Raw genomic sequence first — 57671 nt, forward strand, 5'->3', positions numbered from 1 at the left:
ATCGCTCAAGTATTTCATTACTAATATTGGCCGTAAACATATGAAAACACCTCGTCCTCTACTGGTCTTTTAATTTCCAGTATTGACAGGTCTTTTAATTGTTAACGGCGAGGAAGCCTTTATTCCAGTGGGAAGTAAATTATACGAGATCAAGGGGATAGATCCCATTGAAGCCATTGCGGTTGAATTAGACGGGGAATACAAAAAAGCATCTAAATAAATCAAAGCAAAAGTAGATTGCTATTTTAAACATTCCTGTAAGGCCTAAACATGCTGGAAGAAATGGAAGTTCCCAAATCGGCTGCGATTAAAAAAGTATTGGACTATTACAGCATTTGCAAGTCAGAAGCCATCGCTTTTGGCGACGGCGGAAATGACATCGACATGCTGGAGCATGTAGGACTCGGAATATCGATGGGGAATGGTGAGGAAAGGCTAAAGCAAAAAGCGGACTTCGTCACCAAAAAGGCAAGCGAAGGCGGTTTTTTTTACGCGTTAAAACAATTTGGCATAATTTAATAATAGGTAATTATTCCCTTTTGGTTGAAGAAGATTTTCGGTATTCTAATAGAAAACTTTCAAAGGGGAAGATGAGATTCGACGTGGAAGAATCCAATCGACCCAGGTTCATTTTCATCCGACGCAGGACCGGGAGCAGCGCTTTCACATGCCGGCAACAGATGCAGCTCCTCCCATCCAAACGATCCACTTTAGCATGGGCAAGCAGAAGCTATTTGTAGGGAAGCTGACGGGCGACGCTGCTTCTATCGTTCAGCGCATGGCCTTCTCCAATGCGATGGAAGATTTGACGCAGAAGGAGTGGGCTTTCGCAAAGGCCGCGTAGCCCAGAACGAGATTGAGACATTGGCTGAGTCTTATGAGCTATTAATCGATGCCACCGGAAAATCTGGCCCGCTATTCCCGTTCCCAGTTGAAGACGAGCTCACGCCATTCCATACTCCGCAGCGTAAATGCATCGTAGGATATTTCACGGGGTAGCCCCGGTTGAGCCCAAGGGGATTTCGATTACGGTGTATTAATGGAAGTCTAATATACGGGATTCCATTCGGTTAGAACAGAGTGCAAATGAAAATGAATGTAAAATTGCATCAGCTATGAAAGAAAACCCTTTCTGGAGGATCAAAATGAACAATAATGTATGGTCAGGCAGCAAAATTAGATTGCGTGCCATTGTCCCTGGCGATTGGGAAAGGTTCCATCATAATGATTACGACTCTGAATGTGCTAGAGCATGCGATGTGATCCATTTTCCAAGATCGGGAGAAGGGACAAAAGCTTGGGCAGAACATCAGGCATCCAAGGCGCCGGAAGGTGATAACGTCATGCTTGCCATTGAAACGCTGGATGGTGTGCTCGTTGGCAGCATAAGCACGCATAGCTGTGATCCGCGGCACTGAACGTTTAAGTATGGCGCAGCTATTTTTAGAGAGCATTGGCGTAAAGGCTACGCTTCAGAAGCAATCATGATATTGCTGCGGTATTACTTTGAGGAATTGCGTTATCAGAAGGTTAATGCACATATTTATGCTTTTAACGAGGGTTCGATCGCACTTCATAAGCATCTCGGTTTTCGTGAGGAAGGAAAGCTTAGGAATATGATTTTTACGAACGGACAACATTTCGATGAATATATTTTTGGTTTAACGAGTAATGAATATGGGGAGCTGAAGGGTTGAATCTGAACGCTTATGCACAATCTGGGATTATAGTTGCGTTGCTGCTAGGTGTCGGATGGCTATTTATCGCCCAAAGGAAAAAGTCTGGCAAGAATCAAAGCATGAGCCACACCTTGCGATGGACCGGAATTGGACTTATGGCCATGGCGATTCTTCTCATCGTTGTCGGAGTACTGCAGTACTTTGATGGGGCATCGCATAGTCGTGGGCACTAGTCAGGTTTGAAAATGAGACTGAGAAGGGAGGAGTAGTATGGGCAGGAGCATAAAAATCACTTTTTTACTCATGAGTATTATCATTTGTGGGGCTTTGATTCATGAGCATCCATTATTTCAATAAATACCGTATGTATGATAAGGCTGAGCATCGTGCTTATACTTCGGCAATTAATAGTGTTGCACACAATGGCATTGCAATGCCGCTGCTTGAGACATCAAAAGCGTTAGAGCTAATCGATCAAAACTCCTCAGATATGCAAAATGGGATTGAAACTTGGCTGCTAGAGGCAGCCTCCGACCTCAGCGTTGCTCAAAAATCCGCAGAGATCGCCTCGCTTCACTTAGGTATATCAAATAACAAAAAAAGCGAATTTCACACAGAGTTTTTTGGTGCGTAAAAAATGTCGATACTCGACATCATACTAACCGAGAATGATGTTGAGCAATGGAAGCAGGCTAGCTTGGAATTGCATGAAATGATGCAAATCCTTAATGACGGTGTTGATCATGATATCTTGCTAGAGGGCGATTACGCCGAGGTTGAGCAGCATTGGCATCAGTTAATCAGCCAGATGCATCAAAAATTCCCCGACACATGATTATTGGAATCCTATTACTCTCTTTTGACTTTATGAGGGTTAATATATATCTAAAAAGCAGCCGCACAAAGCTGGTTAACCCTGCTCAACTAACAGAACATCTTGAAGATATGTGCGATTAAGAGGACTTTTTTTAAATATACTAACTTGGAGAATAGGGTGATTTTATGCAAAGCTGTCATTGCTTCAAAATAATAATGACAGCTTGGCTCGCAGCGTAAGTTTGACTTTGCTACTGGGCTCGTCCTTCTCTCAGCATAGCTGTTGTTTTGTCTATACGTCGTTGCCGCGTTTCGGCAGTCTTGGCATCCTCGATTGCGAGCACTAAGCGCCGCTTGTTGCTGTAGGACAAGCCGTCGAAAAATTGCTTTGCTTCTGCTTCATTTTCAAGTGCATTTAGAAAGTCCGCCGGTACAACAACCTCACGAGTCTCGGTATCCAACTCAATATCAACTTCCACTTCATCTCCTGCCTCAACGCCGGCACCCTTGCGTATCTCCGCACTGACGGGGATCATGAAATGTCCGCCCATCGATGCCACAGTACTTCTGTAGGTAAAATCATTGATCGTAATTTTGACAGCCGGCTTCTTGCTCGTCCCGAGAGCTGCGACGATTTCTTCTGGAACCCGAATACCTGTTGCTGTCTTGCCGCTTAGCAGAACAATGGTTTGAAATTTCATGAAATAACACTCCTCTTTCATATGTTCAGTCAACCAGATATTTAATATGGATACTTAACTAAGGTAGTTCAGTTTGCTCATCAGTTCAAGCCTCTTTTGCAGAAACCAGAATCCTACATTGAGTTGTTGGTACCATAACGTTTATAATATAACGAGAATATTCCAAAAGAAAAGGTGTCATTCATGAGCATATTAAATGTAGAACGACTAAGTCACGGCTTTGGAGATCGCGCGATCTTCACTGACGTATCCTTCCGCCTGCTTAAGGGCGAGCACATCGGACTGATCGGCGCGAACGGCGAGGGCAAGTCCACTTTCATGAACATCATTACAGGCAAGCTTCAGCCGGATGACGGCAAGGTGGAGTGGTCCAAGCGGATGCGCGTTGGCTATCTTGACCAGCATGCGGTGCTGAGCAAAGGGTCCACGATCCGCGACGTGCTGAAAGGTGCGTTTCAGTATCTGTTCGATATGGAACAGGAAATGAACGACAAGTATGGCATTATGGGCGATGTCACGCCGGAGGAGCTTGAACAGCTGCTTGAGGATGTCGGAACGATACAGGATACGCTGACAAATCAAGATTTTTACTTGATCGACGCGAAGATCGAAGAGACAGCCCGCGGTCTCGGGCTTACCGATATTGGATTGGACAAGGATGTTAACGATCTGAGCGGCGGACAGCGGACGAAGGTGCTGCTGGCAAAGCTTTTGCTAGAAAAGCCGGACATTTTGCTCCTGGATGAGCCTACGAACTATTTGGATGAGCAGCATATCGAATGGTTGAAGCGTTACCTGCAGGAGTATGAGAATGCCTTCATTCTCATTTCACATGACATTCCGTTCCTTAACAGCGTCATTAACCTGATTTATCATATGGAAAATCAAGAGCTTAACCGTTATGTTGGCGATTATGAATATTTCCAGCAGGTTCACGAGATGAAGAAGCAGCAGCTCGAATCTGCTTTTAAGCGCCAACAGCAGGAAATTGCTGACCTTAAAGATTTCGTAGCCCGGAACAAAGCGAGCGTAGCGACGAGAAATATGGCGATGTCAAGGCAGAAGAAGCTCGACAAAATGGATGTCATCGAGATTGCGAAGGAAAAGCCGAAGCCGCAATTTAACTTCAAGGATGGAAGAACCTCCGGCAAGCTCATTTTCGAAACAAAGGAGCTTGTAATCGGCTATGACAGCCCGCTATCGAGGCCGCTCGACCTCCGTATGGAGCGCGGGCAGAAGATTGCGCTTGTCGGCGCGAACGGAATTGGGAAAACGACGCTGCTGCGCAGCATTTTAGGCGAGATTCAGGCGTTATCCGGCTCGGTTCAACGCGGAGAGCACCAACAGGTCGGCTATTTCCAACAGGAAATAAAGGATGCCAATTACAATACTTGCATCGAGGAAGTATGGAAGGAGTTCCCTTCCTTATCGCAGTTTGAAGTGCGTGCGGCACTAGCGAAGTGCGGACTCACGACCAAGCATATCGAGAGCAAAATCGCTGTCCTAAGCGGTGGCGAGAAGGCTAAGGTGCGCCTCTGCAAACTGATCAACAGCGAGACGAATCTGCTAGTGCTCGATGAGCCGACCAACCACTTGGACGTGGATGCGAAGGACGAGCTGAAGCGCGCCCTTAAGGCGTACAAAGGCAGCATTCTGCTCATTTCCCATGAACCGGAATTTTATCGCGATGTCGTTACAGATACTTGGAACTGTGAGTCATGGACGACAAAAGTATTTTAATTCGTCCTGCAATGTCAAAAAAGCCTATCTAACCGTTAGGGTCAGATAGGCTTTTTTTGGTTTGTGCGTCACGCTTGCTGCTCGGGGTCTTTCTTTGTGGAGCGCGTCATTTGAATGATTTTTTCCAATCCCTCAATATATTGCTGGAACATGTCTAGCCCAAGCTGGGTGGGGGAGCAGATCGTCTTGGGCCGCCTGCCGGCGAACGTCTTTTCCACCTGAATATAGGCGGCCTCCTCCAGCACGCGGATATGATTGCCCAGATTTCCTTCGGTCAGGCTCAGTTCACCGCGCAGGAAGCTGAAGTCGCATTCGCCATGTACCATAAGCAGACTCATAATGCCGAGGCGAGCTTTGGCATGTATGGTGTCATCGATGGCATCCAGCAGATTGTCACTCATGACGACCTCTCCGGCGCTGAAGCAATACCCCTGCTAAGACAAGACTCCCGCCGCCCAGCAGTCCTAGAACGATAAACTGATAGTCGAGAAAAAGGAGCCTTGTCGCAGCGGCTAGCACAATAAACCAAATGCCGATCATCACGGGTCCTTTTCCCAAGAGCGCCCCCATGGACACATAGAGAATCCCTACGAGCATGAACCAGAATAGAGGGATATATTCGGCCTTCACCATTCCCGTTGCCATCATAAAGAAGCCGGCGACCATCATTACAAGGAAAGGCAGCCCAAACATCCATCCGTTCGTGCCGCCACCTGCCTTTTTAGGCAAATGACGAGATTGCCGAATGCCGGTAACGGCGGAAAGAACGCTGCCGAGGACCGAGCCAATCGGCCAATACCACATCGGCCATGTTGCGCTGTCGAAATGCATGCCAATCATCCCGACCATCAGAAACGTACCCCAAATGAACAAGTAGGGCGGGGAATAATCCATTTTCTTCTCATTTCGTGTAATGATTTGCTTAATGAAATCAATGTCGCGCAAAGCCTGCAGAGACTCTGTGGCTTGCGCCAAGTCTTGTTCCTTATTCAACCCAACCACTCCTTAACCTAAAACCATTTTATCCTTATTTCTCCCATCTGAAAAGGAAGAACGCCAGCACCCAGCAAACAACGGCGAATCCAGCCATGATCGTAGTGGCAAGTCCAAACGAAGCAATTGACTCTCCCAGCCACAACCCGCGGGCAAGCTCAACGAAATAGGACATGGGCAGCCACTCGCTTACTCTCTGCATGAACGTTGGCAAAATATCGACTGGCATTGCAATTCCGGATAGAAAGAGGGAAGGGAAGAATACGGCCATTGCCAAACCGCTGGCAGCTCCAGGCGTATTGGTAAGTCCCGACAAGGCAAACCCAAGTGGAAAGAAGCTGAGACAACCAAACAACAGGCAAGCAAAGAGCATGAGCAGCGATGATACAGAGAACTGAATATCCCAAACTAAACTGGCAATGACGATAATTTCGACTGCGCCTGCAAGTACAAGAATGATGCCCTGAATGGAATGGGACAGCAGGACCGCTCCTGAGCGGATAGGGCTAACCCGGTATCTTCGCAAAATACCGCTCTCTCGTTGTGTAATCATATTAATATTTAACGTGAATACGGATACAGAGATAACATTCGTCGCGCATAAAGCGGGAATATAGGAATCAATGAAAGTAGCGCTTTCCAGTGCACCCGGCTGGTTGCCGAATACGGAACCAAAAATAAGCAGCATGAGAATCGGATATACGAGCATCCAAAATATCGTCAGCCAATCGCGCAGATACAAGCGGAAATCAAAAGCAATAAGCCGTATTAGAGCATTCATCGCGCAGCCTCCTTCTTGCCCTGCAGGGTCATTTCGGTAAAGACATCGTTCATTGATGCATCCTCGAGCCGGAGCCCGCTAACCATCCAATCTTCCTGTGCAGCCAAGTGGAAAAGCTGCTTTAGCGTTTCATCGATATGGCTCGAATGCAGCTTGATCATATCGGGCCCGAATTCGACGTCGGCGACATTTGCGAGCTGGGCGAACCGCTTCTTGTCTGTCTTGCCGAGGTTCTTGAAGCTGATGCGCTTCGTGCCGCCCAGCATGGAGATTAGCTTCTGAGGCGTATCGAGAGCGACGAGCCGTCCACGGCTGATTACCGCGATCCGGTCGCACAAATATTCAGCTTCCTCCATGTAGTGGGTCGTGACGACAATCGTTCGTCCTTGCTTCTTCAGCCGATGAATCATTTCCCACATTTCGCTGCGGGCGTTCGGGTCCAAGCCCATGCTGGGCTCGTCGAGAAAAATAATTTCCGGATCATTGATTAACGCGAGCGCCAGCGACACGCGCTGCTTCCACCCGCCGGACAGCGATTTGATGTAGGCGTTCTGCTTATCCTCAAGACCGAGAAAGGCTGCAATCTCACTAGGATCGGCGGTTTTCTTGTATAGCGACCCGAACATGTGCAGTACTTCTTTGACCTTCGCCTTTTCCGGAATAGCGGTGGATTGCAGCAGCACGCCAATTCGCTGCTTGATCTCCTGGGCATGCTTGCGGATGTCCTTGCCTAATACCGTTGCAACGCCGCTGTCTGCATTTCGCAAGCCTTCGAGAATTTCGATTAATGTTGTTTTTCCAGCACCATTGGGACCTACGATGCCAAAGATTTCTCCCTTATTCACTTGCATCGTTATATGATCGACAGCAACTGTAGTTCCATATTGCTTGCATACTTGATCAAGCTGAATTACGGCTTGCATGGCTTCATTCCTCTCAAAAACATATTCATTCAGATAACTCTGTGATCCAGAGTAATCTGAATTGAAATGGTTGTCAATAACTGTATTTGAAATTGGGCGATGACAAATCGGATAAGCTAGCCAATAAATGATGTGTATAGACAACGCTGCTTTCAGATGCTAGGTTTAAATCTGGTGGATTAGACCTAGCATACTTGATAGGGCATCGATTAAATCCTTTTATTACATAGAGCAAAGTAGGTTTATAAGAATGAATAATAGCGATCAACCGATTTACCGTTTTAGTGAAGCGCCTATTTGGGAGCTGCAGCGTGCTTATTTCGAAGAACAGGGCATCGAGGCATGGCAGAACGAGGAAGTGCCGCAATACATTACAAATAACCCAGTCATTGCAACGGCGTACGCGGAAATGATATTTGGATTTCTTCAGGATAGAGCAAGGCTGGGCAGCGAAGCGGAGCCGGTTACGATCCTTGAGCTTGGAGCGGGCTCGGGCCGCTTAGCCTTTCAAGTGCTGAAGGAGTTGGGTGAGCTGATCGATTATGCAGCCATTGCGCTTCCGCCATACCGGTATGTCATGAGTGATTTGCCAGTCAAAAATGTAGCCTATTGGCAGCAGCATCCAAGCCTGCAGCCCTTCGCTTTGCAAGGGGTACTGGATTTCGCTAAGTTTGATGCGGTGCATGATGCGGAGCTGCATTTGACGCAATCAGGCGACACCATAAGGCAAGCTGGCTTGAAGCAGCCATTGCTGATTATCGCCAATTACTTTTTTGACAGCATCCCGCAGGAATTGCTTTATGTGGATGAAGGCAACATTTTTGAATGCAGAGTTTCCTTGTCGTTGCCAGATGAGGCGGAAGCGACTGCTGTTGCGAATATGCTGGAAAAAATGGTGCCCGAATATCATTACCGCAGAGCCGCTGAATATGAGCAGAATTCGTATCCTTACCTGGATGTGATCGAGCTGTATAAGCAAAAGCTTGAGGATTCGCACATTCTATTCCCGGAGATTGGGCTGGACTGTCTGGAGCGGCTTGGCCAGTTATCGCAGGAGGGCTTTGTGCTGCTTACCGCTGACAAAGGAGACCATCGCTTGGACAATTGGGCGTTTGCCGAGCCGCCTAAGCTGATTCATCATGGAAGCTTCTCATTGACGGCTAATTATCATGCGATCCAGCATGCTTTTCAGCAAAAGGGAGCTTGGTCCCATTTTACCGAGCATCATTATAAAAACTTGAATGTGGGCTGCATTCTCATGCTTCAAAGTCCGGCGAACTATGCGAATACGCGCTTAGCCTATCGCCGATTTGTCGATCGGTTTGGGCCGGATGATTTCTTTAGCATGAAGCTGTGGTTCGATGAGCATTTGGACCAAATGGGGCTGTCTCAAATTATTGCTTTTTGGCGATTAGGCCGTTACGATGTGCAGTTGTTTCTGCAAAGCACGAAGCGCTTGCTGCTGCTTCTTCCCGAGATCGGTGAGGAGGAAATGGAGGATCTTCGCCACGGCATACACCTTATGTGGGCGGGCTATTACCCGATGAATGAGAAGCATGACCTTGCATTGGACTGCGCCGTTTTGCTTTATCAGCTGGGATTGTACGAGGATGCGCGGGTCTTTTTTGAGCGGTCGCTAAGCGGAAATGAAGGTACAGCCGAGACGCTGTACGGCATGGCGATTTGCTGCTATGAGCTGGAGAGGGAAGAAGAAGCAGTACATTATGCGCAGCGTGCTTTAGCGCTTGATCCGCAGCATGAGGGAGCTAGTGCGCTTCTACGCATTTAGGATGAATGGTTAGTAATAAGGAAAACTGATATGAACGCATGTTTGCAATGGCGATGTTAAATTTAAAGAACTTGTAATTCAATACGGGCATCCAAAGGATGGTAGATAACGATGAAGACCTTACAAGAGCTTCTCAAACATGCAGACCGCAGCGTAAAAAGCTTTCTTGAAACGGTGGATGCAACGACAGGTGAACGCAAGGTGCTGGCCGAGTTCGATTATTTGATCGAGGCTCCGAACTGGACAAAAGACGGCAAGCGTCTCATCTATAACAGCGGAGGCTTGCTTTGCTCATTTGATCTCGCTTCAAGAGAGAGCACGGTGATCCATTCGGGCTTCGCTAACCGCTGCAACAATGACCATGTGCTGTCTCCGGACGATACTCAAATCGCTGTCAGCCATCATTCAGAGGAGGACGGTCAGTCACGCATCTATATTCTCCCGCTTGCAGGCGGTGATCAGCCCACTCTCATTACGGAGCTCGCGCCAAGCTATCTTCACGGCTGGTCGCCGGATGGCAGCACCTTGTCCTATTGCGCTGAACGGAACGGACAGTACGATATTTATACCATTCCAGCCGCTGGCGGAGTGGAGACGCAGCTGACTGATACACCTGGGCTAGATGACGGGCCGGAATATTCGCCTGATAACCGACATATTTGGTTCAATTCGGTGAGATCAGGCTTGATGCAGGTATGGCGGATGAACGCGGACGGAAGCGAGCAGACTCAAATGACTTATGACGAGAGCAACAGCTGGTTCCCGCATGTATCCCCAAATGGCGAATCCGTCGCTTATATTACTTATCGCAAGGGGGATGTTGCCCCAAGCGACCATCCTGCTAACAAGAACGTTGAAATTCGTCTAATGGCAAGCAGCGGAGGGGAGTTCCGTACTTTGGCCGAGCTGTTCGGGGGCCAGGGCACCATTAACGTGAATTCATGGTCGCCGGATAGCAAGCAGTTGGCTTTTGTCAGCTATCAGTTGAAAGATTAAAAGAAGAGTTTCGGCAGCTAAACGGTATTTCATATAACGCTGGTGCGTAACGAAAAGTAGTTTGTTGAGAATGCTCAGCAGACTATTTTTTATTTTGCTTACAGCTTAGCGTGTTTAAAGATTAGTAGAAATAATTGATCATATGGCATTATTTGTAATAGAATAGACATGCCGTTACCATGAGATGAGGTGTGCGATATGCTGGATCAAGTTTTGCTCGTTGTCATCTTTACTTTTATTATTCATCTCTCGGAGACGCTCACGTATGCGCTTCGTTCAGCAGGCGTTCGTTTAGGGAAGCTGGCGGTTGCCTTATCCTTATCCGGCATTATCCTCCTTATTTCCAGAACAGCCAATATGGTTCAAGCCCCGCTTACCGGAAAATTGATAGATTTTGCCAAAGAAAACAGTGATTTTAACATAGTCGACCAGATGCGGATTATTATCGGCGCTTCTAGTGCAGGAACTTTTATCGCTTTATTGCTTTTTCCGTCCGCAGTAATCATTTCCAAGAGAGTCATATCCCATTTCGAAGTGGCGGGCTCCATCCCTCAAATGGTCCGCACCTCGGTTTCCATTCAAAAGCTGCATAATGTGCGCTATCATTTACGTATTCCCAAATTATCGATGCTGTCCCGATTGCGGATCGGAGGCATTCCCAAAAGGCTGGTCATTCTGAACAGCTTAGTGACCGCTATTTATACGATTGGCGTCCTATCCGCTCTGCTGGCATCGACACTCACAACTGCAAACTCATTCGCCGCCTCGCAGGCATCAGGACTTATTAACGGAGTGGCGACTATATTGCTGACTATACTTATCGACCCGCAAATAGGATTAATTACCGACAAAGTGCTTCGGGGAGAAAAAGACATCACGGCGCTTAATAAAATTTTTGGATTATTAATGGTGTCGCGGTTACTCGGAACGCTGCTTGCTCAGGTGCTGCTAGTGCCGGCTGCTTACTGGATCAAATGGTTGGTATCCGTCATTTAGATCGGAGCAGGCGTGAGCGAAGAGGCGGATAAGGAGAGTATTTCTGTGCTAAAAATAGCAACCGAGCATTTTAAACCACTTAATGATTATGTGTTTAGCACTCAAGTAGAGATTGGTGCCACAGCAGCAGCCGCTTACATCATTAAACATAATGCTGTCGTCAATGAGTGGTATTCAGGAACACATGATTGCTCCCAGCAGTCGCGAGCTGTGGATGAGCATACCCAGTTTAATGTCGCTTCTATCCGTAAAACTTATCTTGCGCTAGCCATAAGCCTGCTAATAGAGAGAGGCTTGATTGCTAGTATCGATGATGAAATCGGAGCTTACTTGCATGAATATAAAGAAACGGCAAAAGGGGTTACACTAAGACATCTGCTCACGCATACGCACGGTTTAAAGGAGGAAGACGGCGGGCTCGGCAGAGGCGATGTGGGGCTATATTCATCTCACCAAGGGCTATCTAAGCGGAGAGCAATTGCTGCCTCAGCCTGTTTTTGAACGTGTAACGACACTTCAAACGCCAAGCAGCTTGCCAACTCATCTGCCTCGCAACGGTTTTATATGGTGGTTGCAAAGCGACACGCTGCTCAATCAGATAGGGGAGAGACTGCCAAACGGCTCTTATCAAATATTAGGCATTACGGGCTGTGCGTGCCTTGTTGTGCCGAAGTATGATGCTGTCGTCGTCAGAATGTATAACCAGTTAAGCAATTTTAACGGATACGATTATTTAAAAGATATCAGGCAGTTCGGAAATTTAGCTAACGATCTTCTGTTGAGCTATTCCTAGTTCGCATTTGAACATGTGAAAAATATTGCCAATATGCAATTTGGTGAGGTGGGATCAGCTTTGCTGTGGCGGGTTCCTCTAATGGAAAAAGCATGCTTTAGTTGCTGCCGATCTGTGCGCGGCATATCTACCTTGAGTGTGCAATGTGGATATTTAATTGCCGCATACGAAATGAGATAGAACAAACCATTAACAAACCCAAGCCAATAGCCAACCTTCGCCATCACGCCCACTCCGAAACAGCACAATAAGCACCTATGTGTGCTTACAGAGGACAAACATGGGTAAGTTTAAGGCTGTAAGAACATATGCGTTCTTACAGCCGCCTTTCGCCGTCTTGCCTACGTCGAATTAGCTCAATAAGCACCTATGTGTGCTTAAAGGCGACAAACACGGGTTAGTTTAAGGCTGTAAGGGCTGATCTAAGCGCAAATAACCTCGTTAACGTTCATTAGACGTGATTTGCAAGGGTTTTTCTTGTTTTTACTCCCTATTGCGGTTTTTGAACAAATGGTAAAGGAGGCGTATAGTGGGTATTAGTGTAAATGCATCGGACAAAAACGAACTAGGCACTGGGGGTTACCAAGCATGGAATCATGGAAGCGTACAATGTGGATCTTATGGTTCGGCGTATTGTTTTGCAGCTCAAGCTATACGATGTCGGTTCCCTTCCTTCCGTTGTTCCTCTTCGATTTGGGAGTGTCGGAAAGCTCTGTGAATCTATGGGCGGGAATCGTACATTCCTCGGCGTTTCTCGTTGGGGCGGTAATGGCTCCCTTATGGGGCTTGCTTGCAGACAAATATGGGAAGCGAAAAATGGTCATCCGAGCAGGGCTCAGTTTAGCCATTATCTATGCTTTAATTGCTTTCGTACAGACACCGTTGCAGCTTGTGGGAGTACGAATGCTGCACGGCTTTGTTGGCGGATTTGTCCCGGCATCCATGTCGATCGTTGCGTCGGTCGCGCCTAAGGAGAAGCTGGGCTGGAGCCTAGGAGTGATGCAGGCGGGGACGATGACGGGTGGTATTCTCGGCCCGCTGTTCGGGGGACTGCTGGCAGAGGCATTTGGCCTTCGCAGGTCTTTCGTTGCATCAGCTATCATCATACTGGCCGCGACAGTTGCGGTAATTTTGTGGGTGAGAGAAGGAAAAGCGGAAGAGCCAATAGCAGCTTCAGAGAAAAAGCAGGCGAAGCCGGTCACTTACCGCATGGCGTTTCGCAACCGCGGGCTAATGAGCATGCTGCTTTTGCTTGTACTCTTCCAGCTTTCGGTCAATATGATTCAGCCGCTGCTCACGCTGCATATTGCTAAATTGCAAGGCGGGCTGCAAGGAGCTGTGCTGTCAGCTGGCTTCGTTCTCTCGCTCATTGGAATCGCAGGCATTCTCGCATCTCCGGTCTGGGGGAGGCTCGGCGAAAGGAAAGGGTATTACCGGATTCTGGTCATTTGCTTGATTACAGCCGGAATGGTTATTAGCATGCAGTACTTCGTTCAAGATTTATGGCTGTTCGCCGTCGTACAATTTATTTTCGGCTTGTTCATGGCAGGTATAGGCCCGATTGTGAATACGCTAGTTGTCCAAAGCACGGATGAGCAGTTTAGAGGCAGGTCCTTTGGGCTTACGACGAGCGCGAATCAGTTTGGCTCCATGCTAGGGCCGCTCATCGGCGGCTTGCTCGGACTAGCTGTCGGCATCCATTGGATTTTTGTCGCTACGGGCATGATGATGGCTGCCGCTGGGGTGAGCGTATGGATAAAGCGGAGGAGCGAGCTGGGGCAAGCGCGTATTCCATTAAGCCGTTAAAGCAAGCAAACAGCATCATTAAAGCACAAAATAAGGCTGATCTCACCCGCAAGGGCAAGATCAGCCTTTTGTGCGCTTGGCAGCGCAATCAACTAAGGAGTGAAAGTCTCCAGTACACCGCGAGGTGGCGGAAGTACATAGCTGACACGTGGTGCGTAGTCCGTGAGGATAGGTGCGGAGGATGTGAACGCAAATCCCGGAACAGGCGGCATAACCAAGATGGCTGACGGAGCCGGATAACCCTGCAAGAGAGGGGGAAGTCCAATACCACCACGGGTTCCGGAAGTTAAGAGGACTGGGTTCAAGAAGATAAGAAAGCTCCATGAGGATGGGACAACAAAATCAATTAATCCAAAATTACCAGTAGTGACACCGCCTGTCGTTAAGCCAAGCCTTGAAGCTGAACGGGATAAACTTGTACAAACTGCGTTATCTTTGAAGGGTAACGTTAATTACGTACATTGGAAGCACCGTCAAGAAGACCATGCGTCATATAGTACGGATTGTTCGGGCTTTACGTTCCTATCGTATCGCTTGGCGAATATCGGCGTGGGTCTAGTAAACAGGGAGGATAACGATCAAGCGAAAGTTGGTAAATCAATTCATCAAGGCGATTCTAAAAATATCCTATTATGGAAAGGGATGAACTGTAATTGAAAAGAAAATTGAAATCAGCAATTGTTGCAACTGTCATTGGTTCCACCTTCTTAATGTCGTCACAATCGTTTGCAGCAGAAGTAATGTTCACTAATCCAACAAACACAAATAGTTCGTTTTACCGCGCTGGGGCTGCGGACTATGCAGAAATATGGGCTACGACAGCGAACTCTGATTTCGCCAATTACGGAGTTATCAGCGATGGGGGAGACTGCACCAATTTTGTTTCTCAAGCACTTCATGAAGGCGGTTCGCTGGCATTTAATAGCATAAGTGGATATAATAGAAATACCATGGATTGGTACTACTATGGACCGCATGTCCCTCCAGCGACAAACCCAAGAACTTCGTCTTGGACGGGAGCGCATCAATTTCGAGAGCATTTCGCGGTAGTAAATAGCACAGATTCTGCCGGACACACAACCCACTCGCAAATAGTCAATGGCTACGGCCCTGGGAACGATCTTAAAGTGGCGCAACATTCGGTAACAAATGGTACATGGGATAAAGATATTTCGTTGAAGTCGTATATAGCGTATGGATCGTGGATGGTAACAATAAAAATCAAAGCTTAAAGGAGTGGGAAAATGATGAAAAAGAAAACATGGATTGTACTAACTGTAAGTTGTTCTTTGTTGGTCGGCGGTCTGGCGTTGGCTAATATCAATACTACCCAAGTTGACGCAAATAGTCCAAGTTTGATAGAGAAACTTTCATATGCAACTTCAAGCTATGAAGTAGGAAAAAAAATTGCTGACGCACCCGGCGCAACTACTGAGGATGAGCAGAGGTTGAAGGAGTTGGCAACTAATGTTGCCGACTTAGAAGCAGAATTAAATCCAAAAAGTGATCTGGAAGAATTTGATGAAGTTTTCGCTGGTTACAAAGACATGTTCGCCATCGAAAGTGCATATTACGCAGACCAAAAAGATTCAAAAGACCCTGCGGTTCAGAGAGTATTATATGAGTTGGAACAAAAGGGTAAGTTGATTTCTCAATTCGAAAATACTAAATTGAGTATATCGGTAAATGGTGAACCGCTGCTTGAAAAGTTTTATGAAGAAACCACTAAATTGAATCAAGAGCTTTACCCGGAACAATTCAAATAATCATTAAAATCCATAAATAAGTATAAGAAGCCCTTTCCTGTTTAGGAAGGACTTTTTTATTTTGTATGTCACAATTGGATTTTTCTTAGCGACATAAGGCGTATCAAACATAAGGGGTTGACCGCATTTACGCATAAAGAAAACTTCAAATCGGTGCTTGAACAAGAAACGTTCGACTTCGGACGGGATACGATTCTTTTCACACATAACGACCTTGACGGGATAGGCTGCGCGGTACTGTATAAGGCTAAATTCGGATTCCACGAAGAAACCTATTCTTGCAATTATAACGACGTGAACGAGAAGGTCAACCGCGTCTTGAATAACATTGACGCCCGTTGGGACGATTGCGACCTTCCGACGATATCATTACCGACATAAGCGTTGACGATCGCACGGCGGAACGTCTGGAAATGTACACGATGAAAGGTGGTATCGTCCTATTACTTGACCATCACAAGACCGCCGAAGCGCGTAACCGCTACGATTTGGCGTTTGTGGACGTTGAAGCTTCGGGAACGCTGCTGACGTCATTCTACGTTTCTATCATGACCCAAAAGTTGAATTTAACGCTGCCGAGCGTTTGCTTCTGGAACTGGACGACGAAAGCAAAGATCGTTATATCAAGCACGTCGAAAAGGGAATTACCGTGTATAGCGGAAGTAACAACGAACGTATCGGAATCGGATTCGCTGACTGCTACACGTCCGAAGCCGCACATGAGATAATGAACCGTATGAACCTTCGGGCGATCGCTTTGATCGACGCAAATACCGGAAAGGTTTCGATGCGAAGCCGGGGGTAGCCGGGGGGATTACGACGTTGCGGAATTGGCGAAGATCCATCAAGGCGGCGGTCACAAGAACGCGGCGGGCGTTGAATATCCGAATAAGGTCGCTAGTCACCCATTGGCGAAGCTGACGCGCACGTTCGAGTATTTGAAGCGTCAAACATTCTTCAATCTGTTCGCCGGGGAATCACACATATGAACGATGCAATCGAATTAATCGACGCGCTGATTGAAACGTTAGAAGCCGAAAAGACGAAAGCCTTCCGAGATCATAACTCTATGAACCGGGGCGTGAAAATAGAAGAAGAAATTTGGCAACTAATAACTATTAGGCAACGTTATATTACCGAATGGACAAAACTATTATTTCCGATCGCCAGTTTGACGCTTGGGCGTATGAATTGGTCGAGCTGCAACGTGAACACCCGGAAGTAAGCGAAGCTGTACCGTTCCTGTTGAAAGCCTTCCGATCGTTCGACGCGACGACGGGTTTCGACCTACCGATTGAAGACCCGAACGAGTTACAAAAAGCGATCTTTCTTCACAAGATATTTGAGAATAAGAAAGAATGATGATGTAGAATGTCGAATTATGAAAATAAATATATCATTTTCGATAATAGCATAATTCTTCTAATATGGTATTATTAGGAATATATATGTTGTCCTTGTTTTTTCGAGGTATTATGGACAAAATCGACAAATATCTTATCGACAAAATTTTAGGAGGAACTATTTTGAAGAAAAAGTTTTTGGTAACTTGCTTGTCTACTGCAATGGCGCTTTCTTTGGCAGCGTTACCTCTAGTTAATGCTAGTGATTTTTCCATTCCGGCTCCTGTCGTTTCCGTGCAGCCAACTGACGGAACGGTAGCTGTTATTAATGCACCCGCGCCGGGTGACATAGTTCCATTTTCTACGTATCTTCCAATTGATAATGAAGGATTAACGGCATCGAATGGTTCACAAGCTGTGGATTATAAAACAACTTCCACTTTTGGTTGGTATCGAATTTATATTAAAAATAACAACAACGTGAAGTATAATATTCTCATTAAAGATACGGCAGGCACTATTCATGGTGAATTTGAAGTGGCAGCCAACTCAAGTGTTACAATTAAGAATTATAACAAGGCATCTGGAACGAGAAAAGTTAGTGTAACAACAGGTGACGGGCAGAAGTTAAACGGGACGATTAGCGTTCGGTTGGCCGAAGCACAATCTGAACTGGACTAATATAAGGTAATAGAACCGTCTCCGGTATCGAAACAGATACCGGAGGCGGTTTTTTGTGCGCTTGGCAGCGCAATCAACTAAGGAGTGAAAGTCTCCAGTACACCGCGAGATGGCGGAAGACATAGCTGACACGTAGTGCGTAGTCCGTGAGGATAGGTGCGGAGCTCTCATCGTTTCCGCTAAAAGCGGTAACTGAACCCGAGATCGTGAGGATCAAGGCGAGGCTATGAATGGTGAGAAGTCAGACGTAGGGATAGTAGTGAGTAAGTCTGCCAGAAAGGCCGCAAAGACAGATGAATCGGCATGAGGTTGCCGATGCGAGTCCATCGAGAAATGCGGAGAAGAGGATGGGACAACAAGGAAATGCCGGGGCTACGCATGACAGCGTGGAGAAGTTCGCATTCTACCTATGCCCAATATGCAATTCCAAATAAGTGGTTTGGAGAAATCGGTCTATGTAGTCTTCTTGCGATTTACAAAGAACTTCATCCCCAGAGGGGATAATCACTGGAGGAGCCGGATGCGATGACCCGCACGTCCGGATCTGAGAGGGGCCTATGCGCATGCGCATAGGCCTACTCGATTTTAGAGGAACAATAATATTAAAGGATGTCAGGGCCAATAACTTCTACACAGAAATGGATCTCGGTGATCAACGGGTTATTAAAATTAGTAATGAGGTTAGGCTCGCCATCCAGAATAACACTAAAGCCTGAGGCAGTACTGCTGCTCCCGTCAGAAAATAATTCGTATTAAGGCTGGGTGCACCCGTATCGGTGATTTCAAAGGTTGTCGTAAATGTTCCGTTAATCAGCATAGTACTGCCGACCTTGGAAGGATAACCTTACCGCTGCAAATAAACAATTTGGTCAATTATAATCAATTCGCGGCCCATGGTTCGTTAACCTCAGTAAAGTAGCGCTTTCATATAAGGTGCTACAATTAAGCTGAGTCATTAGTTAACCAATCACATTATGATAAGAAGGCGGCGAATATATGAATTTTTCTACAATTGCAGCTCAGCTTTATACGCTGCGTGACTACTGCAAGACGGAAGCCGATTTGGAGCAGACGCTGCGCAAGGTGAAGGAAATAGGCTATGAAGCGGTTCAGGTATCCGGCATTGGCCCGATTGCCCCGGTGAAGGTAAAGGAACTGGCAGATGCTGCGGGGCTGCGGATTTGCGCTACGCATGTCAGCTTTGATTCCTTAGTGGACGACTTTGACAATACGGTTCAAAAGCATAAGCTGTGGAATTGCACCTATGTTGGATTAGGCTCGATCCCGGAAGAATACCGCACTAGCGCGGAAGGTTATGCTGTCTTTGCCCAGAAAGCCTCTGATATCGGGAAAAAGCTGAAGGAGCATGACCTGCAATTTATTTATCACAATCATCAGTTTGAATATCAAAAGTTTGACGGCAGAACGGGAATGGATATATTGCGGGAAGAGAGTGATCCGTCTGCATTTGGCTTCGAGCTGGATACCTATTGGGTGCACGTAGGCGGCGTGAATCCGGTTGAGGCGATTCATCAGGTGAAGGGCCGAATGGGAGTCGTTCATCTGAAGGATTTGGAAATTATCGACCGTCAGCAGGTGTTTGCGGAAATCGGACAGGGCAACTTGAATTTCAAAGCGATAATTGAAGCATGCCGAGAAACGGGTGTGGAATGGTTCGTGGTCGAGCAGGACGTATGCAGACGTGATCCGTTTGAGAGCTTGGCGATCAGCCTTCAGTATTTAAAGCAATTGATTTAACTGGAATGGAAGCGCAGTTCTTGCTTTCGAGAAAATCAGATGCAGTCATGCATCTGATTTTCTTTGAAAAATACATTGACAATAACAATGAAAAAATATATCTTTAAATTAAGATAATTAAATTTGAGATATATTTGGGAAGGAGCCTTTATACCGATGCATGAAAAAAAGGTCACATGGCTGGAGCTGTTTTATGATTTATTGTTTGTAGCGGCAATTTCTAAAGCTACCCATGTTTTATTGCATGTCGAGCACGGGATGATATCGCTCGAGCATCTCTCTAAATTCGTTCTTATCTTTGTTCCGATCTGGTGGGCTTGGGTCGGGCAAACGGTATTCAACAATCGGTTTGGCCGCGACATTACAACGCATCGGATTTTTATGATCCTTCAATTGTTTTTTGTTTTAATTATGACGGCTAGTCTAAACGTGGATTTTGACGCTTATTATGTGCCTTTTTTTGTGGGGTATATCGGCTCAAGAATATTGACTGCCATTCAATATGCAATTACGCAAAGGACCGAGGCTGCCGATAAGCAGGAAACGGCTCGTTTCTTTGGAACCTATTTCTGGCTCGGCATTGCGGTATCTTGCTTTTCTGTCTTCTTTGACTCATGGATTCGGTATGCCATCCTATATGCAGGCATTGCTGTTGATATTCTCGTTCCGTTAATTGGCCGTAAACAATTAGTCAAAACACCTATACATACCGCACATCTGTTGGAACGATTTGCTCTTTTCACATTGATTTTGCTCGGAGAATCCGTCGTAAGCATGCTTTCTGTGCTGCAAGCAGATGAATTAACGGGCTCTTCTATCCTTTTTGCCGCATTAGCTTTTGTATTAGTTATAGGCATATGGTGGCAGTACTTTGAGAATGTGGAGAAGAGAGTCGATAAAACGAAGCGGACAGCGGGGCAGACCATTATTTACGGACATTTGTTCATCTATTTTTCGCTAAGCATGATTGCAGCCTCGATCCAGCTCTTATTCCTTGACCAATTAAACTACTTATTTATGTTAAGTTTTACTTTTGGCTCAGTACTGCTATATTTCTGGTCAGTTATGTTTGTCCTGTACCGTTATCGTTTCAAGCATCTTAAACCAACCTTTAAAGCTATGCTGCTGTTAACGGTTTTGCTTGGCGCGATGTTCACCTTGAATTTATTTATGACAGCGTCCCCCCATATGATTTTGGGTGAAATCATGCTCTTCTTTATCATATTCGCCAGAACAACCGCTTAAGTTTGCAGCGTCAACTAATATCATGGTTTCTTTCCAATATTTGATAGGCTATACGCTGCTCAAACGTTTATAATTCTAGTAAGGCACTTAATAGAGACAAAGGAGTTGTGAAGATGAAGGTTGGCGTCATTTGCGATGACTGTTGGCATCCAGGGAAAACGATAGCGGCAGGCTTGGAGCCGCTAAGCAAGCAAGGCATCGAGTTTGAATATATCCAGCATGCATCAGAGTGGTCTTCTACGTGGATGGAGCAGCAGGATGTTATTATTCTGGCAAAAGCCAATCATACCTCGGCGTCCGATAAGACGCCATGGCTGACGGAGGACATCCAGCAGCAGTTCCAGAGCTATGTCGAGCATGGAAAAGGTCTTCTTGTTCTTCATGCAGGCACAGTAGGATACCGTAACGAGCCTGTCTTCTTCGAGCTTGTAGGCGGAGTGTTCCAGCATCATCCGCAAGCGGGTTCAGTCACTATGGCCTATACGAGCAGCACGCTTTGGGGCAGCGCGGATACGGATGTTTTCGCAGTACACGATGAGCATTATCATATGGAAGTCATAGAGGAGCGCATTCAAATCATTATGACTTCAAAGTCGGAGCATAGCGTGCAGCCTGCTGGCTGGCTAAGAGAGCAGGGGGCAGGACGCGTGTGCGTCCTTACGCCGGGACATTTTCTGCAGGTGTTCCAGCAGCCTGAATATCAGACGATGATCGAGCAAGCGCTGCAATGGTGTGCCGGAGGCAAGCAGTAAGAACAGATGCTATCATTTTAAATTAGAGGAGTGAATGAATACATGTCAATTCAACCGATTAAATGGGGGATTTTTGGTCCTGGATGGATTTCTTCTAAGTTTGTCAAGGACTTGGCTTATGCTGAGGGCGCAGAGCTGGTCGCGGTAGGAGGAAGAAATCTAGAGAAGGCTGAGAACTTCGCGAAGGAATATAACATTCCTCGGGCGTATGGCAGCGTAGAAGAGCTAGCTCAAGATGCTGAGGTTGATATCGTTTATGTAGGCACTTTGCATCCGGTACATAAGGAGAATGTGCTTGCTCTGCTGCACGGGGGAAAAGCGGTCATTTGCGAGAAGCCCTTCACGATGAATGCGGCGGAAGCGAAGGAAATGATCGAGCTAGCGAGGGAAAAACGGGTGTTTCTCATGGAAGCGATGTGGACGCGGTTCTTGCCGCCTATTCTTAAAGTTATGGAGTGGATAGCTGACGATAAAATTGGCGAGGTGCGTCTCTTGAAAGCGGACTTTGGCTTTGATATCGGCTGGGCGCCGCAGAGCCGCCTGCTTGATCCTGCGCAAGGAGGTGGAGCTCTTCTGGACGCTGGTATTTATCCGATTTCCTTTGCCTCATTAATATACGGCTCAGAACCGACAAAAGTGATGAGCAGCGCCCGAATTGGAGAGACCGGCGTAGATGAGCAGTTCTCGTTATTGTTTGAATATGAGGGTGGAAGCACCGCTGCGCTAAACGGAGCGGTTCAGCTTGGCATGGTTAATGATGCCTATATTTATGGCACAAAAGGCTACATTCACGTGCCAAACTTCTTATTTGGCAAATCGGCCACTCTTCATGCGAAGGGTGCAGAGCCTGAGTCGTTCATCGATGACCGCCTTGCCGAGGGCTACAAATTCGAAGCGGAGGAAGCGATGAATGCACTGCGCGAAGGAAGACTGGAGAGCGCTGTCATTCCATTGGATGAGACGCTGGCCATTATGACGACCTTGGATACGATTAGGAAGCAGTGGGGACTGCGTTATCCGGCTGACGAATAGAAAGCAGAACCTAAGAAGAGGAGCAGGATGCCATGGCGTCCTGCTCCTCATTCCATTTACGCTTTAACAGCTTGCAGCCATGCGTTTGCGATAAGGGCAGCGCCGGCAGGCGATGGGTGAACGCCATCTGGAGCCCAATAGGCAGCGCCAGTCTGTGCAGCAGCTTGGGCAAATAAGCCATCAAGCGGAACGTACAGCGTTTTGAATTCTCCTGCCAGCTCGCGAACGACTTGAATTTTCGGATCAAGATCCTCGCGCCACTGCTTCTGGCTCTCATTCACCGGCAGCACAAAGGGCTCTACTAGAATAAGGCCTGCGTTAAGCTGCTCCTTTGCTCTACTTAGCAATCTCCGATAAGTCGCATAATATTCCTCTGTGCTTAGCGGAGTATCGCGGTCATAACGGCGCCATGTATCATTAATGCCTACATAGATGGACAGCCAAGTCGGCTTCAAATTGAGGCAATCCTCTTCCCATCTCCGCTCCAGGTCGACGACACGGTCGCCGGAAATGCCTCTGTTCAGAAACGCAGCTTGCTTCTCAGGATACTTGTTCGTAAACAAAGACGTTACGAGATTGGCATACCCGGAACCGAGATTAGCCCCGTCAGTCCGCTCACGGCCCGCATCGGTAATGCTGTCCCCTTGAAATAAAACAACTGCGTTTTGTTCGATTAATGTCATCTTTAAACCTCCAATAATATCAACTTAAGATAAGCTTTCATACCTATTCTGAAGGGGGATGTCTGCGAGAGTCATCACTTCGTCAGCATCATAATACATAGGAAATAACTGTCTGGTCAATATGAAAGAATGGGAGTTTATTGATATGAAGCTTAATTCGGTCATTTTAGTAGTAAAAATGGTGCAGTTGATTTAAAATAGGAAATAATCATGAGTGAAATTTCTATTTTATTTTTCTTCTTTTTCCTATTTAATAGAAGATAGAGGAATGTTCGGAAGAAGGGGCGCAAATCCATTGTTAATTATTTGTTAATCATAGTAGGAATATTCTGAAAATTTAAATAATAGACTATAATAGAAAACAAGGAATCAACTAGAATGACTAGCTTCATTTTATTCTCATTAAAGCTTAATGTTCTGGATCAATAATCGAAATAAGGGAGTGATAGATATGACCTCTTCTTACTTCAATGAATGGCTGGATGAATATAATGACTATATGAGACTACACATGCTTTTTGGCGATGAGCAATTTCGGGTGCAGGCTGATGAAGCGCTAAACGCTTTGAAGGACATCGTCATGAGAGCTGAGCGTCATAAAAGCATCGTTTGGAAAGTTATGAGTGAAACGATGCATGCGTATTGAGAGGCGAGCCGTGTTGTGTAATGTTCACATCGGATTCTAAATGTCATTAAAACTAATGATCGTTTAGTTTTAATGATTTAGAGTCCTTTTTGTTGCTTCTTGCTTCTCGCATTGAAATTTTTTATATGGATATAGAATAGTATGATTATCGGAATAGTTTGAAAAGTGTTGTCGGGCGGATTCGCGCTATGCTACTATAGCTTCATTAAAAGTTGAACACGCAGCCGATTATTTCGTTTTTGGCTGCTGAAGCGATCGAAGGAGGAGGCGCCCGGATGAAGTTCGCTTTGTTCAGTCTGGTGATGAATATACCGAATGCAGTGACTGGGGAAGCGTTAACGCCTCAGCAAAAGTTTCAAAATATATTAAAACAGGCGATATTGGCGGAAGAGCTCGGCTTTGATGCTTATGGAATAGGAGAGAGGCATGGCGCTCCGTTTCTTTCTTCCTCGCCGCCGGTGCTTTTGACAGCCATTGCTGCCAGAACAACGCGGATTCGACTGCTGACTACCGTAACCGTTCTGAGCGTGCTTGATCCCGTCCGCGTGGCCGAAGATTATGCGACGCTGGACCATTTGTCCGAAGGGCGGCTCGATCTTATTATCGGCAAAGGAAATGACCCGCGCCATTATCCGCTGTTTGGCATAACGGAGGAAGAGCAATGGGAGTCGCTGGCGGAGCGGTACGGACTCCTTAAGCGGCTGTGGAGCGAGGAGGATGTAACGTGGGAAGGCCGTTATCGTCCGGCGCTGGATAAGGTAACGACGCAGCCCAGACCGTTTCAGCCATCGATTCCAATATGGCATGGAAGCGCATCGAGCACATTTTCGACAGAGCTGGCAGCGAGGTACGGCGAACCGATCTTCTCCTCCAACTCCTTTCATCCACAGGCTAAGTACAAGGAGCTTATCGATCACTACCGTGAGCGTCTTGCCTATTATGGACATGATCCGAAGCAAGCGATTGTTGGCTCGGGGGCAGGCAGCTTGTATTTAGCGAATACGACGGAGGAGGCTATTAAGCGTTACCGCCCTTATTATGACGCGTTCCAAGCGACGAGCGCAGCACAGCATAACCAATCGCCGTTTAAAAATCTCGAGGATACGGTAAAAAATGGCCCTTCGCTCGTTGGCAGCGTGGATCAGGTCATTGAGAAAATATTGAACTACCATCAGGCGTTCGGTAATCAAGTGCTGAGCATCAGTGTCGACGGCTTAACCGAGGCGGAGCAGCGCGAGCAAGTCGAGCGGTTTGCCACGGAGGTAGCCCCGGTGCTGCGAAGAGAAATTCCGAGCACCGTGTGGGATCGCGGCACGGTAACGGTGTAAGTGATAATCCGATGCTTTATTAACGAAATATGAGTTTAAACCGAAAGAGCGGGGAGGCAGCAGCCTGAGCGCTTTCGGTTTTTTTTTGTTATGCCGTGCGTTATAATGCCCATATGATCATAACTATATTTGCAAATATAGCAAAAAGAGTCCATTCCTCTTAAACCGCAGCGGCATAGAATATAGAACTAGAAACGACTGACTATTAAAAAGGAAAGTAAAGGTAAAGGAGCATTTAAATGGAGGGAAATGCAAAAAACATAAGCTTCCACCCGTTTGAAATTACGAGGCATGATCGATTTCAAATGAATAAGCATCGAAGCTTTGTGTTATGGATTACAGGCTTATCCGCTTCTGGAAAGTCTTCTATCGCCAATGAAGTGGAAAAGCAGCTGTATGCCCGCAATATCCGCACGATTATTTTGGACGGGGACAATTTGCGCTGCGGTTTAAATAACGACCTGGGCTTCAGCATGGAGGACAGAAGCGAGAACGTCAGGCGTACCTCCGAAGCCGCGAAGCTTCTTGTTGATGCAGGAATGGTTGCGATTGTAACGTTAGTTTCTCCATTAAGGATCGACCGAGAGAAGGCAAGAGCCATATTTGAACAGGGAGAGTTTGTTGAGGTGTTCATCAGCTGCCCGCTCGATATATGCGAGGAAAGAGATCCAAAAGGTTTATATAAAAAAGCAAGAGAAGGGAGAATCGCCGAATTTACGGGCATTACGGCTCCGTATGAGCCGCCGCAAAATCCTGAGCTGCTCGTTTCCTCTGACAGACAATCTATCATTGAATCTGCAAAGCAGATTATTGCCTATTTGGATGACCATCATCATTTTTCAATTGAGCCGTAACGATTCCAGCAAGCTCTGCACGGCATCTCCCCGGCGTTCCCACGTGTGCTCAAGCGCGTATTTCGTTCTGGCGGCAGCATCGCCGGGGTGCCTAAGACGAAGTTTAACCATTTCTATAAATGCATCGCGAATCGCGAGAGGCTGCGACATTGCTAATTACGTGGACCCGGCTGAATTTTCTCCAAGCAAGGATATTGCAAAGCAAGAGGAGCGCCTTGTCATATTATACCCTCGCAGGCTTTACCATTTGAGAGGTCTGCATCTCGTCTTGCAAGTCATTGACGAAATTCTTATCAAATACCCGCATGTGGACTTTCATTTTGTCGGTCAGGGCGACCTCGAAGATATTCGTATGGTTATGATGAAAATAAACCGATGGCCTGGAAGGATCAAATATTATTCACTCCCATTCGATGAAATGCCAAAGGCCTACAAGCAAGCGGATATTTCTTTAATTCCGACGCTGTACAGCGAAGGAACAAGCCTTTCATGTCTGGAGGCTATGTCATGCGGAAATGCTGTTATTGCTGCTAGAGTCGGCGGATTGTCGGATCTCGTCATTCACGAATATAACGGCTTGATCATCGATCCCCAAGCTTATGCACTAAAAGAAGCCATTACCGATTTAATCGAGAGTCCCCGCAAACTGGCCTTATTTAAACAAAGAGCGGAAGCTGTATCGCAAAGCTTTTCCAAACAAAGCTGGTCGCAGCAGTGGTCGAGATTAATCGATTCGATGCTGAAAGACAAACAAAACCTTCCTATTGCAAGCGAAAAGAGTCTGTTGGTTGTCATTTATTTATCAACGTATCCGCAAGGCGAAGGCGTAGGAAAAACGATCACTCGACTTTTAAAACAAGGGAATCTTATTTATATTAAGCTGAAAAACGTTTCAAAAGATCAACTGTCCAGCTTTGGTCGCTTGCAGTGGATGAACTGGAATGAAGCGACTCACTCCGATCCTGATTATATTATAGCTGACTTGGCTGCTAAAGCGGAATTGGGGCTGCCTGCACATGCGCTTTTTAATGAAGAGGGGGAGCTGGATTGGATGTCATCATATCCGCTCTGACGCAGCGGACGGGATCAACGCTGGTGCAGCGAATGTTCAACAGCCGTAAAAACACGTTGATATGGGGAGAGAATGGGGGGATTGTATCTGAGTTTATTCGGATTCAGGATCTCGCCTCCCACTTCTCTATGCACAGCGAGGACGAGAAGCTTGCCTTCTTTCAAAATGGCAGCGATCCTAACCAATGGACAGCCAATATGACGCCTGATGTACCCTATATTGAGGATGCCGTTCGGCAGGCTGTTATAGCGCTGTTTAATCAAATGTATATCCAATACCGGGATACGCATGACCGAATCGGTTTTAAGGAAGTTCGATACGAGAGGCGCGAGCTTTTGCTGCTGCAGAAATGTTATCCGTATGCCGTCATTATTTTGCTTGTACGCAATCCGATTGATATATGGAGAAGCGAGACCGCTTATTGGGAAGGCGACGTTGAACAATTTGGACGGATCTGGAACGAGCGTGCCAAACAATATCGGGAGCTTGAGGATGAGCTGCCGAATGCTCACTTGATTCGTTTCGAGGACATAGTCGGCCGCAAAGAATCGACGCTTCAATTATTATCGAAGCTTGCCCTAGTTTCCTTAGACAAGATACAGCAGGTATTGTCCATCCAGCTTAACAGTACACGAAGCCCCCGCCCGCAGGCGGAAATCGATCAAATCAACCATTTATGCAAGGAGGGAATGGATCTCTTTCAATACGAGCAGCAATGGGACAAAAGCGATAAGATTTTATAAGCGGAATTAATGGTATAATGATTAGGAGCGATAACGAGGATCAAGGTTCGGATAGATGCTTTGGCTGCATTTTATGAAATTTAACTCGGCATAGAAGATATAATGGAGTGATGTTATGAGCAGCGCAAAGGGCAAGGGCGGAACCGGCAGAGGCACGGACAAGAAGGGCTGGAATCGCTGGCAAGCAGGGGAAAAGAAGAAGTTAGCCAAAAAGGTGTTCGGCAGAAACCAAGGCGCTAAAGGTGCCGAGGGCGAAAAAGGCGCGGCAGGTGCAGGCAGCACAGCTAATGCGAAAAGCGCTAATATGCCTAAGGGCAGCACTGCTTTTAAAGGCGGCAGCGTGGTTAAAGGAAAAAAATAGCTTTGCAAAAAAAGGCAGTGCAGCTCGCAAATAGAGCCGCACTGCCTTTTTTTAATGGCAAATTCAATTGTGATCGAGCTTACTTTCGTTCTTTTTTATTAATCATGATGCTGGAAGGATGCCAATTGATAATGCGCACCAATTGATCCTGCATGTAGGCCGGTGAATATTTTAAGCCGCCTTCAATCCAATGGAATACGAGGCCGAGTACGGCATGGATCGAATAAATGACATGAAACTCGCGGTTCAGGCTGCTGTCGGAGGCGGAGTCGTCCAGATCCTCCAGTAGAATCTGTTTTAAGGCAAGGAACATCTTCTCTCTAATATCCGATAATACTTCTGAGCTCATTAGCACAGTATATATAGTAGCATTTTGATAAATATGGTCAAATATCATGACGGCGTTAGCCGGCAGCTCATCAATACGGAATAATTCCGAGGTTTCGTAAGGTGCGCGAAAAGATTTTACCAGCTCCGAAATCAGCTCATTTAATATATCGTCGAGCAGCCCTTCCTTATTTTCGTAATGGGAATAAAAAGTACCGCGATTATAATCGGCAAGCTCCACGATTTCGGTAATGGATATCGACGAGAAGGATTTTTGGGACATAAGCGTCAGCAAAGCCTGCTTTAATGCTGCCTTGCTTCGTATAATACGCCGATCTGATTTGATATTGTCTTCTGGCATTGTAATCATCCCTTATTAAATAATCGACAAATTGCTTGCGTCTGTACGTTACTGCACAAACGGAGCGTTATTAGATGATTAGAAGCCGCAGATCTGCGGCTTCTTTTTTTGTTTGGTTTAAACTATGGAGATCATCGGAATATGGATTGTCCTGCCGAGCGTAAAGTTTTATAATAGGGTTACAGGCTTGGATAAATATGTGAAAATATGATTATATATTCGAAACTGCCAAAGCGCAGTAGGCAAAGTAGAGACTTGATGAAGCATCGCATATCCCATTCTATCCATACTTAGCGAGGAGGCATCAAGCTGTGAGTGAGTACCAATCCGTCCTGCTTCTGTTTTTATTCATGCTGCCTGTCATCTTCATGGTCGATACTTCCTTGGTTATTATAAGACGTGCCCCCCTCCATATTGAGAACCGTCTTGCTGCCATCACGACAAGCCTGCTCGCACTCATGATATTTTTTCATTATGTTCAACAGCTTCTGCCTGCTGACCAGACGCTGACCATAGCGGTATATTTGGTCTACCCGGTCGGCATCGCTTCATCGAGCATGAGTGTTTTGCTGCATATTACAGCGACGACCAAATATCTTCGATTTTCCCGCCTAAGCGGCATTGGCGCCGCTTTTGCTCCGCTAATTCTTTACTGCCTGCTGCTATTTATCAATGGGAAGTCCTTTTTATTTACCGGTGTTAGAACGGAGGCGTTCTGGAAGCAGGCTCTCTTTGCACCGGCCATGCATATCATATTGGGAATTATTTTTTTACTCTCCATATTTAATTTGATAGTCAGCTTTATAGCGAGAGCTAAAGCGATAACTATCGTTGAGCGCAAACGCTACAAGGTACTTTTTAAGGCGAATCTGTTTTACCAGCTGGCATCCATTCTGGCGATCATGCTCTTTTTTGGCTTTTCTCCTTACATCTACATTCCGGATACGATCATTTTTTTGGCGATGATTATTTGGAGCATATCGCTTCGTATATTTATGAGGTATGATTTTTTACCTTCGGCAGAAAAAAAGTATGAGCTTCTCTATCATTTGTCTCCAGCTGCAATCGTTATGCTAGATAAGAATATGATGATGAAGGAAGCGAATCCCGGCGCGCTCCGATTGCTGGGCTTCTCCAATGAGGAGGAGCTTAAAGGTCTGTCTCTATCCAAGTTTATTATTGAGTCCGAACGAACAGGCGTGGAAGAAGCTTATGCGGCGTCCTTTCCGAGGGAAGCTTGGAGAAATCGCGAGCTGACAATTATGGATCGGCAGGGACAGAAGAGGGCGATACTGGTGGACACGGAAACGATGTCCGAGAGTGAAGATGGGTTTGTCCTTGCGGTCATTCGCGACATTACGCAGCAGAAGGAGGAGGCGCGTCTTGTTCACTTTTTGGCACATCACGACGCGCTGACTAAGCTCCCCAACCGCTATCATTTCAATAGAGAGCTGGAAGCGTCGCTGGAATCGGTAAAATCATCAAAAGAGCTGCTTGGCGTTATGCTTATCGATCTGGATCGCTTTAAGCTGATTAACGACACGCTTGGGCATCAATACGGGGACGAGGCTTTAAACGAAGTAGCCAAGCGGCTGCTGAACAACGTGAGTGACCAGCATCTGCTCGCCCGGCTTGGCGGCGATGAGTTTATTATTTTGATAAGAGATGCTACGGAGTATGACGAAATCGTATCGTTTGCCGAAAATATCCATCAGGCGTTTCAGCATCCGATAACGCTGCAAGGACAGGATTTTTACTTAGGCGGCAGCATTGGCATCAGTATCCATCCGTTTGATGATAACAGCTCGGATGGATTGATCAAGCGAGCTGATATTGCAATGTACAATGCGAAGCACAGCGGCGGCAATCAGTACCGTCTGTATACGAGCGATATGATTGTGCTTGTTCAGCGTGACGTCAAGCTGGAGAAGCATCTGCGCAAGGCGCTTGTGCGAAAGGAATTTGTGCTTTATTACCAGCCGCAGATTGATTTGCCAAGCGGACGATTAATAGGTGCAGAAGCGCTTATTCGCTGGCAGTCGAAGGAGCTCGGGATGGTTCACCCGGGGGAGTTTATTACGCTTGCGGAGCAGACCGGATTAATCAATGAAATCGGGCAGTGGGTTATCGCGGAAGCATGCCAGCAGGGAATGCTTTGGCAGGATCAGGGCTGGAATGATTTTATGCTGTCAGTCAATGTCTCATCGAGACAGTTGATGCAGCCGGATTTCGTGGATAAGGTGCAGGAGATTTTGCGCACCAGCAGCTTGGAGCCCGCCCGGCTATGCTTGGAAATAACGGAGAGTATGGTTGTCAATAACTTGAATGTCGCTCGGAAAATGCTCGATGAGCTTGTAGCGTTAGGCATTCATATCGCGATTGACGATTTTGGCACGGGCTACTCCTCTTTAAGCGTTCTGCGACAGCTGCCTATCGCTATCATTAAGATAGACCGCTCCTTTATTACAGATATGGACGCCTATCAAGGCGGGATCTCCATTGTGAAAACGATCGTGTCTATGGGGCATGACCTGCAAAAGCAGGTCGTAGCCGAGGGCGTAGAAACGTTGGACCAATTGTTGCAGCTGAAGCTGCTGGGCTGCGACAAGGCGCAGGGCTATTATTACCATAAGCCGCTTCCGCTCGTTGAATTTAATAAGCTGCTAATCGATAAGTGCTGGGTTTAAGCGAATCGAATGGGAAGGAGAGGGGACAGCAGCATGAAGTATGCGATCGTTTCCACACCGGTTCATGAGCCAATCGTCTTTAATTGGTCCATAACAGGCTCCTTGCAAGAAGATTTTAAGGTTATAAGCAGCAAACGGCCCCCAAGCGCAAGCTTGGAGGCTGTTTATGTGTGAAGCTATATGAGCAATTCCATCCACTGTTCTTTCGTGACGGGGCCGAAATAAAACGGCAAGTCGATGCCGTCGATGAGCTGCTTCAGCGAGGAGGCATCATAACGTATGCCGATTAGCTGCTCTGCCACTTCATTGCGATCGCCGCGGCCGAAGAAATCGCCGAATATAGCAGCGCCAACGATCACGCCTTCCTCCACCTGAAGACGAACATCAAACGTTCCGGCTCCTTCAATTCGTTTCTTCTGCTGCACATTGAAGGCAGGAGAGCGGCCGTAGTTCCATTCCCAGCTGCGATATCGCTCATCCGCCAGCTTATGTACGTTTGCCCAGTCCTGCTCCGTTAGCTCGTAGAACGGAATTTCTTCCGAGTCCTCGAAGATCGATTGGAGCAAGCTTTGCCGGAACTGCTCTACCGTCAGCGGCTCCTTCAAAAATTCCGAAATGTTAGCGACACGGCTGCGGATCGATTTGGTTGATTTAGAAACGTATTTTTCAGCATTGACCTTCAGCGCGGAGACGACATTTTCGATTTCGGAATCGAATAGAAGCGTTCCATGACTGAACATTTTGCCCCTTGTCGAGAACTGCGCGTTGCCGGATATTTTACGCTCGCCGACCTGAAGATCATTCCGACCCGTCATTTCTGCATCGACGCCGAGCTTATGCAGCGCACGCACAACGGGCTCGGTGAACTTCTTGAAGTTGTGGAAGGATTGGCCGTCATCCTTCATAATGAAGCTGAAATTTAAATTGCCGAGATCATGATAGACGGCTCCGCCCCCGGAGAGTCTGCGAACGACATGAATGCCGTTTTTCTCCACATACTCTGCGTTGATTTCTTCAACCGTGTTCTGATTTTTGCCGATGATGATCGAAGGCTCATTGATATAGAAAAGCAGGTAGTCGTCGTTGTCAGGCAATGAACGCAATATATATTCCTCTAACGCCAAATTCAGCGATGGATCGTTAATGCCGTTATTACTTACAAAGCGCATCGTTATTTCCTCCTATGTAGTAGCTCCTAAGGGCAATTATACCTGCATGAAGAGCTAGTTATCAAACCGATCAAAAAAAAAGCATCCCAGAGGACGTAGTCCCGCGGAATGCTTCTGTGCTCTGCTAATTAAGCGGATGTAGCCTTTGCAACGGTTGCCGCAGCTGATTCAGTGCTTGTCTCCTTGAAGGACATTTTACTCGTTCCTTGGAATACACCGCCAGCTTCGATCTGCAGGCTCTCAGCCGATAGGTTGCCGATAAGTGAGCCTGTCGCACGAATCGTAAGCGTCCCTTTTACTTCAACGTTGCCGAATACTTTGCCAGCGAGGATGAGGTCGCGGGCGACAATCGTTGAGCGGGCGCTTCCGTTTTCACCGATGGTGACTAGGCCTGCGGACTCAATGTCGCCAATGACATGACCATCTACACGAATGCTGGCCTCGGATTTGATCTTGCCCTCGAAGGTTGACCCTTCACCAACAAGTGTATCGGTGGCATCTGGATTTAGCTTAGTGCTTTTATTTTTAAACATGTTAGGGCTCCTTTCTGTCTGCTTTAATGTATGGAACGGGATCTACGTTTTTGCCGTTGATGAACACTTCATAATGCAAATGCGGTCCGGTGCTCCGGCCCGTGCTGCCTAATTCCCCGATGACTTGGCCTTTCTTCACCTTATCGTGAACATCTGCGATTTTCTTGCTTAAATGAAGGTAACGGGTACTGATGCCTCTGCCATGATCAATTGTTATATTGATGCCATGGATACGGTCTCTCTCTGACAAAGTCACAATACCGTCCGCTGCGGCATAAATAGGCTCGCCGGTATTTCCGCCGATATCAAAGCCCGAATGATAGGTAGCTCGTCCCGTAAAGGGGTCTGTTCGTATGCCGAACAAGGATGTTACCTTGCGTGAATCCGTTGGCCAGATCGTAGGCGTGATTTGTAAAATCTTCTGATAGCTCACTACCGCCTTTTTGGTATCCTGAAGCTGAGGGATCATCGTATCCATTTGGTGCAAAATATTTGCGTAGTGCTTGCTTGTTTCTACTACTAGAGCTTCCCCTGCCTCTTCCGGCAGCGGCAGTTCCTCGCCGCCTTGTCCGCCTTCCACCGTACTGAGTTTTGAAATGGAGACGGAAGATTTGGTATCGATGCCGACAAGCTGCTTCAGCTGCGATTCGAGCTCGTTGATCTCTACCATTTTGTTTTCCATCGCATGGGCTTGCTCCGAAAGCTGTACGAGATTCGTTTGCAGCTCGGATATATGGCTTTCATTCTCGGACAGCTGCTGCTCATATAGGAGAGAAGATGCCGCGAGCTGATTTTTCAGCACATCGGTTGTTGAAGCGTGCCGTGACAGCAATAGAAAAAATAAAATGGCACAAATAGCAAGAAGCAAGATAGCAGTCGGCAATAAAATGATAACGAGACCGGATAGCCGGAATCGCTGAACGGATTGATTCGCATCCGGTATGATGACAAAGGTGAACTTTTTTGAGAGCCAATTCATGACGTTCCTCCTAAATTTCCCATAGCTTACCGACATGAGTCATTCGACACTCTCCTACTAAAGTCCTTTATTTTTGAGTAGAAATTTGGTAATTTTTTATATTTAGCATGATCAGGGTGTCGGAATGTGTCGAATATCTCATTGGAGAGGGAGCGATAAGCACGCGGCGGCAAGCTTGTGGCTGGGTGAGGCAGACTATGCAGCGCCATAAATAATTCGTATAATCTGATGAGATTAAAGCTTATTACAGAGGTGATACAGGTGGAAGCGAAATTTTGCATGGCATGCGGCGATGAGCTGGAGACTCGCGATGTCGACGGGGCGATGCGAAGAGCATGCACGAGCTGCAGCTTTGTTCATTGGGGCAACTATAGCATTGGCGTAGGAGCGCTTGTCGTCAAGGATGACAAAATTCTGCTCGTTCGCAGAGCGCAGGAGCCTGGAAAAGGGAAATGGACGAATCCAGGCGGATATATTGAGCAGCTGGAAGCGATTCAAGATACGATTAGGCGAGAGGTGCTGGAGGAGTGCGGCGTAGAAGCTATCGTCAAAAACGTAGTGGCACTGCGCGACCAGCCAAGGAGCATACATAATCTCTACGTCGCGTTCGAGATGGAATATGTGAGCGGAGAGCCAACACCGGATTTTGTGGAAGTAGATGCTGCAGGCTTCTTCACCATGAAGGAGCTTGAGTCGATGGACGTTGCAGGCTTTACGCAGTGGCTTGTAGATGTCGCATTCAATGCTTGTTCGGAGGGGTTAAAAGTGGATACGGAGCCAGTTGTTCCACTAAACGGCTACGGATTATTTCGGGCATAAAGCAATCATTAAGTAGAATCAATTAGTGAGACTCTTTTTTGACAATAGATCACGATGCATAATAACCTAACGAATAATCTCCAAGCATGCTTCGCTCGGAGGTTATTCGTTTATTTTCCTTACTTGCTTAAAATATTGAATGGCAGGCGTCATCGTTCAATCATTCTCGGAAGAGAAATGGATTGCGATTGAACAGGAGACTGCTAATTAATGGCTAACATTAAGGTGACCGTATGGAAGGAATACCGGCATGAGAAAGTAAATGAGCATACGGCAAGTATCTTTCCGGATGGGATTCATAAGCGAAATAGCGCACGATGGTGAGAAGGAGTGTATATCAGAAAGTGATGCATACTTTACCAAAATGCTTTCCCTTCGCCAAGTATCGGAGCGCATCGACCGATTGTTCAAACGGAAATACACGGTCAATAACCGGATGAAGCGTATTTTGTTCAATCGCTCGGTTCATAGACTCGAACATATCCCGGCTGCCGACGTTAATGGCTTGAAGGCGTGCTTTCTTGATTATCGCCGCAACAATATCAAAGCTTTCCACGCTTGCCCCGGATAGAATGCCAATCAAACTAATTTGCCCGCCTACACGAAGTGCTCCTAACGATTGATTAAGCGTAGTTGCGCCGCCAACGTCAACAACATGATCAACGCCTCGGCCATGTGTCAGCTCAAGTACTGCTTTATCCCATTCCGGCGTGCTTCTATAGTTGATTCCGAAGTCGGCTCCAAGCGTTTTGGCGCGCTCCAGCTTATCATCGCTGCTCGAGGTTAAGATGACGGTTGCGCCGTGAAGCTTTGCAAATTGGAGCGCGAACAGGGAGACGCCGCCTGTACCTTGAATGAGCACCGTGTCGCCGGATTTGACCTTGCCTTCCTCCGCGATGGCATGCCATGCGGTCACTCCGGCGCAAGCAAGCGAAGCCGCTTCCACATCGCTTAAATGCTCAGGAACACGAACGAGTCCCTGCTCGTTCAAAACAACATATTCAGCGAGCAGTCCATCCAGCGGATTGCCCAGCGTGCTGACCCAGCCTTCCTGCGTCGGCTCACCGGAAATCCAGCTTTGCGTAAAAATTCCGCTAACCCGCTCGCCTAGCTTGAAGCGGTTAGCTTGCTCCCCGAGGCCGACCACCTCGCCGACTCCGTCAGAAACGGGGATAAGAGGCAGCTGCAGGTTTGGATTGTAAAATCCGTCGATGACGCCAAGATCACGGTAATTGAGCGAAACAGCCCGCATCTTGATAAGCACCTCTCTTGCACCGGGAACTGGGACGGGACGCTCAGTCCTCCTTACGTGATCAAGTCCAAAGCCATCTTGTATTTCAAATACGTTCATGAATAATCTCTCCTTTTTAGTAGGTGTAGACATACATTAATACATATACTAATATTTAGTAAGTAGGCACTTTGTCGTTCGCTACGAACCTTAAGGTGCGCAAGGAGGAGAGTTATGGCAAATACGGTACAAGTAAAACAAGCTGATATTTCGATAACGGCATGCAGCTACAGCAGAGTACTGGAAATCATTTCAAATAAGTGGTCGGCTTTGGTCCTATATGCTTTAGCAGACGGCACCTTGCGCTACGGAGAAGTAAGAAGACGCATCGAGGGCATCTCGCAAAAAATGCTGACCCAAACGCTGCGGCAGCTGGAGAGGGACGGTCTGGTCAGACGCGACGTAACGCCGTCAGTGCCGCCAATTGTTGATTATTCCTTGACCCCGCTCGGCGATACTTTAATAAATACGATGACACATTTGAAGCTGTGGACGGCTGAACATTATCCGCATGTTGAGAAGGCAAGAGAGAAATATGACCGGGCTAACAGCGAGGGCGGGCTATAACGCACAAAAAAACGGAGGAATCAATTCGATTCCTCCGTTTTTATTTGCGCCATTAGACGCGTCCTATTCGATCATCAGAATCTCTCGGATTTCCTGCTCCGACAGGGAGGATAATGCCTCCTGCCCTGGCTGAATGACCTCGTCGATCAAATTTTTCTTCTTCTGCTGGAGCTCATACATCTTGTCCTCGACCGTTCCTTGTGTGACGAGGCGGATTACCTGCACGACGTTTTTCTGCCCGATGCGGTGCGCACGGTCTGCTGCCTGCTGCTCGACGGCAGGGTTCCACCATAGGTCGTACAAAATTACGGTGTCTGCTCCTGTGAGGTTCAGCCCGGTACCGCCGGCTTTGAGCGACAGCAGGAAGACATCGCGCTCGCCGTCATTGAATCGGTTGCATAGCTCAACGCGCTCGGAGGCTTTGGTTTGTCCGTCCAAATAGAAGTAAGGCACGCCTTGATAACCAAGCTCTCTCCCGATTAGGCCAAGCATCTCAGTAAATTGCGAGAAAATGAGAACCCGTTTCCCGGCACTCTGGCATTCCTCGATAATTTCAAGAAGCTGCTCGAACTTGGCAGAGCTGCCCTGGTAGCCTTCGACGAACAGAGCAGGGTGGCAGCAGAGCTGGCGAAGCCTCGTAATGCCAGCCAAAATCCGAATCCGATTTTTTTGAAAGCCCTCTTCGTTTAAATGCTTTACCGTTTCCTGCTGCAGCTTGGCGAGGAACCCCACGTACAGCTGCTTCTGCTCCGGCAGCAGCTCGGATGCCTGAATCGATTCGATCTTCTCAGGCAGCTCCTGCAGCACATCGCTCTTCAGCCTGCGCAGCAGGAAGGGGCGAATTCGCTTTGCAACAGCTTCGCGAGTGAGCTCATTAAACGCTTGCCTGCTTGGGAATAGCTCAGGGAATACAGCGCCGAAGATCGACCATAGCTCCTCAAGCGTGTTTTCCACCGGCGTTCCGGTCAACGCGAAGCGGTAGGTTGCCTCAATGGCTTTAACCGCCTGCGCGGTTTGAGTCGTGTGGTTTTTGAAGTATTGAGCCTCGTCCATAATAAGCGTATGGAAGCAATGCCTCGTATACTGCAAGATATCCTTGCGAAGCAAAGGGTACGAGGTGATGAGCACATCCGCCTCCGCATTGCCCTTCAATATGCCGCTGCGTTCCGATTTGCTGCCGTCGGCGATGACCGCGCGAATCTCGGGGGCGAATTTTTTGAGCTCATTGAGCCAATTGTAAACGAGCGAAGCGGGGGAGACGATTAAGACGGGCTGCTCCCGCTCGCGAATGTCAGGCAGGACGGAGACGATAAAAGCGATTGCCTGCACCGTTTTGCCAAGACCCATATCATCCGCAAGAATGCCGCCAAAATGATAGTGTGCCAGCGTCTTCATCCATTGATAGCCATACTTCTGATAATCCCGAAGCACAGACGCTAGGCTCTCCGGTACGGAAAAATCCAAATTGTCGGGATTCCGCATGTTCTCTTGCAGCCGGCGGAACGATTTGCCGAGCTTCACGGCGCTTCCCTTCTCAAGCGAGTCGATAAGATGCAAGCCTCGTACAGCAGGAATGCGGAACTCAGCCCCCTCGATATCCCCTTTGCGTAAGCCGACTTCGTTTAAGAAACGAATAATTTCCTGAAATTCTGCGCCCTCAAGCGGCAGCAGCGAGCCGTTCGGCAGACGGTGATATTTGCGCTGCACCTCAAGCGACTTGAGCAGGCTGCGTATTTCCGAGTCTGGAATGCCGTCCATACTAAACTTAAACTCGAGCCAGTCGGTGCGCTCATCCACGTTGACTGTCACCTTAGGCGGCGCATGCTTGGTTACGATGCGCACCTTCACGGCGGAGGTGGCGTACACGGCAAGCAGCTTCTCCAGAAGCGGGATGACGTTGTGCAGAAATTCGTATTCCGAATCCTCGTCCTCCATGAAATATCCGCCTTCGGTTTTGGCGAACGGAACCAGCTCCATAAGCTCCAGTATGCGCCTCTCCTGCTCCCCGTCACGCATGAGGATGCGGTCGGTGCCGCGTTTTTTATCGCTGCCCTCTAACGGATTAATAACGATATCGCCATATTGGAACTCTAGTCCAGCGACTAGCCGATCTCTAACCCGGTCTAAATACAGCTTCGCTTTAAGCTGCGTTTGCAGGATGCGGTCGGAGATCGTCTCTGCGATTCCGACGCTGCCGAGCTTCATCAGGCTGGGAACGACCCTCTCCATAAAAGGCTCCATTTGCTCAGGGGCGATATGGATCTTGGGCTTGCGCGAGGTATCGAGCAGATGCTTTAGCTCTGCAAGTCGCTTGCAGGAGTCCGGCTGAAGCTTAAGCAGCTTGCCCTCGGCAATGACAAGCTCGTACTCTTCCATGATGACGATTTGGTCTAAGCCTTGAATATCAAGCTGATAGCCGTCGTTCGTCGCTTGATCGAATGCAAAATGCAGAGGTAATGCCTCGTCGCTTAGCGTAATACCGTCAAACGTCCGATTGCCGTAAACGAGCTGTACGGTCGGAGCAGCATTGAGCAGAGGGAGCAGTGCTCCCCAAGAGAAAGGAGGCACAAGCAGCATGCGGTCACCGCTGGCTGGGGTTTCTCTTAGAAACGAACGGGTTGAGGTTTCGCGAATAATTGCCTCATTCCGATAGATTTGATAGAGCTGCCTGAGCACCGCATCATTCTCCGGCTGAATGCTGTGGATGGCTGGGTCATACGTAAAATGCTTTGAGAAAACGAACGGCTCCCGGCGCTCCACCTTTTCCAGAAATTCTCTTATGCGCTGCACGATATAAAGCCGCTTCGGACCAACCTTCAGCTCGATGCCGAACATATGCTTTCGGTAGCCGTAGGGGTAGAGCTTGCAGGTGATCTCAGCTTCGAGTGAAGTCCTCGTATCTAAGAGTGCCCGGCTGCGACTTGCGCGAAGGTGCCGTCCGCCGAACAAGCCGAGCATATCGCTGGCAATCTTCGTATTTGCAGCTTCCAATCCTGCGTGTCCAGCATGCCGGGGGTGAAGATGGGCATCCTCTTCCTCCTCCTCGCCGTATGGCCTATCTTCCGGATGAAGGAGGGAGGGGTAAGTGCGTGCGGGCTTGTCCTCTTGCTTCTGGAGCTCGAGGATTTGCAGAAGCGCTGCTGCCACATGCTTGCAATATTTATCGTAGGTGCTGAATGCGAGACAGGTGCAGGTTGCATCGACGTCTCCATCCCGGTCGATATCGACCGAAACTTCGTAGCGCCCTTCTCCGAATATGATCGCCTCATAGCTTGATGCCTGTGGATTAGAGCTCGTGATCGTTACTTTACCATCTCTATAGTAAGCTTCGCCGCGCTCATAGAACGTGTCGCCGCAAAGCAATTTAATGATACGCGGGGTCAATAGAAGGCTCATGGTCTAGTTCCTTTCCGTAAACGGAAACGTTTGTTCCGATTGATAAGCTAGTTCTTATCATATCAGAATTTAGGAGCTAGGTCATAATCGGAGAAGCGTCCGTTGCAGTTTCTACAACTGAAACCTCACATGAAGCACAAAGTAGAAGACTACGCTGCAAAAATGCATTAGAATAACCGCTCAATCATCAATTCGGGACTGCGAGGACGATTCTGTTGCACAAAGTGCAGCGTAGGCAGAAGAGTGCCTGCTTTGGAGAGATTCTGTTGTACAAAGTGCAATGTAAGTTGCGGAGTGCCTGCTGTTGGGACATTCTGTTGCATGTGAGTTGTAGAGTGCCTGCTATGAATGCAATTTTGTTGCACAAAGTGCAACGTTGGAAAAGAGAGTGAGGGTTACGCTGCTTCCGCCAGCTAGGGGTTTTTCTTAATAATTTTCAAAATCGAATAGCATTATAAATAGTCTACTGGTATCCATATTTTTTATAGACACTATCTGCTAACTTTTTTAGTTGATCGTTTTGAGCAAATGTTACTAATTCTTTGCTATCTTTTTTATCAACATTAACTTTACCTTGTTCTAGGGAATTAATCCAATATGCATTTATTCTGTCACTCCATTTTAGAAATAACACATACTTTGCACCGGGTTGAAGCGATGTATATTTTTCGTAGGAAATCCTGGTTTTTCCAGGAACTAGTCCATTTTCAACTTCATATGTTGGTTCCGCAATTGTTAATATTTCTGTAGTTTTCGAATCCAAATCTCCATTTAATACTTTGCTTACCTTCACTTCTCTTAGGGTATAACCGCTATGAAAACCGTCTTGATATTCAACAACATTTTTGAAATTAGAACTAGCTGTTGCTTCTATGACTTCATCGGATGATTTAATTGCTTCATCCACGTTTGTGAAAATAACATGTTCTGCTTCGGAGGTAGCAACATTTTTGATATTGTTATCTGCAATATAATAGGCCAAAACAAGAAGAATGGCTACCAAAACTACAACTAACCAAACATTTTTTTTGATGTTAGTCATTTTTAGCTCCCCCATTTTTGAGTAAGATGATTTTTATCCGTAGTTGTTGGCGCAGTAAGCGTAAAGTTTCCAGACTTCATCCAATGCTCTCCGGAATGTGCTGGAGAATCCTCTGTACCATTTGTCACATCACCAGCATCCACTGCTGTAACCTGCCCGAGTCAATTATAAGTCCAATAATCAGTAGTAGCAATTGCATTGGCTGGTAAAATATCACTACCAATGTAAACTTTAATATGAGCAGAGCTAGATGTTGTTGTGGCTGAAAGTCCGATGGATGCGGCATCCCATTGTGAGAATTACACTTAACTGGCGTTAAGGCTATGTCCTTGCTGTACTGAAATGCTATTGAACTAAGGTTATAATAGTGAGAGAAGTAAGCTTGCATAAGAAAATAAGGAGCTGATCGGTATGCAATATCGGCGTTTGGGTCATAGCGGCCTTCACGTTTCCGTTCTCGGATTGGGCACCAACGCTTTTGGCAAGCGGGCTGATTATGAAACTTCCAAGCAGATCATTCATCATGCATTGGATAACGGAATCAACTTCATAGATACTGCTAATATATATGCGGGCACCGAGTCTGAAAAAATAATTGGGAAGGTGCTGGAGGGAAGCCGCCGCAATGTCGTGCTGGCGACCAAAGCGGGACTAATCCGCGGAGCGGGTGTGAATGAGCGAGGCTCGTCCAGATATCATTTGATGTCGGAGCTGGAAAGCAGCTTGAAGCGTCTGAAAACCGACTATGTCGATCTCTATCAAATTCATACCTTTGATCCCGCAACACCGCTTGAAGAAACGCTGCGAGCGCTTGATGATATGGTTCGGTCAGGGAAGGTGCGCTATATCGGCGCGTCCAACTATTTTGCATGGGAGCTAATGAAAGCCATAGGGATCAGCGAACGGCTTGGGCTAAACCGGTTCGTATCCACACAAGTGAGCTACTCGCTCGCTGATCGAACGCCTGAGACGGAGCTTGTCCCAATGTGTCTGGATCAAGGGGTGGGGATCATTCCTTACTTTCCGCTGGCAGGCGGTATTTTGTCCGGCAAGTACAGCGCCGCAGATAGAGCGCCAGATGGCTCAAGGGCGCAGACCGATCCGAATTTCGCCAGATTTCTCAGCGACAAAACGCTGGCACTCGGCGAAGAGGTCAGCAAGCTCAGCAATGAGCTAAGCTGTACGCCAAGCGTGCTGTCGCTTGCTTGGCTGATGCATCAGCCTGTTAATTCAACAGTTATTGTAGGCGCTGCGCGAGTAGAACAGCTTGAAGAAAATATGAAGAGCGTTGCTCTTCAACTGGACGCTGAGACTCAAATGAAACTGGATACACTCAGTAGTCCGTTCCGCCACGGCGAGCCTTTTGCCATATACCGATTGCCTTAAACGGCAGCGGCTGCCCCAAATCTCTCTAGCTCTGCCCGGCCAAGATAGGCGCCATACTGCATAGGCAACCATCTTGGCTTGGGCAATTGGGCTTTTTTTGCGTGGACAGCTAGTCTTTGAGGCTGGAAGAGTAATGAGCATATTGCACAAACTTTTTCACGGAAGGCCTGATTTTATTTTCGGTGGGAAGAGGCGCATTATCGTCCTTCGACGGTTTGGAATTGACTTCGATCAGCCATACTTGGCCTCTTGAATCAAGTGCCAAATCAATGCCGAGCTCGGCAAAATGCCCCGCCATTCGGTTCTCAATGCCTTTGGCTATATGGAGCGCCGCCCGCCGAAGCTTCGAATAACCGCCAACTGCGGCGGAGGCGCCTGAACGTGCAAGAGCAGCCTTGACGGTCGTTATCATTCCACCGCGGGCTAGATTGGACACGAATTGATCATTGCCGGCAATTCTAGCGACGATAGAGGTGATGCTCCATTGGCCGGTTTCACCGCGCTGCACCAATGCCCGGAAGTCGACTGGCCTGCCGCCTACAGTAAGAAGCCTGATCCCTCGCTGAATCTGATAGCGGCTTTTTCTTATTTTGCTTGAGATGGCATTAAACAATTTCTCTATGGTCATATACGTTTGCGTTCTTATGCCGCTCAAATGGTTGAAAAAACAGGTGTACGTTTGATTAGCATTTCGGTGGATACGGATGATGCCATTGCCCAAACTTCCGTTTGTCGGTTTTAGAAAGACGACGTCATACTTGCTGCACATCGTTTTCAGCATCTGAAAATTGCGGAGCAGATGGGATTCCGGAAGATAAACATGCAGCTCAGGCTCTTTTTTAAGAGCTTGGAAGACTTCTATTTTGTTTAAGTATTTTTCATTGAAAAATACTACGTTATGGCGTCCTTTAGCGTATTTGATAAACTGCTTAAAGCTCGGTCTTCGCTCCAGCTTGCGGGAAGTGATACGGTTGTAGATCACCTTGGGAATAGGAAAACGTCGCGATACCCATTTATTCGTATAGATCCAGCCCTTGATGCTATCAGTCTGCTTCTGCACATCCTCTTGCGTGAAAAAAAAGACGACAGAACTTTCAAGCTTGCATGCATCGCTTAGCTCACGGCAAAACGATGTATTGACGCCAAACGGTTTATAAGGCGCATGTCTATTGATACGACTCACCATTACGCCGATAAGCGGACCGATCTGAATGGTCTCCGAAGCGGGTTCGTATTGAAGGCGCAGCTCGTCGCCATGAGCAAGTCCCCATTTAGCAGCAAGCGCTGCACTGACGAGCAATACGCTTTCTTGTGACGAAGGTTCGACTGTGACCTGATGGCTGGCTGATCCAAAGCGCAGATTCAAAGGCTTATTGAAAGGGATCATCCACTTCTCGCCGATTTCTTCGCTAAGCATGAGGATCGATTCATCTGATGAGTTGCTAGAGTTTTGTATTTGCAGCGTTACCTTTGTTAGATTCATGCGTACTCCTTCCCAGCACTGACTTGTCGTAAATACGGTTTGGACCTGTAAGCGCAGGATCGTGCAATCAGCCATTCACTGCGCTAAATGCCTCCTTTGCTATCCTGGCTTTATTTTAAACAGAATGGTTTCTGATCGTGCGAACAGAAGTGGCGATTTGTGCAAACAGTCGCGGGTTTGAATGATATCTGAATAGTTGAAATTGAGGCCTTGTGTTCGCTTCAAGCAGCCAAATTTGTTGATTCGTATCGATGGCGATATCTAAGCCCAGCTCTGTTATTTTTGGAAAATGCCGCTTCATGGCGTGGGCAATTAAACCGGACATTTTTTTGATCCGGTCTTCCCATTCTTCCCCTTCTTCTTTCGTCACTTGAAGAGCTTGATACAGCCGTATCGCCCGTCCGCCGCTGCTGTGATTTGTCACGAAACGGTTCGGAGCTGCTATCTTCCCCATAATGCCGAAGAACTTCCATTTTCCGCTCGGCCTAAGATGCAATAAAGCTCGGAAATCGATCGGTTTGCCGTCGATTCGAATTAATTCGATGCCTTGCTGTACGAGATACCTCTCTTCTCCGATCAATTGCTTCAGCTTTAGAGAAGCTTTTTTCACGCTGTGGTAAACCATTTTTTTCGAAGCTGTTCGGATGATATAACGCTCTCCCTCACGGGTAACCTTCATAATGCCTTGCCCCTGCATGCCTACATCAGGTTTGACAAAAAGGACAACATGTTTTTCGATCATCTGAATAAAAGCTTGCGGGGTAAAAAGCTCTGTTTCGGGCAAATATTTTCGGAGTTCCGGCTCGCCCCAGAGCGATTCATGCTTCAGCCATTTCCTTCCAGGATATTTAATCAATCTAGCTTTCACTTTGGAATCTCCTCCGCTTGTTAAGAGCTGTTCACGTCATGAAATAAGCTGTGATCGACGTTATTCATGTTATTCCGGTATTAATCAAAGAGTACCTGCCCGCAATATTATTCATGATTTAGGCGAATATCCAAGGCGGGACGAATGCTTTTGCGCATAGGATATTAAACGGTTCCAATCTTGCGAGAGCCATGCAGACGAAAAAGATCGGAGAAACGAATATGAATAATATTTTAGGCATTATGACACATCGAATTATGCGCCCGGAAAACTTTACCCGCCATGCACGGTCCGCGCTAGCCGAGAAGTTTGAGGGAGTCATTATTTACACCCCAAAGGATGTGAATCTGCAGAAGAGGCAGATCCATGGCTGCGTGTATCAAAGCGGAGGCTGGACCCGGAAAACGGTCCCTTATCCAAAAATCAATATGGACATCGGTTTTTATCCGCCTGTGCTGGAGGCAAGAGCTAGTCTTGTGAAAAAGAGCAGGCAGCTTCGTTTTACCGGCTACGGCTTAGGCAACAAATGCAAAATTCAAAGCCATTTGGTTGGCTCTTCAGTTCTTGAGCCGCACCTATTGCCAACTGAAAAAATAAATAGTGCGCAGCAGTTCATTCAATTTTTGAAAAAGCATGAAAGCATTATGGTGAAGCCCATCAACGGATGGGGCGGACGAGGGATTATAAGGGTAACGCTGGAGAAGGACCGTTTTGTTGTCCAAAGAGATGGCGCCGTGAAGAAGAGCTTGCCGAGCGCTAAGCTGGAATCCTTCATTCGAGGCGTTTTGAAAGACGGCAGGCATTTGATGCAAAAGTGGATTGATATTAGAAACAAAAAAGGAAAAGTATTCGACATACGCGCACTCATGCAGAAGAAGAACGATGGAGACTGGGTCATGACGGGCATGGCCGTCCGAGAAGGCATGAAGGACAAAATTACCTCAAATATTAAGAGCGGCGGCGACGCCTATAAAGTAGCGGATTACCTGGAGAGCGAGCAAGGCAGCGAGAAGGGAGAAGCGCTCACAAAATCGATTGTTGAGGTGGCGGAATATATTCCGGATTTTGTGGAAAAATCATACAACTCTCGCTTGTCAGAGCTCGGGATCGATCTCGCTGTAGATCGGAGCGGGAAGCTTTGGCTCATCGAGATTAATATTAAGCCGGGGAAAATGATAATAAAGCGATTATACGGGAAAAAAGCTTGGGAACAATGCCTTCATATTCCTTTTCATTATGCTCGAAATTTGCTCGCAAAAAAATAAATGCGAACCCCCGTTATCTTCGTTTGTGGAGATAACGGGGGTTTCATATATGGAAAAAGATTGAAGCTTACCCATGGCTGGATATATGTACCATCGAAATTGATTAGTAAAACTTGCTATTATAGGAATACATCACATATTAGGAGTTGGTAGATCTATGAAGAAAAAGATTATTGGCTTCACCTTAGCATTATCTTTAAGCACGACTGGAATGGCTTTCGCTGCTACTGATTTTTCTACATCCGAAGCGGTGGCCAAATATAATAAGTATATTAACGCTGATAGTTATGTAAAAGACGAATTGTATAATGCAGCAGATTTCCGCAGCAAGTATACCAGCCTCAAAGGCACGCTGGCTTATCAAATTGTGGAGCGCGCGATATGGTATATGGAGAACGGTTACTTTATTTATGGACATGGCTCGAAAGCGTACGGGAAGTATGGTTACGAGGATTGCTCGGGTTTTACTAGCCTTGTTTATGGCGACTTCGGCTACAATATTACAGAAGCATCAAGAAGCTATGATTCCGTTGGAACGAAGGTTGCAGGCGTAGGCAAGAAAAAGGTAAATGGAAAGTGGCAGCTTACAGGCACTCAAAACCTGCGAATTGGAGACATTCTGACTTGGCAGCAGAGCGATCACATCACTCACGTCGCCATCTATATGGGTACCAACCGGGAGGGCCAGCCCGTTGTCATCGGAACAAGAGATGACGGCAACCCTACGGCACTTGGTACGGTAGATAGCTGGTCCTATTGGTGGGGCGAGAAATTTCATTCCGCGAGACGGGTATTGCCTGATTCAGCCTTAAGCGGAATGGCAGGAAAAACGGAAAAAGCGCCAGTCATACCGCAATCCTACGTGCTTCCTCCGCAGAAGAAGGTTCCTGCGTGGTCAAACGGCAGTACATCAACACCGCAGCCAACACCGCAGCCGCCGGTAACTTCAAAGCCTGATGATCAACAAGCACAGAAAAAATATGTGGTTACGAAAAAAGGGTGGGTATCACTCAAAGCGTCAGCCAAACAAAGCTCAACAACGGTTGGAAGGCTGGAGCTTGGAGAGAAAGCTGAACTCGTTAAGGAAGTTAATAGTTATTGGTATCAAGTTAAAGTAAATGGCAAGAACGTATACATAACGTCGAACAGTACGTACACCAAAGTCGTTACTGAATAGTCGACCGATTCGATTCCTAGGTGTGAGCGTCATGTTGAGAGCAGACTGTGCATTTTCGGCAGTCTGCCTCGCAACGGACGCTCATGCCTTTTTTCTATTTCCATAATTGAATCTTGAATATAGGCGAATATCCAATGCGGGACTAGTGCCCGGATCATATGATATGGTGTGGCTCCGCGCTTTTCGAGAGTTCATTAAAGATTTAGAGAACGGAGATGAATCATGAGTACGGACATTACGATCGCCGCGGTCGGAGACTTCCTCATCAAGACGAGAATTATTAACTCCGTCAAGGTTTCCGGTGAAAAAGGATACGATTTTGATAAGCTATTTGAACAAGTTGCTCCTCATTTGCAAAACGCAGATTTTACCATTGGCAATCTTGAAACGAACTTCGGCGGGAAAACGAGTGATAACGTATACTCCGTTGTGAAAAGGCATCCTAAAACCAATTGGCCCATGTTCAATTGCCCGGATCAGTTCGCCGGCACGCTAAAAAATCTTGGGTTTGACGTGCTTTCCACTGCAAACAATCATTGTATGGATTGTGGGATCAACGGACTCAAACGAACATTAAGGGTGCTGGATTCCCATGGCCTTGCTCATACAGGAACGTATCGATCACATAGTGATTCGCAACAATATTTAATTAAAGATGTAAAAGGAATTAAGATCGGTATCTTGGCCTACACGAAGACGACGAATCAAATTCCTGTGCCGTCCGGCCAATCCTGGGCTGTCAATCTGATTTCACCAAATAAAATTGTTTCTGATATTAAGAAGCTGAAATCAAAAGGTGTGGATCTTGTTATTGTATGTATGCATTTCGGAAGAGAATACGGCATGTTCCCGAATGATCAGCAAAAAAACCTCGTTCCGTTATTATTCAAAAACGGAGCGGATATTATTCTAGGGGCGCATTCACATGTGATCCAGCCCGCTTTATTTTATAAGGTAAAGGACCATACGGGCGAGAATAAGCAAAGGTTTGCGATTTATTCCTTAGGCAACTTTATTTCGACAAGGCTATATAGAAATGATCACACATTAACGGGTCTCATTACAAGGCTCAAAATTAGGAAATATGATGACGGTACGACGCAAATCATGAGCGCTGATTTTATTCCCACCTGGGTGAGGATTACCAAATCAGGAGGCAGAAGTGTATTTCGGGTATTGAATTTGAAAGACGAAATAAAAAAACAAGCCGGCGGAACTAGCAATGAGCTGGTTCGAATGAGGAAAATGTATGAGCATGTCAAGCATCATATAAAACGAAGCACAGATGCTCCTGAATTAAAAGTGTTGTAGCCATACATGTGATGAAAAAGATCACCCTACCGTCCCGTAATGCGGGTTAGCAGGGTGATCATTTAATGAGAAATTCCAGATGATAGGAATTGGTTTGTCCTTATTTGTGATAGCGCTTACTTTCGGTAATGTGCCGCTACTTAATTACGCGTCTTGCTACGATAAATCTATCTTTGTAATAGCTGCTCTTATAAATGTTGGTTACAACAACATCTGATTTTACACTAGCGTTATGAATCATTTTGCCATTGCCGATATAGATACCGACGTGACCGACATCTTTCTTATTTTTGGAGCCGCCGTTCCAAGTGAATATCAAATCGCCTTTCTCAAACTTGCCCCATGATACCTTTTGACCTACTTTTGCTTGAGCGTCATCATCTCTGTTGACAAGTTTTACACCAACGTTTGCAAGTCTATATGCAAGATACGTGAAGCCAGAGCAATCCGTTTTGTAAGGTGCCCTTGTTTCTTGTCTCTTTGTCCAATGTACATAATCTACCTTGTTGGTTAAGCCAATTGCGGTCTGAACAAGCTTATTTCTTTTTGCGGATACGGATGCGGCATCGACGTCCTGTACTTGTAATAACGAAGTTGCCGGCAAGCTGATGGCTAACATCAAGATTGCGATTTTTCTTTTGATTCCTTTTTTCATGTTGTGATCTCTCCTCTGTGTTAGTCTCATCCGTATTATAAGTTTACTTTGCAGAGGAAAAAAACCTGAAAAAATTGGAACGTAACCGCTACCAGTATGCAAAAAGGTTGGAAAAAGCTAGCTGCAATGCGGCTTTTATTCCTTAATCGCGAGGCTCGCCATTTCGTATGAATATTTTTTTTCTTGTTGTAGCGGGCCTAGTATGTTAGAATGGCCGGCTATTCCAGAGAATAGCCGTTTTTTCGTGATAGATGCTGGATTTGAATGACTAAATAGGAAATTCTCCGATGACCTCATACATCGGTGAAGCATGCATATGGGTGCGCATAAGGACGAAACGGTCGGCTTCCCAGTCGAATGCAGAGGGAGCGGAGGCTGTCGACTCATTTGACATGTCCATGCCTCCCGTGAAGCCCCTGGCCAAGGTGATATGCGGCGAATAGGGACGATCCTCCGGCTCGAAGCCGGCCGTTCGGGTTGCCTTGATCACCTCTGCGTGAAGGCTGTTTAAACCTTCAAGGTCTCCGGCAACTGCTGCCCAAAGCACGCGGGGAGATTTGGCCGGTCCAAAGGTGCCTGCTCCGTTCAACGCTAGCGACAAGGACTTTGCCTTTACTTCACGAAGAGCAGCTTGCAGCGCATCACGCTGGGCAGCTGTTGTGTCGCCTAGAAACTGAAGCGTAATATGGTAATCGCGCGGATGGGTCCATTTTCGGAAGGGGAGCTTCTCTTTGTGGACGAGTGTCCATTGTTCCAGCTTCTTTGAGATAGGTTCCGGTACAGGTATGGCAATAAATAAGCGCTGCTTATGATCGTTCGAATGTTGTTGTCCCATTTCGATAACCTCGCTTTATTCTAATATCCGTTTATGTAAACCAAATATCGCGAAATCGTACCCAACCAAGCGATTCGAGCGATATTCCCCGTACCGATGGGTGGAATGCTGTTTTAAGATGTTTACAGTAGAGGAACAGGAGGCTGTGTCTCTCTTTAAGCTCTGCTTCAATGTCTAAAAATATCCCCTCTCGAATCGAGCGGTCTGGCTCGCCCAGAAGACTTCGGATGCCGCGCTCCAGCCTATTATGAACGTCCGGCAGCGCATGCTGCTGCATGCTTTTGTACAAATCAATAAGCCTGAGCTCGCGATGCTCGTCCAGCATGATCGCAAAGAGCAGCAGATCGGCGGACATGCGCGCTGTCCCTTTGAATTGCTCGGCAGGGATAAGATTGATATGCAGCGGTATGCCAGACCTCGCACAGACCTGCCGAATGATCTCTGCATCCGCTGCATATTGCGGAATAGTGGCGAGTACTAGCGTCTCGCCGTTATAGCCTGAGCTTGCAAGTGCTCGCTTGATGAGGCTCCAGTCACAGCCCGCGTCCTCCGGCCATTTATGCGATTTATCCGGCCAAAAGCTGTTCACGCCTTCTATTACATCTCCCGATAGTAGCTTTAGCAGCTCGGTACGCTGGGTAGCGAGATCAATAGCCGCTCGAATGGCCGGGTTTGCCAGCAGGCCGTCCTTCTGCTCATTTACGGTGATGAACTTGCAGGTCATTCCCGATTGTCTAACCTGCTGCCACCGATCTGCTGCGTGCTCCGACAATCTCGCGTTATGCATAACCTGAAACGACTGCAGCTCTGCATGCTTCTCGCGCGCCTCCTCCTCAGCAATGGTCCAAACCTCAACCCGATCGAGAAAGGCCCTTCCTTGAAAATAAGGAGCAAATGCCTCTAATATCCAAACGCCCTGCTCATTTCCCACGAATCGAAAAGGACCTGTGCCAATAGGCTTCTCGCCGAATTGCTCACCTGCTGCCAAACATGCATCCTGAGGGACGATCGATGCGCGATTGGTCGTGAGAAAAGCGAGAAAGGCCTCGTTCCGCTCGGATAATTGAATGCGAATCGTTGTGTCATCCGGCGTGTCCATCGCTACGATATCGGAGTAGACCCAGCTATAGAGACCGAGCGGAGCCAGCCGTTTAAGCCGCTCAAGCGAAAATTTGACATCGGATGAATCCAGCTCGCGTCCATGATGGAACAGTACGCCTTTGCGCAAATAAAACGTCCACCGTGTTCGCGTCTCATCAACCTCCCAAGCATGCGCAAGCTGCGGCAAAATATGCTCGCCCTTCGGATCGATGCGAACAAGCCCATCAAAGATCTGATTGACGAGATGGGATTCGCCCGTGTAATGGATGTATGCCGGATCCAGCGAATAGATCGTTTGCTGCAGCGGAAAGCGCAAAATATCGGTGCGCCGCTTGCCCTGCACCTCGGAATGAAAGCCGAACTGGTCGGACAGCCAGTCTTGAAACTGATCGCGCAGCAGAGGTGAATCTTCAACCTGCTTCAAAAGCCCGAGCGCGGCATGCAGATCCTGCTTTTGCATCATTTCCTGCGCTTCCTGCAGCGCGATTTGTTCCTTGCTGATAAGGAAAGTTAGCGTCGAACGGTTGCCCCGCCCCCTTTTTGGCTCCCAAGTCAGCCACTCCTCCTGCTGCATTCGCTTTAATAAAAGAACCATATTTCGGTGTGTGCAATCAAGCAAATTGGCAAGCTCCTGCGTAGTGGCTTCAAAGGAGAAGTTCTCTTGTACAGTCGGATATGCGCGCCGAAGCGTTAAGTAATGTCGACGTATTTTCATGCAAAATACTCCTTACTTGAAAATATGAAATTTTCCAATTATAACTTACACTTTTTGTTCTTGTTTTCTAGGTTACAATAAAAGGAGGAAATTAACAAATGGAGTGTGAAGTTGGAATGAATGACATGAGAGATCCGGCGCCATGGCAAAAGCGGTATGAAAAAATGCTTGTTTTTGCTCTCTTATTCGGCCTGATTAGTCAATATTTGTTTGTTGGAGCGCCTGCTGGCATATCCGTTATGGTGTTTATCCTTGGATTTTACAGTCTGTTCTTTTATTCCATCAAAGGAAGATTGGGCGGATTCGAGAAATGGCAGGGGCAAGCAAGATCAGGCTGGCTGCTGTTCATTCCGATTTTTTTGCTTGCGCTAACCTATTCTCTTTATGCAAACAGCTTATTTCGACAGCTGAATGTGTTTGCTTTATTTACGCTAATGGTGTCGCAGACGGTGCTCATGACGAGTAGCAGCACGAAGCCTTGGTATCGAGGCGAGTTTTATGTAGAGCTTATATTTCTAGCGCTTATAAAGCCATTGGCATTCATCGGCGTACCGTTCACCTTGTTAAATGATCGGATAAGAGGGAAGGAGAGTATAGCGTTTAGGAAGAGCAAGTTTGGCAAAATATCGCTTGGCCTTCTCCTCTCCGCGCCTATTCTTATCGTTGTGGTTGCATTGCTGGCGTCGGCTGATGAAATATTTTTATCATGGGTGATTGAAATTCCTAACGTATTCAGCCTCTTCTCTATAGGAGACGGCATTTGGCGAATCATTGTAGCCGCTTTTTTTGCCTTTTATGCTTTTTGTTACATCTGGGGTTTGCTATTCAGCAAATTAACGGACAAGGCGAGCGGGCCTGCAGCCGATCCGCAAGCAGCCGCTTTTAAGCAAAACGGACGAATTGAGCTGGATCCGATTACAGCAGGCACGCTGCTCATCAGCATCAATCTTGTTTATGTACTGTTTGTCGCCATTCAATTCTCATATTTATTCGGAGCAGCTAATGGTTTGCTGCCAGACGGAGCAGCTTATGCCGAGTATGCGCGCAGAGGCTTCGCTGAGTTAATTATGGTCGCGCTCATCAACGTGGTGCTGCTTATGTGCGGACTTCATTTCATTCGGCGCACAAGCGCTGCGGCAGAATGGATTCGCAAGCTTGCGCTGACCGTTTTAATCGGTTGTACAATCGTTATGCTTGTGTCGGCTTATAGCCGCTTGTCGTTATATGAGGAGGCATACGGCTTCACGCAAACGAGATTATTGGTACATGGCTTTATGCTGTACTTGGGCGTTCTGTTTGCGATTGCCTTGCTTCGTATTTGGAAGGAGCATTTCTCGATGGGCAAAGCCTATATTTGCGTGTCCATCATTGCTTTTGTCATAATGAATTATCTGAATTTGGATGCGCGCATAGCTGCCAAAAATATCGATCGCTTCGAGCGGAGCGGGAATATCGATATCGCTTATCTCGGAACGCTATCGACGGACGCAGCTCCCGAGCTGCTGAAGCTGCAAGCGAAGCATCCGAAGCTTGCGGGGCTGAGCGAGGCTGTTGACAGGCTTCAGCGCCAGGCTCATCAAAGCAGTAAATGGCAATCATGGAATTTATCGAAGCAAAGAGCGAAGTAAAAGAAAGGTAAGGAGATTGCAGGATGCGAATGACAAAAAAACGTTTGTTCACGATTATTCCTTTGGCCATTATCGCTGTGATCGTTTTCCTCTACTTTGAGAACAATGCCATCGGGATCACGAAGTATCAGCTGAGATCTGCTAAGCTGCCAGACGGATTTGAGTCCTACCGAATCGTTCACTTGACGGATCTGCATAGCAAATCCTTCGGTAAGGATCAGAGCACGATTACCCGCAAGGTGAAAAAGCTGAAGCCCGATCTTATTGTAATGACAGGCGATTTGGTTGACAGCAGACGCTACAATGAGGAAATCAGTCTAATGCTGATGCGCAAAATGTCCGAAATAGCTCCCGTATACTATGTGACCGGCAATCATGAATGGGGATCTAGATTCCCCTCATTAGCGAAGGGGCTAAGGGAGCTGGGCGTTCATGTTATGCGCAACGCAAGCGAGCTCGTTAAGCTCGGCGACGGGGAGATTCGGATTGCTGGCGTAGATGATCCTACCTTTAATCATGAGGGCGATGGCGATGTCGATAAGATGAACGCCCATCTGGGGGCGGCCTTCAAAGACGTTGATCGATCAAAGGACGCCTATACGATTTTGCTGTCGCATCGACCGGAATGGTTCTCTGTCTATGTTCAAAATCAAATCGATTTAACGTTCTCCGGCCATGCCCATGGCGGACAGGTTCGATTGCCTTTCTTAGGCGGACTCGTTGCCCCAGGGCAAGGCTTCCTGCCAAAGTATGACGGAGGCAAATATACGGAGGACAGCTCGTCGCTGATTGTTAGCCGCGGTCTCGGCAACAGCATTATTCCGCAGCGGTTGTTTAATCGGCCGGAGGTTGTACTTGTGGAGCTCAAGAAAGCAAATGAATAGCGCATATTAATATATCGAAAGCAAAACCCTGACCGTGCGCGGTCGGGGTTTTATTTTGCCCTGATGGATCGAATATATCACCCTCAAACCCCGGTTTTTGAAGCAGAAAAGGTTGGGTAATAAATCTCCTAGTTATTAGTAGAATCACACTGAAATCCATTTATGATTGTAGAAAAGAGCGCTTCCATCGTAGATTAGCAACGTTTCAAAACGCTTACAATGCAAGTATGATTTTCATAGAGGCACGTCTGTACTCTGAAAAACAAAAGGAGGGTTCTATTTGTCAAGATCGAGAAAAAAGATTGTAAGCATGCTATTGTTGTTCTTCATGTTGACGACATCGTTATTTCCCGCAGCCATTTGGCCTGCAGCGACCGTTCATGCGCAATCTGAAGAACCAGGTTCTGAAACCGTTGCCACGTCAGTTTATGAGTCCGTTTATGATGGGCTAGTCACGTTGAAATCATCTAATAAATTGCTAGAGGATAATTTCAAATGGGCAACCGGCCAGGCGCTTGAGTTTGTCCAAACGGGCAAGTCTGGACCGGTAAACGTTAATAAAACCGGAGGTCAAGCAGGTCCTTTTACATATATCCCATCATATTGGGCGGGATATAAACATCGAACCGCATTTTACAGCAGAGACTTTGTCCATCAAGCGCCAGGGGCAAGCATACTTGGACTTAACAACGAGAACTTCAGCATGTTCCAGACGTTTGCCAAAGGGGCGACGGCAGCTAGAAAATGGTACACCCTGTGGGCGTATAACTTTGACGCCTCCAACTATACGATCGACTATAAAAGCGACACCAACTTTGTCCGTGAGGTGCCTGCACAGTTTGAGCTTGTAGAGAAGGCGTATAAGCAATATCTATGGACAGGCAACGAAGACTACATTAATGATCCGTTTTTATGGAATTTCTACACAAAATCTGTAACCGATTTCATCACATTGCATGATACGAACGGCAATGGTGTCGCTGAAGGAACGGGCGGCGGTATTTTCTCAGGCGCAGTAAGCTACAATGAAAGAAGCGACGAGAAGATCATCGAAGCTGGCGATGCGATTGGATCGCAGTATCAAGCATTCCTTGCTTATGCAAATATGCTGGAGGCGAAAGGCAATAGCGCCGAAGCAGCAAACTACTTTGCTAAAGCTCAACAGCTGAAAGATTATTTCAACAACGAGTGGAGCATCAAGGACGGCGACAAATTAGGCAACTATTCTAGAGCGCTCAATATTGACGGGCAAACGAAATATACCGATTTCGGCAAAGAGAACAGCTGGTTTATGCCAATGAAGCTCATCACCGAGCCAGGTCAAAGAAACAGCAAATACCTGGACTACATTTCGGGCCAAATTGGCAATGGCTTGCTCTATGCCACTCCGACCACAAAAGCTACATTAGACAAACCGAATTCTCCTTCGAATATTGAGGCGTATTCCTACTTGCCCGATACGTTCTATCCGTATAACCGAGTGAATGAAGGCTGGAAATGGCTTAAATTCCTTATGGAAACAAGACCTAACAGACATGAGCAATTTGCAGCAGGTACGCTGACTAATGGCGAATATCCGGAAATTTCATACACGATTATCGGCAACGTTATTGAAGGGCTGATGGGCATTGAGCCTAATGCACCTAAGCATACGGTTGCAACGGCGCCAAGGCTTGCAGGCGAAGTTCCCGATGTAAAGGTTGATTTCCTGAAAATCGGAGAAAATGAACTTAGCGTTGCTCATACAGGCAACACCAAAACAGAACTTGTAAATAAAAAAGGAACAGAGCCGCTTACATGGGAAGCACGCTTTTACGGCGAATTCCCTACGATTACGCTTAACGGAACGGACATGCCAGCACTTCATAAAACAGTTAATGGCGTAAAAGTAAGCTACATTACAACTTCGGTTGCTGTAGGCGCTGCTGCGCAAGCAGAAGCAAGCACAGTTGGAGTCGCGGATCAGGCAGACGTCCCTTCCAGCGATCGGGCAACAGGCACCTATGATACGACGATTGCTTTGGCATTAACGACTCCAACAGCCAATGCAAAAATCTATTACACATTGGACGGCTCTACGCCAACAAGAGACTCGAACCTTTATACGAGCCCATTCATCATTCAAAAATCGGCTACGTTAAAGCTGTTTACAGCAAGCGAAACACTTTTTGACAGCGATGTTGTTTCTTATAATTATACGATTAACGCTCCGATTGTAGAAAAACCAGCTTCGTCGAAAGAGGCAGCAACGTACAGCGCACCTTTTTCAATTACACTAAGCACAGGCACAGCAGGAGCAGATATTTATTACACGACAGATGGTAAAACGCCGACAAGAAATAGCACAAAGTTCGTCAATCCAATCGCAATTGATAAAACAACAACAGTAAAAGCAATTGCCTATAAAAATGATTTTGTAGATAGTGACGTAGTCGTGTTTGACTATGCAATCGTCTTGCCTGCTGCAAGCACGCCAACAGCGAATAAGGCGGCAGGGCGTTACACTGAGCCGTTCCAATTAACGCTTGGAACAGAAACGGCAGGCGCTTCCGTTTACTACACAACAAACGGAGATACACCAACGATTAACAGTAAACTCTATACAGGTGCAATTGACATTACCCAATCAACTACGGTAAAGGCTATTGCTATAAAAGACTTTTACACGAACAGTAATGTTGCTTCCTATTCCTATCGGATCTTGAGCGGTCCGCTTGCTGCTCCGGCAAGTGCAACCGTATATTTATCCGACTTGAACTGGGTTAGCGCAACTACAGGTTGGGCGGGGCATCCGCCGCTAAAGGATCGTGCCATTAATAATGCGAATACGCCGATTAAAATTAACGGCAAGACTTATGCGAAAGGGATCGGAGCCAACGCCACTTCTATTATTAAATATAATATTGGCGGCGGAT

Annotated in this window: 59 protein-coding genes and 1 pseudogene (1 of these 60 running past the window's edge); 42 read left to right on the forward strand and 18 right to left on the reverse strand. The window is 47.0% G+C overall.

The annotated features are described in order from the left end of the window. Positions 1-264: 264 nt before the first annotated feature. From AC1TPC_RS20990 to AC1TPC_RS21015, 6 genes and pseudogenes are all read left to right on the forward strand, one after another. Positions 265-519, forward strand: a pseudogene (locus AC1TPC_RS20990) (HAD hydrolase family protein); the annotation flags it as partial. 148 nt (positions 520-667) lie between these two features. After that, on the forward strand, positions 668-844 hold the full coding sequence (locus AC1TPC_RS20995) for a hypothetical protein (RefSeq protein ID WP_482068751.1): 177 nt from the start codon (positions 668-670) through the stop codon (positions 842-844). Positions 845-1145: 301 nt separating this feature from the next. Beyond that, positions 1146-1418 (forward strand): GNAT family N-acetyltransferase, encoded by a 273-nt coding sequence (locus AC1TPC_RS21000; protein WP_482068752.1) that lies wholly within the window; start codon positions 1146-1148, stop codon positions 1416-1418. 21 nt (positions 1419-1439) lie between these two features. Further along, positions 1440-1697 (forward strand): GNAT family N-acetyltransferase, encoded by a 258-nt coding sequence (locus tag AC1TPC_RS21005; protein WP_482068821.1) that lies wholly within the window; start codon positions 1440-1442, stop codon positions 1695-1697. Positions 1698-2013: 316 nt separating this feature from the next. After that, positions 2014-2313 carry a hypothetical protein gene (locus tag AC1TPC_RS21010; RefSeq protein ID WP_482068753.1) on the forward strand — a complete coding sequence of 100 codons (300 nt, stop codon included), beginning with the start codon at positions 2014-2016 and terminating at the stop codon, positions 2311-2313. Positions 2314-2316: 3 nt separating this feature from the next. Next, positions 2317-2514 carry a hypothetical protein gene (locus AC1TPC_RS21015; RefSeq protein ID WP_482068754.1) on the forward strand — a complete coding sequence of 66 codons (198 nt, stop codon included), beginning with the start codon at positions 2317-2319 and terminating at the stop codon, positions 2512-2514. A 232-nt stretch (positions 2515-2746) separates the two neighbouring features. Here AC1TPC_RS21015 and AC1TPC_RS21020 read toward each other — a convergent pair whose 3' ends face one another. After that, positions 2747-3196 carry a YdeI/OmpD-associated family protein gene (locus AC1TPC_RS21020; protein WP_482068755.1) on the reverse strand — a complete coding sequence of 150 codons (450 nt, stop codon included), beginning with the start codon at positions 3194-3196 and terminating at the stop codon, positions 2747-2749. Between the two features lie 183 nt (positions 3197-3379). On the opposite strand from AC1TPC_RS21020, the gene AC1TPC_RS21025 reads away from it, so the two are divergent. Beyond that, a complete protein-coding gene (locus AC1TPC_RS21025) occupies positions 3380-4936 on the forward strand; it encodes an ABC-F family ATP-binding cassette domain-containing protein (RefSeq protein WP_482068756.1) in 1557 nt (518 codons plus the stop codon). Positions 4937-5004: 68 nt separating this feature from the next. On the opposite strand, the gene AC1TPC_RS21030 is transcribed toward AC1TPC_RS21025, so the two are convergent. Genes AC1TPC_RS21030 through AC1TPC_RS21045 form a run of 4 tightly spaced genes read right to left on the reverse strand, consistent with a single transcriptional unit; the run spans position 5005 to position 7633 of the window. After that, a complete protein-coding gene (locus AC1TPC_RS21030) occupies positions 5005-5337 on the reverse strand; it encodes a winged helix-turn-helix domain-containing protein (protein ID WP_482068757.1) in 333 nt (110 codons plus the stop codon). Then, complete coding sequence (locus AC1TPC_RS21035) at positions 5330-5929, reverse strand: hypothetical protein (RefSeq protein WP_482068758.1); 600 nt, start codon at positions 5927-5929, stop codon at positions 5330-5332. Before AC1TPC_RS21035 ends, AC1TPC_RS21030 begins: the two co-directional genes overlap by 8 nt. Before the next feature lie 34 nt (positions 5930-5963). Further along, positions 5964-6710, reverse strand: a complete 747-nt coding sequence (locus AC1TPC_RS21040) for an ABC transporter permease (RefSeq protein ID WP_482068759.1) — start codon at positions 6708-6710, stop codon at positions 5964-5966. Next, a complete protein-coding gene (locus AC1TPC_RS21045; RefSeq protein ID WP_482068760.1) occupies positions 6707-7633 on the reverse strand; it encodes an ABC transporter ATP-binding protein in 927 nt (308 codons plus the stop codon). The genes AC1TPC_RS21040 and AC1TPC_RS21045 overlap by 4 nt, the downstream gene beginning before the upstream one ends. Positions 7634-7883: 250 nt before the next feature. On the opposite strand from AC1TPC_RS21045, the gene AC1TPC_RS21050 reads away from it, so the two are divergent. The 18 genes from AC1TPC_RS21050 to AC1TPC_RS21135 all read left to right on the forward strand — a co-directional run bounded on the left by AC1TPC_RS21050 (position 7884) and on the right by AC1TPC_RS21135 (position 22590). Continuing rightward, complete coding sequence (locus tag AC1TPC_RS21050) at positions 7884-9422, forward strand: tetratricopeptide repeat protein (protein ID WP_482068761.1); 1539 nt, start codon at positions 7884-7886, stop codon at positions 9420-9422. Positions 9423-9533: 111 nt separating this feature from the next. Further along, a complete protein-coding gene (locus tag AC1TPC_RS21055; protein WP_482068762.1) occupies positions 9534-10418 on the forward strand; it encodes a TolB family protein in 885 nt (294 codons plus the stop codon). A gap of 198 nt (positions 10419-10616) precedes the next feature. After that, entirely contained in the window at positions 10617-11414 is a 798-nt protein-coding gene (locus tag AC1TPC_RS21060) for a lipid II flippase Amj family protein (RefSeq protein WP_482068763.1), read from the forward strand. A 45-nt stretch (positions 11415-11459) separates the two neighbouring features. Continuing rightward, positions 11460-11915 (forward strand): serine hydrolase, encoded by a 456-nt coding sequence (locus tag AC1TPC_RS21065; protein WP_482068764.1) that lies wholly within the window; start codon positions 11460-11462, stop codon positions 11913-11915. Then, entirely contained in the window at positions 11893-12207 is a 315-nt protein-coding gene (locus tag AC1TPC_RS21070; protein ID WP_482068765.1) for a hypothetical protein, read from the forward strand. Before AC1TPC_RS21065 ends, AC1TPC_RS21070 begins: the two co-directional genes overlap by 23 nt. 588 nt (positions 12208-12795) lie before the next feature. Beyond that, positions 12796-14013, forward strand: a complete 1218-nt coding sequence (locus AC1TPC_RS21075) for an MFS transporter (RefSeq protein ID WP_482068766.1) — start codon at positions 12796-12798, stop codon at positions 14011-14013. A gap of 653 nt (positions 14014-14666) precedes the next feature. Further along, entirely contained in the window at positions 14667-15245 is a 579-nt protein-coding gene (locus tag AC1TPC_RS21080; protein WP_482068767.1) for an amidase domain-containing protein, read from the forward strand. A 12-nt stretch (positions 15246-15257) separates the two neighbouring features. Further along, entirely contained in the window at positions 15258-15779 is a 522-nt protein-coding gene (locus AC1TPC_RS21085; RefSeq protein ID WP_482068768.1) for a hypothetical protein, read from the forward strand. A 117-nt stretch (positions 15780-15896) separates the two neighbouring features. Next, positions 15897-16160 (forward strand): hypothetical protein, encoded by a 264-nt coding sequence (locus AC1TPC_RS21090; protein WP_482068769.1) that lies wholly within the window; start codon positions 15897-15899, stop codon positions 16158-16160. Positions 16161-16192: 32 nt separating this feature from the next. Further along, a complete protein-coding gene (locus AC1TPC_RS21095) occupies positions 16193-16507 on the forward strand; it encodes a hypothetical protein (protein WP_482068770.1) in 315 nt (104 codons plus the stop codon). 102 nt (positions 16508-16609) lie between these two features. Beyond that, entirely contained in the window at positions 16610-16768 is a 159-nt protein-coding gene (locus AC1TPC_RS21100; RefSeq protein ID WP_482068771.1) for a hypothetical protein, read from the forward strand. After that, positions 16765-17004 (forward strand): hypothetical protein, encoded by a 240-nt coding sequence (locus AC1TPC_RS21105; RefSeq protein ID WP_482068823.1) that lies wholly within the window; start codon positions 16765-16767, stop codon positions 17002-17004. The genes AC1TPC_RS21100 and AC1TPC_RS21105 overlap by 4 nt, the downstream gene beginning before the upstream one ends. After that, on the forward strand, positions 16920-17141 hold the full coding sequence (locus AC1TPC_RS21110; protein WP_482068772.1) for a DNA ligase LigA-related protein: 222 nt from the start codon (positions 16920-16922) through the stop codon (positions 17139-17141). The genes AC1TPC_RS21105 and AC1TPC_RS21110 overlap by 85 nt, the downstream gene beginning before the upstream one ends. 164 nt (positions 17142-17305) lie before the next feature. Then, a complete protein-coding gene (locus tag AC1TPC_RS21115; protein WP_482068773.1) occupies positions 17306-17803 on the forward strand; it encodes a hypothetical protein in 498 nt (165 codons plus the stop codon). Between the two features lie 996 nt (positions 17804-18799). After that, on the forward strand, positions 18800-19561 hold the full coding sequence (locus AC1TPC_RS21120; RefSeq protein WP_482068774.1) for a sugar phosphate isomerase/epimerase family protein: 762 nt from the start codon (positions 18800-18802) through the stop codon (positions 19559-19561). 156 nt (positions 19562-19717) lie between these two features. Next, positions 19718-20806: a low temperature requirement protein A gene (locus tag AC1TPC_RS21125; protein WP_482068775.1), complete on the forward strand. Its 1089-nt coding sequence runs from the start codon at positions 19718-19720 to the stop codon at positions 20804-20806. A gap of 113 nt (positions 20807-20919) precedes the next feature. Beyond that, a complete protein-coding gene (locus AC1TPC_RS21130) occupies positions 20920-21558 on the forward strand; it encodes a ThuA domain-containing protein (protein WP_482068776.1) in 639 nt (212 codons plus the stop codon). Between the two features lie 42 nt (positions 21559-21600). Further along, on the forward strand, positions 21601-22590 hold the full coding sequence (locus AC1TPC_RS21135) for a Gfo/Idh/MocA family protein (protein WP_482068777.1): 990 nt from the start codon (positions 21601-21603) through the stop codon (positions 22588-22590). A gap of 56 nt (positions 22591-22646) precedes the next feature. Here the strand turns inward: AC1TPC_RS21135 and AC1TPC_RS21140 are convergent, their stop codons facing one another. Then, positions 22647-23273 carry an SGNH/GDSL hydrolase family protein gene (locus AC1TPC_RS21140; RefSeq protein WP_482068778.1) on the reverse strand — a complete coding sequence of 209 codons (627 nt, stop codon included), beginning with the start codon at positions 23271-23273 and terminating at the stop codon, positions 22647-22649. 451 nt (positions 23274-23724) lie between these two features. Between AC1TPC_RS21140 and AC1TPC_RS21145 the strand changes: the two genes are divergently transcribed. From AC1TPC_RS21145 to AC1TPC_RS21170, 6 genes are all read left to right on the forward strand, one after another. Then, on the forward strand, positions 23725-23919 hold the full coding sequence (locus tag AC1TPC_RS21145) for a hypothetical protein (protein WP_482068779.1): 195 nt from the start codon (positions 23725-23727) through the stop codon (positions 23917-23919). A 275-nt stretch (positions 23920-24194) separates the two neighbouring features. Beyond that, positions 24195-25247, forward strand: a complete 1053-nt coding sequence (locus tag AC1TPC_RS21150; protein ID WP_482068780.1) for an LLM class flavin-dependent oxidoreductase — start codon at positions 24195-24197, stop codon at positions 25245-25247. A 239-nt stretch (positions 25248-25486) separates the two neighbouring features. Next, positions 25487-26101, forward strand: coding sequence for an adenylyl-sulfate kinase (cysC, locus tag AC1TPC_RS21155; RefSeq protein WP_482068781.1), 615 nt, complete (start codon positions 25487-25489; stop codon positions 26099-26101). 43 nt (positions 26102-26144) lie between these two features. Beyond that, positions 26145-27173 carry a glycosyltransferase family 4 protein gene (locus AC1TPC_RS21160; protein ID WP_482068782.1) on the forward strand — a complete coding sequence of 343 codons (1029 nt, stop codon included), beginning with the start codon at positions 26145-26147 and terminating at the stop codon, positions 27171-27173. Continuing rightward, positions 27149-27916 carry a sulfotransferase gene (locus tag AC1TPC_RS21165; protein ID WP_482068783.1) on the forward strand — a complete coding sequence of 256 codons (768 nt, stop codon included), beginning with the start codon at positions 27149-27151 and terminating at the stop codon, positions 27914-27916. Before AC1TPC_RS21160 ends, AC1TPC_RS21165 begins: the two co-directional genes overlap by 25 nt. Positions 27917-28031: 115 nt before the next feature. Continuing rightward, complete coding sequence (locus AC1TPC_RS21170) at positions 28032-28277, forward strand: DUF3934 family protein (protein ID WP_482068784.1); 246 nt, start codon at positions 28032-28034, stop codon at positions 28275-28277. 79 nt (positions 28278-28356) lie between these two features. On the opposite strand, the gene AC1TPC_RS21175 is transcribed toward AC1TPC_RS21170, so the two are convergent. Then, the gene (locus tag AC1TPC_RS21175; RefSeq protein ID WP_482068785.1) at positions 28357-28965 is read right to left on the reverse strand and encodes a TetR/AcrR family transcriptional regulator; all 609 of its coding nucleotides are present in this window, start codon (positions 28963-28965) and stop codon (positions 28357-28359) included. A gap of 311 nt (positions 28966-29276) precedes the next feature. Here AC1TPC_RS21175 and AC1TPC_RS21180 point away from each other — a divergent pair, with 311 nt between their 5' ends. Continuing rightward, positions 29277-31652 (forward strand): EAL domain-containing protein, encoded by a 2376-nt coding sequence (locus AC1TPC_RS21180; protein WP_482068786.1) that lies wholly within the window; start codon positions 29277-29279, stop codon positions 31650-31652. A 33-nt stretch (positions 31653-31685) separates the two neighbouring features. Further along, positions 31686-31826, forward strand: coding sequence for a hypothetical protein (locus tag AC1TPC_RS21185; protein ID WP_482068787.1), 141 nt, complete (start codon positions 31686-31688; stop codon positions 31824-31826). Positions 31827-31828: 2 nt separating this feature from the next. Here AC1TPC_RS21185 and lplA read toward each other — a convergent pair whose 3' ends face one another. The 3 genes from lplA to AC1TPC_RS21200 form a co-directional block, all read right to left on the reverse strand. Next, complete coding sequence (gene lplA, locus AC1TPC_RS21190) at positions 31829-32821, reverse strand: lipoate--protein ligase (RefSeq protein WP_482068788.1); 993 nt, start codon at positions 32819-32821, stop codon at positions 31829-31831. 128 nt (positions 32822-32949) lie between these two features. After that, positions 32950-33354, reverse strand: a complete 405-nt coding sequence (locus tag AC1TPC_RS21195; protein ID WP_482068789.1) for a bactofilin family protein — start codon at positions 33352-33354, stop codon at positions 32950-32952. A gap of 1 nt (position 33355) precedes the next feature. Beyond that, entirely contained in the window at positions 33356-34333 is a 978-nt protein-coding gene (locus tag AC1TPC_RS21200; RefSeq protein WP_482068790.1) for a peptidoglycan DD-metalloendopeptidase family protein, read from the reverse strand. 261 nt (positions 34334-34594) lie between these two features. Here AC1TPC_RS21200 and AC1TPC_RS21205 point away from each other — a divergent pair, with 261 nt between their 5' ends. Then, complete coding sequence (locus AC1TPC_RS21205) at positions 34595-35152, forward strand: NUDIX domain-containing protein (RefSeq protein WP_482068791.1); 558 nt, start codon at positions 34595-34597, stop codon at positions 35150-35152. 337 nt (positions 35153-35489) lie between these two features. On the opposite strand, the gene AC1TPC_RS21210 is transcribed toward AC1TPC_RS21205, so the two are convergent. Further along, the gene (locus AC1TPC_RS21210) at positions 35490-36503 is read right to left on the reverse strand and encodes a zinc-dependent alcohol dehydrogenase family protein (RefSeq protein ID WP_482068792.1); all 1014 of its coding nucleotides are present in this window, start codon (positions 36501-36503) and stop codon (positions 35490-35492) included. A gap of 114 nt (positions 36504-36617) precedes the next feature. Between AC1TPC_RS21210 and AC1TPC_RS21215 the strand changes: the two genes are divergently transcribed. Continuing rightward, positions 36618-37010 (forward strand): winged helix-turn-helix transcriptional regulator, encoded by a 393-nt coding sequence (locus AC1TPC_RS21215; protein ID WP_482068793.1) that lies wholly within the window; start codon positions 36618-36620, stop codon positions 37008-37010. Positions 37011-37073: 63 nt separating this feature from the next. Here AC1TPC_RS21215 and AC1TPC_RS21220 read toward each other — a convergent pair whose 3' ends face one another. Together AC1TPC_RS21220 and AC1TPC_RS21225 are read right to left on the reverse strand one after the other, a co-directional pair. After that, on the reverse strand, positions 37074-40406 hold the full coding sequence (locus AC1TPC_RS21220) for a DEAD/DEAH box helicase (RefSeq protein ID WP_482068794.1): 3333 nt from the start codon (positions 40404-40406) through the stop codon (positions 37074-37076). A gap of 463 nt (positions 40407-40869) precedes the next feature. Next, positions 40870-41448: a hypothetical protein gene (locus tag AC1TPC_RS21225; RefSeq protein WP_482068795.1), complete on the reverse strand. Its 579-nt coding sequence runs from the start codon at positions 41446-41448 to the stop codon at positions 40870-40872. A gap of 411 nt (positions 41449-41859) precedes the next feature. Here AC1TPC_RS21225 and AC1TPC_RS21230 point away from each other — a divergent pair, with 411 nt between their 5' ends. After that, complete coding sequence (locus AC1TPC_RS21230; RefSeq protein ID WP_482068796.1) at positions 41860-42834, forward strand: aldo/keto reductase; 975 nt, start codon at positions 41860-41862, stop codon at positions 42832-42834. 109 nt (positions 42835-42943) lie between these two features. Here AC1TPC_RS21230 and AC1TPC_RS21235 read toward each other — a convergent pair whose 3' ends face one another. Both AC1TPC_RS21235 and AC1TPC_RS21240 read right to left on the reverse strand, forming a co-directional pair. After that, positions 42944-44317 (reverse strand): YheC/YheD family endospore coat-associated protein, encoded by a 1374-nt coding sequence (locus tag AC1TPC_RS21235; protein WP_482068797.1) that lies wholly within the window; start codon positions 44315-44317, stop codon positions 42944-42946. A 115-nt stretch (positions 44318-44432) separates the two neighbouring features. Then, positions 44433-45185: a YheC/YheD family protein gene (locus AC1TPC_RS21240; protein ID WP_482068798.1), complete on the reverse strand. Its 753-nt coding sequence runs from the start codon at positions 45183-45185 to the stop codon at positions 44433-44435. Between the two features lie 221 nt (positions 45186-45406). Between AC1TPC_RS21240 and AC1TPC_RS21245 the strand changes: the two genes are divergently transcribed. From AC1TPC_RS21245 to AC1TPC_RS21255, 3 genes are all read left to right on the forward strand, one after another. Then, positions 45407-46450: a YheC/YheD family endospore coat-associated protein gene (locus AC1TPC_RS21245; RefSeq protein WP_482068799.1), complete on the forward strand. Its 1044-nt coding sequence runs from the start codon at positions 45407-45409 to the stop codon at positions 46448-46450. A 157-nt stretch (positions 46451-46607) separates the two neighbouring features. After that, positions 46608-47627: an NlpC/P60 family protein gene (locus AC1TPC_RS21250; RefSeq protein ID WP_482068800.1), complete on the forward strand. Its 1020-nt coding sequence runs from the start codon at positions 46608-46610 to the stop codon at positions 47625-47627. A 222-nt stretch (positions 47628-47849) separates the two neighbouring features. Continuing rightward, entirely contained in the window at positions 47850-48938 is a 1089-nt protein-coding gene (locus AC1TPC_RS21255; protein ID WP_482068801.1) for a CapA family protein, read from the forward strand. A 136-nt stretch (positions 48939-49074) separates the two neighbouring features. Here AC1TPC_RS21255 and AC1TPC_RS21260 read toward each other — a convergent pair whose 3' ends face one another. The 3 genes from AC1TPC_RS21260 to AC1TPC_RS21270 form a co-directional block, all read right to left on the reverse strand. Beyond that, on the reverse strand, positions 49075-49593 hold the full coding sequence (locus tag AC1TPC_RS21260) for a C40 family peptidase (RefSeq protein WP_482068802.1): 519 nt from the start codon (positions 49591-49593) through the stop codon (positions 49075-49077). Between the two features lie 268 nt (positions 49594-49861). Then, positions 49862-50428 carry an RNA 2',3'-cyclic phosphodiesterase gene (gene thpR, locus AC1TPC_RS21265; RefSeq protein WP_482068803.1) on the reverse strand — a complete coding sequence of 189 codons (567 nt, stop codon included), beginning with the start codon at positions 50426-50428 and terminating at the stop codon, positions 49862-49864. 31 nt (positions 50429-50459) lie between these two features. Continuing rightward, on the reverse strand, positions 50460-52244 hold the full coding sequence (locus tag AC1TPC_RS21270) for an ABC transporter substrate-binding protein (RefSeq protein WP_482068804.1): 1785 nt from the start codon (positions 52242-52244) through the stop codon (positions 50460-50462). Positions 52245-52342: 98 nt separating this feature from the next. Here AC1TPC_RS21270 and AC1TPC_RS21275 point away from each other — a divergent pair, with 98 nt between their 5' ends. From AC1TPC_RS21275 to AC1TPC_RS21285, 3 genes are all read left to right on the forward strand, one after another. After that, complete coding sequence (locus AC1TPC_RS21275) at positions 52343-53872, forward strand: DUF4153 domain-containing protein (RefSeq protein WP_482068805.1); 1530 nt, start codon at positions 52343-52345, stop codon at positions 53870-53872. A gap of 23 nt (positions 53873-53895) precedes the next feature. Next, positions 53896-54756 (forward strand): metallophosphoesterase, encoded by an 861-nt coding sequence (locus AC1TPC_RS21280; RefSeq protein WP_482068806.1) that lies wholly within the window; start codon positions 53896-53898, stop codon positions 54754-54756. Between the two features lie 280 nt (positions 54757-55036). After that, a protein-coding gene (locus AC1TPC_RS21285) for an Ig-like domain-containing protein (protein ID WP_482068807.1) crosses the window boundary here: on the forward strand, positions 55037-57671 show its 5' portion. The gene runs 6026 nt beyond the window's last position; the window shows 2635 of its 8661 coding nt (coding positions 1-2635); it begins with the start codon at positions 55037-55039; its stop codon lies off the right edge, out of view.

This window comes from Paenibacillus sp. Y280 (assembly GCF_056786335.1).

Coding starts and splice junctions, on each gene's coding strand:
- AC1TPC_RS21250 (WP_482068800.1), top strand. CDS start 46,608: ATGAAGAAAAAGATTATTGGCTTCACCTTAGCATTATCTTTAAGCACG.
- AC1TPC_RS21075 (WP_482068766.1), top strand. CDS start 12,796: ATGGAATCATGGAAGCGTACAATGTGGATCTTATGGTTCGGCGTATTG.
- AC1TPC_RS20995 (WP_482068751.1), top strand. CDS start 668: ATGCCGGCAACAGATGCAGCTCCTCCCATCCAAACGATCCACTTTAGC.
- AC1TPC_RS21010 (WP_482068753.1), top strand. CDS start 2,014: ATGAGCATCCATTATTTCAATAAATACCGTATGTATGATAAGGCTGAG.
- AC1TPC_RS21095 (WP_482068770.1), top strand. CDS start 16,193: ATGTACACGATGAAAGGTGGTATCGTCCTATTACTTGACCATCACAAG.
- AC1TPC_RS21210 (WP_482068792.1), bottom strand. CDS start 36,503: ATGAACGTATTTGAAATACAAGATGGCTTTGGACTTGATCACGTAAGG.
- AC1TPC_RS21060 (WP_482068763.1), top strand. CDS start 10,617: ATGCTGGATCAAGTTTTGCTCGTTGTCATCTTTACTTTTATTATTCAT.
- AC1TPC_RS21045 (WP_482068760.1), bottom strand. CDS start 7,633: ATGCAAGCCGTAATTCAGCTTGATCAAGTATGCAAGCAATATGGAACT.
- AC1TPC_RS21280 (WP_482068806.1), top strand. CDS start 53,896: ATGCGAATGACAAAAAAACGTTTGTTCACGATTATTCCTTTGGCCATT.
- AC1TPC_RS21130 (WP_482068776.1), top strand. CDS start 20,920: ATGAAGGTTGGCGTCATTTGCGATGACTGTTGGCATCCAGGGAAAACG.
- AC1TPC_RS21200 (WP_482068790.1), bottom strand. CDS start 34,333: ATGAATTGGCTCTCAAAAAAGTTCACCTTTGTCATCATACCGGATGCG.
- AC1TPC_RS21050 (WP_482068761.1), top strand. CDS start 7,884: ATGAATAATAGCGATCAACCGATTTACCGTTTTAGTGAAGCGCCTATT.
- AC1TPC_RS21140 (WP_482068778.1), bottom strand. CDS start 23,273: ATGACATTAATCGAACAAAACGCAGTTGTTTTATTTCAAGGGGACAGC.
- AC1TPC_RS21150 (WP_482068780.1), top strand. CDS start 24,195: ATGAAGTTCGCTTTGTTCAGTCTGGTGATGAATATACCGAATGCAGTG.
- cysC (WP_482068781.1), top strand. CDS start 25,487: ATGGAGGGAAATGCAAAAAACATAAGCTTCCACCCGTTTGAAATTACG.
- AC1TPC_RS21145 (WP_482068779.1), top strand. CDS start 23,725: ATGACCTCTTCTTACTTCAATGAATGGCTGGATGAATATAATGACTAT.
- AC1TPC_RS21110 (WP_482068772.1), top strand. CDS start 16,920: ATGGACAAAACTATTATTTCCGATCGCCAGTTTGACGCTTGGGCGTAT.
- AC1TPC_RS21245 (WP_482068799.1), top strand. CDS start 45,407: ATGAATAATATTTTAGGCATTATGACACATCGAATTATGCGCCCGGAA.
- AC1TPC_RS21275 (WP_482068805.1), top strand. CDS start 52,343: ATGGAGTGTGAAGTTGGAATGAATGACATGAGAGATCCGGCGCCATGG.
- AC1TPC_RS21125 (WP_482068775.1), top strand. CDS start 19,718: ATGCATGAAAAAAAGGTCACATGGCTGGAGCTGTTTTATGATTTATTG.
- AC1TPC_RS21255 (WP_482068801.1), top strand. CDS start 47,850: ATGAGTACGGACATTACGATCGCCGCGGTCGGAGACTTCCTCATCAAG.
- AC1TPC_RS21015 (WP_482068754.1), top strand. CDS start 2,317: ATGTCGATACTCGACATCATACTAACCGAGAATGATGTTGAGCAATGG.
- AC1TPC_RS21260 (WP_482068802.1), bottom strand. CDS start 49,593: ATGAAAAAAGGAATCAAAAGAAAAATCGCAATCTTGATGTTAGCCATC.
- AC1TPC_RS21170 (WP_482068784.1), top strand. CDS start 28,032: ATGAGCAGCGCAAAGGGCAAGGGCGGAACCGGCAGAGGCACGGACAAG.
- AC1TPC_RS21020 (WP_482068755.1), bottom strand. CDS start 3,196: ATGAAATTTCAAACCATTGTTCTGCTAAGCGGCAAGACAGCAACAGGT.
- AC1TPC_RS21225 (WP_482068795.1), bottom strand. CDS start 41,448: ATGACTAACATCAAAAAAAATGTTTGGTTAGTTGTAGTTTTGGTAGCC.
- AC1TPC_RS21215 (WP_482068793.1), top strand. CDS start 36,618: ATGGCAAATACGGTACAAGTAAAACAAGCTGATATTTCGATAACGGCA.
- AC1TPC_RS21185 (WP_482068787.1), top strand. CDS start 31,686: ATGAAGTATGCGATCGTTTCCACACCGGTTCATGAGCCAATCGTCTTT.
- AC1TPC_RS21195 (WP_482068789.1), bottom strand. CDS start 33,354: ATGTTTAAAAATAAAAGCACTAAGCTAAATCCAGATGCCACCGATACA.
- AC1TPC_RS21040 (WP_482068759.1), bottom strand. CDS start 6,710: ATGAATGCTCTAATACGGCTTATTGCTTTTGATTTCCGCTTGTATCTG.
- AC1TPC_RS21220 (WP_482068794.1), bottom strand. CDS start 40,406: ATGAGCCTTCTATTGACCCCGCGTATCATTAAATTGCTTTGCGGCGAC.
- AC1TPC_RS21175 (WP_482068785.1), bottom strand. CDS start 28,965: ATGCCAGAAGACAATATCAAATCAGATCGGCGTATTATACGAAGCAAG.
- AC1TPC_RS21105 (WP_482068823.1), top strand. CDS start 16,765: ATGAACGATGCAATCGAATTAATCGACGCGCTGATTGAAACGTTAGAA.
- AC1TPC_RS21235 (WP_482068797.1), bottom strand. CDS start 44,317: ATGAATCTAACAAAGGTAACGCTGCAAATACAAAACTCTAGCAACTCA.
- lplA (WP_482068788.1), bottom strand. CDS start 32,821: ATGCGCTTTGTAAGTAATAACGGCATTAACGATCCATCGCTGAATTTG.
- AC1TPC_RS21230 (WP_482068796.1), top strand. CDS start 41,860: ATGCAATATCGGCGTTTGGGTCATAGCGGCCTTCACGTTTCCGTTCTC.
- AC1TPC_RS21270 (WP_482068804.1), bottom strand. CDS start 52,244: ATGAAAATACGTCGACATTACTTAACGCTTCGGCGCGCATATCCGACT.
- AC1TPC_RS21025 (WP_482068756.1), top strand. CDS start 3,380: ATGAGCATATTAAATGTAGAACGACTAAGTCACGGCTTTGGAGATCGC.
- AC1TPC_RS21000 (WP_482068752.1), top strand. CDS start 1,146: ATGAACAATAATGTATGGTCAGGCAGCAAAATTAGATTGCGTGCCATT.
- AC1TPC_RS21085 (WP_482068768.1), top strand. CDS start 15,258: ATGATGAAAAAGAAAACATGGATTGTACTAACTGTAAGTTGTTCTTTG.
- AC1TPC_RS21055 (WP_482068762.1), top strand. CDS start 9,534: ATGAAGACCTTACAAGAGCTTCTCAAACATGCAGACCGCAGCGTAAAA.
- thpR (WP_482068803.1), bottom strand. CDS start 50,428: ATGGGACAACAACATTCGAACGATCATAAGCAGCGCTTATTTATTGCC.
- AC1TPC_RS21135 (WP_482068777.1), top strand. CDS start 21,601: ATGTCAATTCAACCGATTAAATGGGGGATTTTTGGTCCTGGATGGATT.
- AC1TPC_RS21120 (WP_482068774.1), top strand. CDS start 18,800: ATGAATTTTTCTACAATTGCAGCTCAGCTTTATACGCTGCGTGACTAC.
- AC1TPC_RS21030 (WP_482068757.1), bottom strand. CDS start 5,337: ATGAGTGACAATCTGCTGGATGCCATCGATGACACCATACATGCCAAA.